Here is a 41,252-nt window from a genome sequence, read left to right on the forward strand (position 1 = left end):
CTGCAGGGCCTGGAAGCCTGTGACGGTCGGCACCCTGACCTGCCGATTGGCGATCCATGCGAATCCGTCGACCGGCATCTCGCATCGAATGGTGCCGTCGTCGTCAAGCTTGAAGAACGCGTGCTCCGACACCTCGACGCGAATCTCGATGTCCGCGGGAGGGCCTTCGGCGCCCGCGCGCCTTGCGTCGACATGCAGCAGATCGCCATCGCGCACGCCATGCGGTATGCGCACGTTCATCTTGTAGCCGCGCGCTTGCATCTTGCCGAGGCCGCCGCAGGCCGCGCAAGGCTGCCTCGCGATGCCGCCGCCGAGGCACGCCTCGCACTCGGTCACGCCGGAAGGCCAGCCGAAAAAGGAGCGCTTCGGCATCGCGCCCGACCCCCCGCACCGGGCACAGTTCCCACCCAGCACCTGGTGCCCGGCACCCGCGCAGGTGGCGCAGATGTCGGTGACCTTGCCCCGCAGCACCTTGATGCAGCCGACGGCCGCCTCCTCCAGCGTCATCCTGACCTTGCGGTGCAGCGGCCGGCGCCGCCGTTCGGTGCCGGCCGCGCGGGACGCCGTGGCGGCCTGGTCGTCGCCGAATCCGTCCGGGGCGTCGTCGTCCGGTGCGCCGGGGGTGTCGACATCGGCGTTTGCCGGGGCACTGAATCCGGCGCGGCGAATCTCGTCGAAGGCCTGGTTGATGCGCTGCATCTTGGCAATGGCCCCGGCGCTGTCGTTGCGGTCCGGATGCCATTGCGAGGCGAGGCGGCGCCATGCCGCCTTCACCTCGCGCTCGGTCGCGTCAGGTGCCAAGCCCAGTTCGGCGAAAGCGTTCTCGGTGCCCAATTCAAAAGACCTTGTCCAGGGAAGCCGTCCATGAAAGCCCATGGAGCCGGCGGCCTGCGAGCGTGAATGTTATCCGAGGGTGTGGCTTGCAAGCCGCGTGCCACTCGGATCCGATGCGATGGCGCCTCCGAAACCCCCATGGCAACCCCTTTTTTAGAGTTGACGCAGTTAATACCAAAGCGCTCAAATCTAGTCTTCCCGAGCGCCCCTGGAAAGTCAGGCATGAAGACGTCGTCCATCATGGCAGTCGTCGCCGGTTGCACGATCCTTCTCGGCTGCGACATGCAGCCACGCGTTCTATTTGTGACTGGCGGAAGYCCGTACCAGGTGCTGCAGCTGACCGATGCGGAAGAGGGATGCCCAGCACCCCACCGTGTCTGCTACCTCACCCTGTGGGATGGCGGAACGTCACGCGGATGCTGGGTCCGCGAACAAGCCTATATTCGCGCCCATTTTCAGGATCTGGGTGACCGGCTGATACCGGTGACCGAGTTCCGCCGCACGACGCTGGCCGAGTACCGGAACGCCACCCTGGACTAGTCCGAGAGCGCCCCTGCTGCCACAGTTTTCCCTGGTTGCTGGGGACAACTTTGGGGAAAACCGCACTGGCTTCGAACGGAATCGTTGCCTGGCGGGGCCTGCAACGCGATGCCTCCGAAAGCAGCAAACGACGCCACCCCGCGCCACGACCCCGGAATGCATAGCAGAAATCCGGGCCTCCAAAGAGGTCCTGCGGCCGAAGTTTCGACCGCGGGCGGCGGCTCGGTCAGGCGGGATCACCGATGTAAAATGCTCGGTTTTTCCAGTAGGTGCAAGTGTCACGGCGCACAGGTTTCACCGACTCGGCGCTGGTTCGCTTGCTCGCTCGACTGACCGACATCAACGTCCCCGAATCCAGGCAAGGCTTCGCGGATCGCTTGAGTCAATGGTTCGGTTGGACCGACGCCATCTCGCTGTCCGCGGCGCTGGATGGCGGTCCGGCGCTCGCCGCATCGCGGGCGCGTTCTTCGGCCAGTGCCGAAGAACGCGAATGCGCCGGCGTGCGATCGGCATTGGCGAAGGCCATCGCCGAACGCGGCGCCTTCGCGTCCGACTTCGCATCGCACCGTCGGCGCTACCTTGCCCGGCAACAGGCCATGGAGACGGCCATCGGCCCCCTGCGAGGCCGCCTGCGCGCCAAGCTGGCAGCCGGTTCGCCCGCCATGGCCCGGCTGGCGGCCGTGGACGTGGTCATGGAGCAGGTGCTGGGTGCGCAGGAGCACCGCCTGCTGTCGACCGTGCCCGGACTGCTCGAGAAGCACTTCGAGCGTCTGCACCAGGCCGCTCGGTCGCCGGACGAGAGCGATGGAGGGGGTGACTCCGGCGCGTGGCTGGAGGTGTTCTGCAAGGACATGCAGGGCGTGCTGCTCGCCGAACTGGATATTCGATTGCAACCGATCGAAGGGCTGCTCGATGCCCTTCGCAAGCGCTGACCGCTGACAGGCCTTCATGACCAGATTTCTTCAATACGCCGCCTTCCTCGTCGGCCTCGCCGCCGTCTGCTGGGTCGGTGCCGGCTACATCGGCTCGAACCCGCTGGCGCTGGCGATCACGCTGCTGATCGCCGCCTTCTACCTGATGGGCGCGCTCGAACTGCATCGCTTCCACCAGGCCACCTCCACCCTGGCAGACGCCGTGGCGGACATGCCGGCACCGCCGCCGAGCCTCGGCCAGTGGCTCGACCAACTGCATCCGTCGCTGCAGAACGCGGTGCGCCTGCGCATCGAGGGCGAGCGCGTCGGCTTGCCCGGGCCGGCCCTGACCCCCTACCTGACCGGCCTGCTGGTGCTGCTGGGCATGCTGGGCACCTTCGTCGGCATGGTGGTCACCCTGAGTGGCACCGGCACCGCGCTCGAGAGCGCATCGGACCTGCAGGCCATCCGCAGCTCCCTGGCCGCTCCGGTCAAGGGCCTGGGGCTGGCCTTCGGCACCTCGCTCGCGGGCGTGGCCGCATCGGCGATGCTGGGCCTGGTCTCGGCCTTGTGCCGACGCGACCGGCTGCAGGCCGCGCAGCGGCTCGACACGCGGATCGCGACCCTCCTGCGCGTCTTCTCGCAGGCCCATCAGCGCGATGAATCCTTCAAGCTGCTGCAACGGCAGGGCCAGGCGATGCCCGAGCTGGTCGATCGGCTGCAGGCCATGATGGCGACGATGGAACGACAGAGCCAGGCCCTGCACGAGCGCCTGATCGCCAGCCAGGACCACTTCCACGGCAAGGCCGAGGCGGCCTATGCCGGCCTCGCCGCGACCGTCGGCCGCTCCCTCGAACAGAGCCTGACCGAAAGCGCACGCTCGGCCGGCGCGACGATCCAGCCGGTGGTCGAAGCCACCATGGCCGCGATCGCACGCGAGGCCGCCGCCCTGCACCAGACGGTCGAGCATGGCGTGCAGCGCCAGCTCGACGGGCTGTCGAGCCGCTTCGAGGCCAGCACCGCGACCGTGTCGGCGCTCTGGCAGGACGCGCTCGCCGCCCAGCAGCACACCAGCGAAGCGCAGTCCGGCGCCCTGCGCGGCGCGCTCGACCAGTTCTCCCAGACCTTCGAGCAGCGCTCGGCCTCGCTGGTGGACAGCGTCTCGGCGCGGCTCGAAAGCACGGTCGGCAGCCTGTCGGACCGCTGGCGCGATGCGCTGGCGCTGCAGGAGCGCGCGAGCGAGAAGCTCGCGAAGGACACGCAGGGTGCCTTGTCGGCCGCAGCGGCCGGCTTCGAGCAGCATGCGGCCTCGCTGCTGCACACGGTGGAGCAGGCGCATACCGGCCTGCAGGCCGGGATGGCCTCGCGCGACCAGCAGCGGCTGGCAGCCTGGACCCAGGCCCTCGAATCGATGGCCGTGTCGCTGCAGCAGGAATGGCAGCAGGCCGGCGCGCGCACCGAGGCCCAGCAGCAGGCGATCTGCAAGACGCTGGCCGACACCGCCCGCGAGATTTCGGCGCAGACGGAAGCGCACGCACGCAGCACGATCGCCGAGATTGCCCGGCTGATGCAGGCCGCTTCCGAAGCCCCGCGGGCTGCGGCCGAGGTGATCGCCGAGCTGCGACAGAAACTGTCCGACAGCATGGCGCGCGACAACGCGATGCTGGAAGAGCGCAGCCGCATCCTCGAAACGCTGGACACCCTGCTCGGCGCCGTGAACCACGCCTCCACCGAGCAGCGCTCGGCGATCGATGCGCTGGTCGGCAGCTCCGCGGACCTGCTGGACCGCGTCGGCGCGCGCTTCACGGAAAAGGTCGACGCCGATTCCGCGAAGATGGCCGAGGTCGCCGCGCAGATCACCGGCAGCGCGGTCGAAGTCGCGAGCCTGGGCGAAGCCTTCGGCTTCGGCGTGCAGCTGTTCAGCGAATCGAACGACAAGCTGGTGGCACAGCTGCAGCGCATCGAAGGTGCGCTCGGCAAGGCCATCGCGCGCAGCGACGAGCAGCTGGACTACTACGTGGCGCAGGCGCGGGAAGTCATCGACCTGAGCATCATGTCGCAGAAGCAGATCGTCGAGGACCTGCAGCAGATCGCCAGCAGCCGCGCCGCCGAGGGCAGCGTAGCGTGACGACCGAGGAACTCGACGATGGCCTGGAGCCGACGGTGCCGGTCTGGGCCGTCTTCGGCGACCTGATGTCCGGGCTGCTGGGCGCCTTCGTGCTGATCCTGGTGTGCGTGCTCGGCATGCAGCTGGACCTCGCGACCCGGCTCGAAGCCGAGGTCAAGCAGCGGCAGGCGGCGGCCCAGCGGCTGCAGACGCTCGAGCAGGCCCTGGCCGGGCCCCTGGCCGCGGGCCGCGTGACGCTGAACAACGGCCGCATCGGCATCAGCGGCAGTGTGCTGTTCGCCTTCAACTCGGCCGACCTGCAGCCCGAAGGCCGGCAGCTGCTGAGAAGCCTGGCGGCGCCGCTGGCCGCCTATCTCCAGGCCCGCGACGAGATCCTGATGGTGAGCGGGTTCACCGACGACCGGCAGATGCGCGAAGGCGCGCGCCGCTTCGCCGACAACTGGGAGCTGTCGGCCCAGCGGGCCCTGACCGTGACCCGGGCGATGGTCGAGGAAGGCATTCCCTCGTCCTCCGTGTTCGCCGCGGCCTTCGGTGCCGGGCAGGCGGTGGCGTCCAACGCCGATGCCGAGGGCCGGTCCCGGAACCGCCGCGTGGAGATGTCGCCCACGCCGAGGCCGTCCAACGCCGGTGCGAAGCCCCGTGAGTAGCGACCCGGCAGACGACAGCGGCGCGATGCTCGAGGCCTGGCGGGCGCGCGGCGATCATCGCTTCGATCCGGTGCGCTTTCGTTTCATCGAGGCGCTGGCCCGGCGGGCCGCGGCCCATGGCGGCGACGCGCGGCGCATTCTCGACGCCAGGCTGGCCCGGCTGCTTGCGGCCTACGGCGACGCGCTCGCGCAGGCGCCCGGCGCGAAAGGCGACGGCGCCGGGCAGCCAGGCAAGGTGCCGCCGCGTCGCGGGCCGCTGGCGGCGCTGGTCGACCATGCCGCCCGGCATGCGGTCCCCCCCGGGACCGGCGCGACGGCACGCGATGCCATGTCCGGGCTCGCGCCCTCCTCGTCCGAACTGAAGACGCTGAGCTACTTCCGAAGCACCTGGTCGAAGCTCAGCGCCGATCGGCGGCTCACGCAGTCGCTCGCGAAGATGCCGGAGAACGCGGGCCCGCTCAACTCGCACCACCTCGTGCATCGGTCGCTGACCTTGATGCGCGACCTGTCGCCCGACTACCTGAACCGGTTCATGTCCTATGTCGATGCCTTGCTGTGGCTCGATCAGGCGACGGACGGCAGCAGCGCGCCGGGCACGGAAGGCCCGCGCACCGAAGGCACCCGCAAGACCCGGCGGAACGCGGCCGCGGCCGGCGACGGCAAGAAGGGCTGAGCGCCCGCGATGCGCCGCGGGCCGTCGCCCTGGCGTGGATGGACGCTCGGCCTTCTCCCATTTTTATCAACAATGTCCGGGCAGCATGGAGGGCCGAAGCGGTGCGCCACCGCCACATCCCGCCATGAACAACTCCGTGCCAACGATCGCCCCGAACACCTTTCGCAGCTCGCGCCGCGGCGTGCTGCTCTCCGGACTGGCCGCCACGCTCGGCGGCGGCTCGCGCGCCGCGACGGCCGCGACCGCCGCACCTGCCGGTGCCGGCCCGCTGCCGCTGACCGCGGCCGCCACCGAAGGCCCCTACTACTTCGATGCCGGCAAGTTCCGCTCGGACATCACCGAAGGTCGGCAGGGCGTGCCGCTGGAGGTCCGCTTCACGGTGCTGGGCCTCGACCGCAGGCCTTGGCGCGACGCCCGCGTCGACGTCTGGCATTGCGACGCGCAGGGCACCTACTCGGGCTATGCCGGCCAGGGCGAGGATCGCCAGCTCTCCACCGTGGGCGAGACCTTCCTGCGCGGATCGCAGCGCACCGATGCGCACGGCGTCGCCGCGTTCTCGACCATCTATCCCGGCTGGTACCGCGGGCGCACGACGCACGTCCATTTCAAGGTCTTCGGCGGCGCGCACGAGGTGCTCACCTCGCAGTTCTTCCTGCCCGATGCGCTGAGCGAGTTCCTGTACACCCAGCTGCCGGACTACCGGCGCGCCAGCCTGCGCGACACGCTCAACAGCAACGACGGCATCGCGCTGCAGGCCGGCCCGACCGTGCACGGCAGCGTCCGCGAGGAAGCCAGGGCCTATGTCGCCAGCCTGACCCTGGTGGTGGACCCGGCGGCCAGGCCTGTCGCCGAACGGCCGCCCGCACCGGGCGAACGCGGCCGGGGGGGCGCGGCCCCGAGGGGCCGCCGCCGCATCCCCCGGCGCTCGAAGGCCGGGCGCGCACCCGCGCGCTGGTGCCCGGAAACAGCGTGAACGGTCCCCTCTAGAGCGACGCGCCCGCGGACTCCAGTGCCGGCTTGACGCTCTCGACCGCTGCGCCGCCATCGCACGGAATCAGCGCACCCGAGATGTAGCCCGCAAAGGGCGAAGCCAGGAACAGCGCCAGGTTGGCGATGTCGTCGAGCGTGCCGAAGCGCTTCAGCGGCACCGCGTTCTGCGCCGCGTCGCGCGCCGCGGCCGACGGCGCCATCAGCTTGCGGAAGCCCTCGGTGCCGTCGATCGGACCCGGCGAGATCGAATTGATGCGCACGCCTTCCCCGCCCCACTCGAGCGCCAGCACGCGCATGAGTTGGTCGACGCCGGCCTTGGCGGCGCAGGCGTGGGCCTGGTAGCGCATCGGCACGAAGGACTGCGGCGCCGTGATGTTGATCACCGACGCGCCGGGCTTGCGCAGGTGCGCATGCGCCTGCCGCAGCACGTGGAAGCTGCCGACCAGGTCGATGTCGACCACCACCTTGAAGCCGTTGGACGACATGTCCCTGGCCTCGCACAGGAAGTTGCCGGCGGCGCCCGACACCAGCACGTCGATGGCGCCGAAGCGGTCGACGGACTCCTGCAAGGCGCGGCCCACCGCGTCGAAGTCGCGCACGTCGGCGCTCACGCCGTGCACTTCTCCGCCGTGGCTGCGCAGTTCGGCAACTGCCGCCTCCACGTTCTCGGGCTTGCGGCTGGCCACCGTGAGCCTGGCGCCCTGGCGCGCGAAGGCACGCGCGATGCCGAAGTTGATGCCCGTGGTGCCGCCGAACACCACCACGTGCTTGCCGGTGAAATCGAAATCTACTTGCATAAGTCCTTGAGGAAGAATCAGGCGAACTGATAGCGCGGCGAGCCCGCAGCCGCCCGGCCGTAGAGCTCGAGCCGGCGGCTGCCCGCGAAGATCGACTTCGGCGTCAGGCCGTAGACCTGCCGGATCGAGTGGCTGAAGTGGGTGGAGTCGGGGTAGCCGACATCGAGCGCGATGTTCGCGAGGTTGGCGTTCTGGGTCACGTAATAGAGCACGCTGCGGGCCCGCTGCCAGGTCCGGAAGCTGCGGAACGGCGTGCCCACCTCGGCCTTGAACAGGTGCAGGAAGCGCGACACCGACAGGTGCGAGGCGTCGGCGCAGTCCTGCGCCGAGGTGTGGCTGTTGGGGTCGTCCTTGATGCGCGCCAGCGTCGCGCGGATGCGGCGGTCGATGGCGCGCGGCGCCAGCGCCTCGCCGAAGAAGCTGCGGTCGAAATCCGCGGTCTGCGGGAACTGCCGGGTGCCGCTGCAACGGAAGCGCTCGAGCGCGGCGCGCAGCCCCTGCGACACATCGTCGTCGCGCACATCGCCGCGGCCCTGCGCGATGAAGGACGGCAGCCGGCCGTGCGCCACGCTGTCGGCCTCGATCAGGATGTTGCAGATCATGCGTTCGCACGATGCGATCCGATGCGGCACGTAGGGCGGGACCACCGACACCTCGGCCTCCTGCCACGCGCCACCGGCGACGCTGATGCGGTGCGGCTTGCTCAACGACACATAGATCGAATAGGCGCCGAAGGTGCGCACCGAGGGCTCGCCGAGCAGGCCGACGTACAGCACGCGATCGGCGTTGAGCCACATCAGCGGCTCCTGCCGCACGGGCGCATGGCCGCGCACGGCGATCGAGGATGCGGAAGATTCGAGTTCGATGTGCATGCGTGTCTCCTTGCTTGTGTTCTGTCGTGTCGATTCCGAATGGCTGAAGTCCATCGGGTGTCCTTCTGCATCAGAGGCGGGTGAGCACCACCGCCAGTTCGTGCGCGCCCAGCGGATGAGCGACGCGCTCGTACGGCGGCTTGGGCCAGGACCAGCGCGACGCCGGGAACAGCGCGCGCATGGCATGGATGTCGCAGTGGTAGGGCGGCCCGGTGATGTAGCCGTCCGGCGCACCGGCCGCCGGGGCCTGCATGAACAGCGCCAGCAGCCGGCCGCCCGGCTTGAGCCAGGCATGCAGCTGGTCGGCGTAGTCGGTCCAGTGATCGGGATGCAACGCGCACAGGCAGGTCTGCTCGTAGACCGTGTCGACCGGCTGCGGCGGCGACCACTGCAGCACGTCGGCCTGCAGCACGCTGGCGTTCAAGCCGCGCTCGGCCAGCCGCTTCGCGCTGCGCTCAACCGCCGCGGCCGCATAGTCGATGCCGGTCACGGCCGCGCCGGCGGCCGCCAGTTCGACCAGCTCCCAGCCGCTGCCGCAGCCCGGCACCAGCACGCGGCTGCCGGCCGGGAAAGCGCCGGCGTCGCGCCAACGCAGCAACTGCGGGCTCGCGGCGCCGCGGTCCCACGGCGTGGCGCCGGTCTCGAAGCGGGCCTGCCAGAAGGCGGCGTCGGGACCGGCCATCTCAGGCTCCCGCTTCCGGCTTGCGCAGCTTCGCCTTCAGCACCTTGCCGGTCGGATTGCGCGGCAGCGCGTCGACCAGCCGCAGCTCGCGCGGCAGCTTGTAGCGCGCGAGCCGCGTCTCGGCGAAGGCCTGCAAGCCTTCGAGCGTGATCGCCCTGCCCGGCTTGGTGGCGACCACCGCGACGACGCGCTCGCCCCAGCGTTCGTCGGGCGCGCCGATCACGGCCACCTCGGCGATGTCGGGGTGGTCGTAGAGCACGCTCTCGACCTCGGCCGGGTAGATGTTCTCGCCGCCGCTGATCACCATGTCCTTGAGCCGGTCGCAGATGAACAGAAAGCCCTCGGCGTCGCGATAGCCCACATCGCCGCTGCGGAACCAGCCGTCGCGCGTGAACACCGCCGCTGTGGCCTCGGGCTGCTTCCAGTAGCCGGCCATGACGTTGGCGCCGCGCACGCAGACCTCGCCCGCCGCGCCGGGCTCGGTGATGGTTTCGCCGGCGTCGTCGATCAGCCGGATCTCGGTCAGCAGCGGCGGCGTGCCGCTGGAGCCCAGCTTGTCGGTCGCGCGGTCGGGGCTCAGGAAGGTGATCATCGAGGCCGTCTCGGTCATGCCGTAACCCTGGTGCACCGGCACGCCGCGCGCCGCATAGAGGCGCAAGAGGGGCTCGGGCATCGGCGCGCCGCCGACCGCGATCAGGCGCAGCGAGCTCAGGTCGGCCTCGGTGAAGTCCGGATGTTGGCTCATGAAGAGCAGCATCGCCGGCACCGCGAAGCTGACCGTGATGCGGTGCTCGCGCACCGCCTGCAGCACCGCCGCGACGTCGAAGCCGCGCTGCAGCACCAGGTGCCCGCCCGCCAGCAGCGTCGAGAGGCTGCCGCACAGCAGGCCGCCGACATGGAACATCGGCGCGAAGTTGAGCGTGACGTCGGTCGACACCATGTCCCACAACAGCATCTCGTTGAGGTTGTTGGCCCAGAAGTTGCCGTGCGTGAGCATCGCGCCCTTCGGGTGCCCGGTGGTGCCCGAGGTGTACATGATGATGGCGACCGCATCGGCGGTGGCCGGCACCGCGGCGGGTGGCGTCGCGGCCTGCGCCATCAGCGCGTCGGCAGGCTCCCAGCCCGGTGCACCGCCGGCCCGGTGGATGAATCGCTGGCAGGCCAGCGTGCCGCGCACGCCGTCGATCACGGGCAGATGCTCTTCGCCGGCGACCAGCGTGTGGATGCCGGCGTCGCCGATGACGTAGGCCAGTTCAGGGCCGCTGAGGCGGAAGTTGAGCGGCACGAAGACGCCGCCGAGACGCGAGGTCGCGAACATCACGACGACGAACATCGGATCGTTGAGGCCGAGGTAGCCGACGCGGTCGCCGGCCGCAACGCCGCCCGCGGCCAACACCGCCGACATCGCCTCGATGCGCTGCTGCAGTTCGCCGTAGGTCCAGCGCACGTCGTCGCAGCTCAGCGCCGGCTGCTTCGGCACCCTGCCAGCGCGACGGGCGAACCACTCGTGCAGCCCGACCGCGTGGGCGCCGCGGTCGGTCGGCGCGCCGGTCAGCGCCCGGTCCATGTCGGCCTCCGCTTCTCGTTGAACGACGCCAGCCCCTCCTTCGCGTCCTCGGTCATCGCGAGCAGCGCGATCTGGCTCTCGGTGTAGGCGATGCCTTCGTCGAAGGACATCGCTTCAAGCGCGCGCATCGCGTACTTGCCGCGGCGGATCGCGGTCGGGGATTTGTTGGCGAGTCGATCGATCAGCCATTGGGTCTTGGCGTCGAGTTCGGCGGCCGGCACCACATGGTTGAGCAGCCCGCTCTCCTTCGCCTCGGCGGCATCGAAGGGCTCGCCCGTCAGGCACCATTCGCGCACCGTGCGGCGCGGCGCGATACGCTGCAGCAGGCTCAGCACCTGCATCGGGAACAGGCCGATCTTGACTTCGGGCAGGCCGAACTGCACATGGTCGGCGGCGATCGCCATGTCGGTCATGCACAGCAGGCCCAGGCCACCGGCCATGCACACGCCGTTGATGCGCGCGATGCTCGGCAAGGTCGAGTTCTGCGCCTCGCGCAGCATGTCGGCGTAGTCGATGTTGGGCCGCGAGAGATCGAAGGCGAAGCCCGCGCCCGGCTGCAGGTCGCCACCCGCGCAGAAGGCCTTGTCGCCGGCCGCGGTGAGGACGATCACGCGCACCTCGGGATCGGCATGGGCACGGCGGTATCCCTCGCGGATGCCTTCGACCACGTCCTTGTTGATCGCGTTGCGCTTGTCGGGCCGGTTGATGGTGATCCAGAAGGCTCTGTCGCGCTTTTCGTGCAGCACGGGCGGGTTGGGTTCGGTCATTGATGTCTCCTTGTTCTTTGGCATGGATGTTGGCGGCGATGGCGGGCGGTATGCCCTGGGCCGGCCGGCGTCGTGGGGTCGACTGGCCCGCACCGCGTGCCGGGCGCCCTTCGAAGGGAAAGCAATCTCACCAGAAGCTCCCCTTCAGGCGGACGCAACCACGACCACTTCGATCTCCGCGACCACACGACTCGCCGCCACCTGCTCCCCATTCGAAACATGCATGGCCGTCAACCGACCCGCCACCGGCGCCGTGTGCACGTGCTCCATCTTCATCGCCTCCAGCGTGACGATCGGCTGCCCCGCCTGGACCATGTCGCCGACCGCCGCCAGCACCGCCACCACGCGACCGTTCATCGACGCGCGCAGCTTGCCGTCGCCGCCCGATTCACCCTGCCGCGCCGAGGCAGCGCGGGTCTTGTCTTCGATGCGAAGCGCCAGTCCGCGGTACTGCAACAGCAGGAATTCACCGTCGCGGAACCACGTGGCGTGCTCCTGCAGGCCATCGCACACGAAGCGCACCGTGTCGTCGCCCAAAGCCACGAGGTCGATCGCGAAGCTGCGCTCGCCGAGCTCGACCTCGAAGTGGTGCTGTCGCGGCAAGGTCAGGCTGGCGTTCCGCGCCCGGCCCGCGATCTCGAAGCGCAGCGAGATCGGCAGCCGGTGCGTGAGCCGGCGGCCCGCGGCGCGCTGCCGCCGCTCGCCGGTGGTCTCGCAGAGCAGCACGGCGGCCAGCGCCGCGGCACGCTCGCGTGCCTCTTCGTCGGGCGCCAGCAGCGCATCCTGGTACTGTCCGATGAAGGCCGTCGTGGCACCGCCCGCAGCGAACACCGGATGCGCCAGGCAACTGCGCAGGAAGGCCTGATTGGTGGTGACACCCAGCGCCACCGCGTCCTCCAGTCCCGCCGCGAGCTTGCGCCGCGCCTCGTCGCGCGTGCGGCCATGGCTGATGATCTTGGCGATCATCGAGTCGTAATACGGCGGGATCTCGGCGCCCGAGCGCAGCGCGTCCTCGACCCGCAATTGCGTCGGCATCTTCCACAGCGCCACCGTGCCGCTCTGCGGCATGAAGCCGTGGTCGGCATCCTCGGCGCACAAGCGCACCTCGATCGCATGGCCTTCGTAACGCACCTGCTCCTGCGTCAGCGGCAAGGGCTCTCCGGCGGCCACGCGCAGTTGCAGTTCGACCAGGTCGAGGCCGGTCACGGCCTCGGTCACCGGGTGCTCGACCTGCAGCCGCGTGTTCATCTCCATGAAGTAGAAGTTGCCTTCACGGTCGAGCAGGAATTCGAGCGTGCCCGCACCCTCGTAGCGGATCGCCTTGACCGCCGCCACCGCGGTCGCGCCCATGCGCTCGCGCAAGGCGGCATCGACCGCGGGTGACGGCGCCTCCTCGATCAGCTTCTGGTGCCGCCGCTGCACCGAGCAATCGCGCTCGCCCAGGTGGATCGCGTGGCCGTAGCGGTCCGCGAAGATCTGGATCTCGATGTGGCGCGGCTCGACGATGGCACGTTCGAGGATCACCTCCGGGTCGCCGAAGGCACTCTGCGCCTCCGAGCGCGCACTGCGCAGCAGTTCGGGAAACTCCTTCGCCGAAGGCACCAGCCGCATGCCGCGGCCGCCGCCGCCCGCGGTCGCCTTGATCATCACCGGGAAACCGATGCGCGCGGCCTCTTCGGCCAGCCGCGCTTCGCTCTGGTCCTCGCCTTGATAGCCCGGGATGCAGGGCACGCCGGCCGCCTGCATCAGCGTCTTGGCGCCCGCCTTGTTGCCCATCGACACGATGGCCTCGGCCGAGGGCCCGATGAAGACCAGCCCGGCGTCCTTGCAGGCCTGTGCAAAGTCCTCGTTCTCGGCCAGGAAGCCGTAGCCCGGATGCACCGCGTCGGCGCCGCTGAGTTTCGCCGCCTCGACGATGGCGGGGATGCGCAGATAGGACTGCGCCGGCAGCGGCTCGCCGATGCAGACCGCCTGGTCGGCCTCCTGCACGTGGCGCGCGCCGGCGTCGGCGGTGGAGTAGACGGCCACCGTGCGGTAGCCCATGGCGCGCGCGCTGCGGATCACGCGCAGCGCGATCTCGCCGCGGTTGGCAATGAGGATCTTGTGGAACGGCGTCATCATGGAACTCAGTACTTTCATGGCAAAGGCATCTTCAGGGCCGGGCCACCGAGAACTGCATCTTCTGCGGCTGGCGCAGCTCGGCGTCGCGGCAGATCGACAGCACCTTCGAGAGCACCGCGCGGGTGTCGCGCGGATCGATCACGCCGTCGTCGAGCAAGCGCGCGCTGGTGGTGAACACGCTCATCTGGCTGTCGAAGCGCTCGATGATGCGGCGCTCCATCTCGTCGAGCTTGGCCTGGTCGACCTCGCCCTTTCGCTTCATGGCGGCCTCGGTCACGATGACCATGGTCTTGGCGGCCTGCTCGCCGCCCATCACGGCGGTCTTGGCGTTGGGCCACGAGAAGCAGAAGCGCGGATGGAAGCCACGGCCGCACATACCGTAGTTTCCGGCGCCGAAGGAGGCGCCGCAGTAGATCGTGATCTGCGGCACCGTCGCGTTGGTCACGGCCTGGATCATCTTCGAGCCATGCTTGATCATGCCGGCCTCCTCGTGGTCGCGCCCGACCATGAAGCCGGTCGTGTTGTTGAGGTAGAGGATCGGCGTCTTCGACTGGCAGCAGGCCTGGATGAAGTGCGTCGCCTTGGTGGCGCCGGCGGTGTCGATGGGTCCGTTGTTGGTCACGATGCCCAGCGGCAGCCCCTCGATCTTGATATGGCCGACCACGGTGGCGCCGCCGTAGTTCTCGCCGAACTCCAGGAACTCGGAGTCGTCCGCGATGCGGGCGATCACCTGCTTCATGTCGACCGGGCGCTTGTGGTCCATCGGCATGATGCCCAGCAGTTCTTCGGTGTCGTGGCGCGGCGGCTTGAAGCGGCGCAGCGGCTCTGCGGGCAGGTCGCGGTTCCAGTCGATGTGGGCCATGATCTCGCGCGCGATCCGGATCGCGTCGCGGTCGTCCTCGGCCAGGTAGTCGCCCAGGCCCGAAATCGAGGTGTGCATGACCGCACCGCCCAGCTCTTCCTCGGTCGCGATCTCGCCGGTCGCGGCCATGAGCAGCGGCGGGCCCGCCAGAAAGGCCCGCGAGCGGCCGCGCACCATCACGATGTAGTCCGACAGGCCGGTCTGGTAGGCGCCGCCCGCGGTCGACGAGCCGTGCGTGACCGTCAGCACCGGCAGTCCGGCCGCGGAGATGCGCGCGAGGTTGCGAAACAGGCTGCCGCCGGTCACGAACTCCTCGACCTTGTACGTCATGAGGTTGGCGCCCGCGCTCTCCACCAGCTGGATGTAGGGCAGCTTGTTCTCGAGCGCCAGTTCCTGCAGGCGCAGTTGCTTGGGGATGCCCATCGGCTGCAGCGCGCCGGCGTCGATGCCCGAATCCGAGGCGTTGACCATCACGCGCACGCCCGAGACCCAGCCGATGCCGCCGATCACCCCGCCGCCCGGCACGCTTTTCTCGAGGTCCGGGTTGTCCAGCCCGAGGCCGGCCAGCGAGGAGATCTCCAGGAAGGGCGTGCCCGGGTCGAGCAGCAGCGACAGGCGCTCGCGCGGCAGCAGCTGGCCGCGCTTCTCGAAGCGCTCGCGCGACTTGGCCGAGGTGGCGACGCTGCGCCGCTCGCAGGCGTGCACGCGCTCGATCAGCGCGAGCATGCCGTCGCGGTTGGCCCGGAAGGCCTCGCTGCCGGGGGAGATGGTCGATTCGATGGTTGCCATGTGCGCTTGCCCGCTGCGCTGGAGCGGGGTTCCGGTGTGTGTGTGCGGCAAGCTTAGGCATCGACCGGGCCGCAGTCTTGCGCAAACTCGCTGCGCTGGCGCGGTCCTGCGTTGTCGCGGCGGCGCGGCGGCGGGCGGCATGCGCTGAGCCGGCCGACGTCACCGGCCCTTCGGGCTTCCCTGCGCTGCTCGCGGTACGCGGGGTCTCGCTCAAACTCGCCTTCGGCTCAAACAGTCGCGAGCCCTGATCCGCGTTCCGCTGCGCTGCTCGGCGGCGCCTCAACGGCCGACCCAGCGCATGCCGCCCGCCGCCGTGGAACAGGCGGGGTTGCACCCTTCGCTTCTAAGGCTCCGTTCGATGCACCCGCTAGATATACTGCGTCGTCACGTCAAAAACGTGATCGGGTGTGAGAGCCCGCTGTGAACAGGCCCTGCGCCTCACTCCCGCAGCGCGACCCGCAGCTTCGGGATCAGCGCCGCGGGGCCGTAGGAGCGCTTACTGCGCCGGAATCCAGGCAGCCCCATGTCCTGCTCGAAGTTGAGCCATCGCACCGGACGCGCGAAGCTGCGGCAGAAGTGCTGGAACATGTAGGAATAGATGCCGACGTGCCTGTCCAGCCCCTTGGCGAAGCGCATCACGAAGACACCGGGCTGAAGCTCCTGCGCCAGCACGAAGCCCACAGGCTGGTCGCCCGCGAAATGCATGAAGCCTTCGAGGCCGAAGGTCGAGGCCTCGGCAATGGCCTCGAGGCAGGCGGACTCGTCGGCCTCGCCCTGGGCCTTGCCCTTCTGCGCCATCCAGCCCCGCAGCACCTGCCGCGCGGCATCGGCCGTGCCGGCGCCGAAAGGAAGGCCGCGCGGCGTGCAGCCGGTCAGCAACTGCCGCACCTGGTTGCGCTTCCTGGCCAGCGCCCGGCCCGGATAGTCGGTGAACTGCCGGGCCTCGAACAGGTAGTCGGCGTCGTCGGCTGAACTCCACTGGCGGAACTGCGACGGCGAGAGCCTTTCGGCGTGATGCTGCGCGATCGGGTACAGGCAGTCGTGGCCTTCGAGCAGCTTGCGCAGCACCTCGGGCGGCGCCTCATGCAACGCGAACAGCGGCATCAGGTGCCGCGCACCGTCGTAGGCCCGGCCCGAGATGCAGGGCCAGTCGCCTGGCAAGAAGCGGTAGTCGTGCGCCTTGCGAAAGAGATAGAGGTTCGAGAAGGCGTGGTCCGACAGGCATCGCTCCGAGCTGCCCTCGCGCAGCCGCGCCAGGGCCGCCTCTATCGGTCGCTGCAGCGCCAGCGTGAGCGGCAAGCCATTCATGCCCTCGCTCGGGCCACCTTGCGCACGCCGGGCACAGGCGCATCGGCCGGCGGCCCCGCAAAGCACTGCGCGATCGAGAGCCATTCGCGTGCCGAGCCATTGCTGTAGCGCAGCTCGGTGTCGGCCAGGTTGCGCCGCTGGGTCACCAGCAGGCAGAAGTCGAGCGCGCTGCCGCGCACGAATTCGGGCGAAGCCGGGTCGCCCCAGCGCCAGTGATCCCCGCCCGGTGCATCGAGCTCGATGAATGGAACCACCGCCGGCACCGGCAGCTTGCGGTTGACGAAGCTCCAGCCGAAGGTGGTGACACCGATGTGGGCGATGTGCTTGAGCCGCGCGGTGCCGGGGCGCCCACGGCCGACCACGTCCCACACGTCCTGCCCGTGGGCCCAGGTTTCCATCAGCCGCGCCGACGCGAAGGAGCGCGCGCTCATGCTCGGCCCGTACCAGGGCAGCCGTGCCTTGGGGTCGAGCGCGGCCAGCAGATCGGCCAGCCGCCTCGCGATCGGCTCCCAATGCGCGAGCAGCGCGGCGCCGTCGAGCTGGCCGTACTTCTCGCGCGCAATGGCGCTGATCTCCTTGCCGGTAGCGAGCACGGCCGTCAGCGCCGCGGTGTCGCGCGCGAAGCCCTCGGCATCGGTCGCCGAGAGGGTCGCCGTCTCGTCGAAATAGCAGAGGTGCGCGATCTCGTCCCACGGCGTCCAGCGGTAGAAGTCGCTCTCGAGGCGCCATTGCGCGGGCGTCAGCGTGCGGCAGAGATCGGCGAGCGCGCGGTACTCGGCCTGCAGGTCGTCGGCGGTGTCCTTCATCGTGATTCCGGGGTTGGTGTCAAAGGCCCAGCTGCCGGGCCGCGAGGTCCTTCATGATCTCCTCGGAGCCGCCGCCGATCATCATGACCTTGACTTCGCGGTAGATGCGCTCGCTCTGCGTGCCGCGCATGTAGCCCATGCCGCCCAGCAGCTGCACCGCCTGGTCGGCGCAGAACTGCATCGCCTGCGTGGCCTGCACCTTGGCCAGGCAGACGCGCGCCACCAGCCGCGCCGGATCGGCCAGCTTGTGCTCGATGCGGTAGGCCAGGTCGTAGACCAGCGTGCGTGAGGCATCGATGCGCAGCGTCATGTCCATGAGCTTGTGGCGCACCACCTGGCGCTCCGACAACGGCATGCCGAAGGAGATTCGCTGGCGCGTCCAGTCGACCGCTTCCTTCAGGCAGACCTCGGCGAAGCCGCAGGCCGATGCCGACATGAACAATCGCTCGGTGTTGAAGTTGTTCATGAAGGACTTGAAGCCCTTGTTCTCGACGCCGACCAGGTTGGCGACCGGCACCCGGCAGTTGTCGAAGCGCAGGTGCGCGGTGTCGGAACTCCACCAGCCCATCTTCTTGAGCGCCGTGCGCGTGAGGCCCGGGGTGTCGCCCTCGATCAGCAGCACCGAGATGCCGCCGGCGCCCCTGATGGCCGGGTCGGTGCGCACCGCGGTGGTGATGAAGTCGGCCCGCATGCCCGAGGTGATGAAGGTCTTCTCGCCATTGACGACGTAGTGGTCGCCATCGCGCACCGCCGTGGTCCTGAGCGCCGCCACGTCGGAGCCGCCCGAGGGCTCGGTGACCGCCAGCGCGGCGATCTTCTCGCCGGCCAGCACCGGCGGGATCACGCGCTGCTTGAGTTCCTCGCTGCCCGCATGAAGGATCGGCGGCAGCGCGATGCTGTGCGAATTCAACGAGGCCTGCAGCCCGCCGCCGCCGCAGCGCGCGAACTCCTCGGCGACGACGAGCTGGAAGAACACGTCGGCCGGCGTGCCGCCGTAGGCCTCGGGATAGCCCAGGCCCTGCACGCCGAGCGATGCAGCGCGCGCATAGAGCTCGCGCGGAAAGGTCTCGGCCTCGTCCCACTCGGCGACGAAGGGCGTGATCTCGCGCGAGATGAACGCGCGCAGGCCGGCACGGAACTGCTCGTGCTCGGGCGTGAAGTAGAAAGGCAGCGGGGGGGCCTCGAGGAATTCCATCGTTTCTCCTGACTGGTGCGAGACTAGCCGCGCGCCGACTGGCGGTCTTGCGCCGACTGGCTGCGCGGCAGCCGGTAGACGCAAGCCACGCAAGCCCGAGCGCCCTACGCTGGCGGCATCGACTCTCCTGGAAGTTGCCATGCCGCCCCTCGGACCCGATCCCGATCTGACCCTGTTCGCCGCGCTCGACCGCGCTGCACGCGCCCACCCGGACGTCGCCGCCTATATCGACGGCGAGCGCGCCTTCACCTTCGGGCAGACCGCCGAGGCTTCCCGCCGACTGGCCGCCGGCCTGCTGGCCATGGGGCTGCGGCGCGGCGACCGCATCGCCCTGCTCTCGCACAACCAGATCGAGTGGCTGCAGCTCTTCTTCGCGGCCTCGCGCATCGGCGTGGCGGTGGTCGCGCTGAGCGCGCGCTACCGGGATGCCGAGATCGAATACATGCTGGCCGACAGTCGATGCCAGGCGGTGTTCACCCTGAGCCGGGCCGACGACTTCGACTGCCTCGCGATGTTCGAGCGGCTGGCGCAGCGGCTGCCCGCTTTGCGCCATGTGCTGCCGATCGACGGCGAGCGCTTCTCCGGGATGGCACGGCAGGATGCCGATGGGCAGGTGGAGTCCGCTTCGGCCGACGTGCGGGCCGACGACCTCGCGATGGTGATCTACACCTCGGGCACCACCGGCCGGCCCAAGGGCTGCGCGCTCACGCATGCCAGCCTGCTGGCCTCGGCCTGGGGGCAGGCGCAGCACACCCAGGTACGGCCCGGCGAGCTGCTGCAGCTGGCCAACCCGTTCAACCATGTCGGCGGAATCACCTGCGGCATCCTGTCGCAGCTGCTGGCGGGCGGCCGCTGCGAGCTGGTGCCGGCCTTCAAGGCCAAGACGGTGCTCGACATGATCGGCCGGCATCCGCCGGCGATCCTGGTCGGCGTTCCGACCATGCTGACGCTGCTGCTGATGCACCCGGATTCGGCATCGGTCGATCTCGGCAGCGTACGGCTCATCATCACCGGTGGCTCGAACGTCGACCAGACGCTGCTTGCGCACCTGCAGGCGCGCATGCCGAAGGCGACGCTCATGAACCTCTACGGCCTCTCGGAAGCGTCCGGTGCGCTCGTGATGTCGCCGGCCGGCTGTGCCGACGCTGACCTGATGCAGGCCATCGGCCAGCCCTTGCAGGGCGTCGAGGTGCAGGCCATCGCGCCCGATGGCCGCCTGCTGCCGCCCGGCGAGATCGGCGAGCTGCGCTTTCGCGGGCTGGGCGTGGTGCGCGACTACATCGGTGCAGCGGCAGGATCAACGGCCTTCGCCGGCGGCTGGCTGCACACCGGCGACCTCGGAATGATCGACCCGCGCGGCTTCATCACGCTCAAGGGCCGCATGAAGGACATGTACATCCAGGGCGGCTTCAACGTCTATCCGGCCGAGGTCGAGGCGCTGATCGCCACCCATCCCGACGTACTGATGGTGGCCGGCATCGGCGTGCCGGACCCGGTGCTCGGCGAGGTCGGCCGCTACTTCGTGGTGCCCAAGGAGGGGCGCTCGCTGGAGGCGGCCGAGTTGCTGGCCTACTGCGCCGGGCGCATCGCCGACTACAAGATGCCGCGCCAGATGGTGCTGCGCAACACGCTGCCGATGACGCCGGCGGGAAAGATCCACAAGGCGCAGTTGCGGACGGAGGCTAGCGACTGAGCGCAAGCCTCTCCCGGCCTCACGGACGCGCAATCAACGTGGCGGCGCCGGCTGGGCTGCATCCGACCCCTGCGGGGGCGCGGTCGGCCCGCCGCTGCCGTACCGGGCAATGTGCTTCACGTAGTTGCGCCATGCCGCCTGCGCTGCTCTGGCGCTCGCCTTCGCCGCGTCCACCGCTTGATCGGGCGACGCAGCGCCATCGTTCTTGAGAAACAGCCGGAACGCCTCGTCCGCTGCCCGCTGCGCCCGCCTGGCCAGCGCATCCGCCCTTGTTGCCGCGGCCCTCAACTGGGCGGCATCCTGTGTGAACGGCTCCATGACACCTCCATATACGAAATTGGTTCTCATTTTCTCGAGGGCCAGTGTAGGGCGGTCGCCGGGATTGCGAAGGCGCCGGAAGCGCTATGCGAGAAGGAATACTGCATGCGCATACAGTTCGAATCGGGCCTCGCGCGCGAACGCCATGCGGCGAGCCACAATGGGCGGCAGGACCTCGGCCATGGAGTTCGATCATGCGCATCGGCGTACCGAAAGAGATCAAGGACAACGAGTACCGCGTCGGCCTGACGCCATCGGGCGTCAACGAGTTGCGGGCGCACGGGCATGCGCTGCTGGTGCAATCCGGTGCCGGAATCGAGATCGGTCTCGACGACGCGCAGTACCGGCAGGCCGGCGCGGCATTGGCGCCAAGCGCCGAAGAGGTCTATGCCTGGGCGGAAATGATCATCAAGGTCAAGGAACCGCAGCCTGCGGAATGCCTGCTGCTGCGTGAAGGCCAGATCCTCTACGCCTACCTCCACCTGGCGCCGGACCCCGTCCAGACGGCGGCCCTGGTGAAGTCCGGCGCCGTCTGCATCGCCTACGAGACCATCACCGGTCCCGGCGGCGGCCTGCCGCTGCTGGCCCCGATGAGCGAGGTGGCGGGGCGCATGGCGATCCAGGCCGGCGCCGCCTATCTCGAAAAGTCCAAGGGCGGCCTGGGGCTCCTGCTCGGCGGCGTGCCCGGCGTGCCGCCCGCCCATGTCGTGATCCTGGGCGCGGGCGTGGTCGGAACGAACGCCGTACAGATGGCCGTCGGCCTCGGGGCGCGGGTCACGATCCTCGACCGCAACATCGATCGACTTCGGTCCCTCGACCTGATCTTCGGCAATCGCGTGGAGACCGCGTACTCGACGACGCACGTGGTGGAAGCGCGCATCGCCGGCGCCGATCTGGTCATCGGCGGCGTCCTCATTCCAGGCGCCGCCGCGCCCAGGCTGGTGACGCGGCAAATGGTGGCCGGCATGAAGAAAGGAGCGGTCGTCGTGGATGTCGCCATCGACCAGGGCGGGTGTTTCGAGACTTCGCATGCAACGACGCACTCCGACCCCACGTTCATCGTCGACGGCGTCATCCACTATTGCGTCGACAACATGCCCGGCGCGGTCCCGCGCACATCCACGTTCGCGCTCAACAACGCAACCCTCGGGCACGCCCTGGAGATCGCCGACAAGGGCTGGAAGCGCGCTGCCATCGACGACCCGCATCTGCGAGACGGGCTCAACGTCGTGCACGGCCACGTGACGCACGAAGCCGTCGCGCGCAGCCTCGGACGCGACTACGTGGACGCCTCCGGCCTTCTCGCCTGACGCCGGCCCATGCTGCAGCGCTACCGCAGGTACGCGAGGTCGCGAATGTCGGAGCGAATCGCGGCCCGATCTGCCCGATGCAGCGTCAGGCTGATCAGCAGTTCCAATCGACGGCGCAACGCGTACAGCATCTGGATCGCCGCGTGGGCGGTTTCTTCGGGATTGCCGAGTGCGGCAATATCCGGAAAGTCCCACAAGGCAGCGTCGGGTTGGCCCGGCCACCGGGGCTGCACCGGCAGTGTCGCCTCGTCGAGCGTGATGACGAAATCCGCCCGAGGCGCGCCTGCCCTCGCCAGATCGACCCAGCTGTGGGGCGATATAGGCGGAACCGGGATGCTCGCGCTGGCGAGGGCGCCAACCGCGGCGGGATGAATCGCGGCACTGACATCCCCGGGTTGGCCGCACGAGGTGACGGAAAAACCATCTCCTCCGAGGTGGGCAAGACAAGCCTGGGCAAGGATGCTGCGCAAGGAATTGCGGCGCGAGACGAAGATCACTGCAATGCGCTTTGCCATTGAAACCTGAACGCAACGAACGATGTGAACAGCGTAGAGCGGCGCAGGCAATGTCCGCAAGAGCGCTGACCCCAGGGCGGGCCCGGAGGCTCGGTGGCGATTGATCTTCGTCAAGGGCAGCGGCCATCCCGCGACCGAAGATGGTCCATTCGCATTCGAACGGACGTCCGTGGAATTCAGAACCATCCTTGTGCATCTCGACAGCTCGAGGCAATGCGCAGTTCGCGTCGATTTGGCGGCTTCGCTCGCCCGGGCCCAGGGCAGCCACCTGATCGGTCTCCTGCCGACGGGCCACCGCGACGGCAGCGCGGCATCGAAGGCGATCGAACATGACTTCAGGGAGCGCATCAGGATGTCCGGTCCCTTGTCCTTCGACCTTCGCCGGATCGACAGTGCATCGCCCGAAGCCATTGCCCGTTGCGGCCGCGCCGGCGAGCTGGTCGTCGTCGGCCAGGTGGACCGCGACAACTCGGAAGCCACGTGCCACGGATGCCTGCCCGAACAGCTCGCGCTCCAGGCGGAGCGGCCCGTCCTCATCGTTCCCTGCGAGCGGATCTCTGCATCGGTCGGCAAGCATCTGCTGGTCGCGTGGGAAGGCACGCGGGAGTCGGCGATGGCACTTCGCGGGCTGACGCCGTTGCTCTCCCGTGCCTCGAGCATCAGCCTGATTTCCCCGCTCAGGGAGAACCGCGCCCCGGGCGCCGGCACGTTGCCGGTGCCGAGGACCCTCGCCTGGCTGCAACGCTACGGAATCCGGGCCGAAGCCATCCAGCACCCTCGCACCATGGGCCTCGCGGACGCCTTGCGGTCGCGTCCGCCGCAAGAGGACATCGACCTTGTCGTGATGGGCGGCTACGAGCGCACCCGCCTGCGCGAGATGGTGCTTGGCGGCGTCGTGCAGGAAATCCTCACGCGCATGAAGGTGCCGGTGCTGATGGCGCCCTGATCGAGGACGCCGGATGATCCCCGACCGATCGACTCCAGGCCGCGAGCGAGGCCTTCGGCCGCACGGCAATCGTTGGCTCCTGGTCGCGGCGCTGCTCCTGGGCGCATGGTGCCTGACCCGTCCGGCCACGGCATCGGCAGCCGAGGCCATCACGGACCAGATGACGTCGAGGCGCTTTCCCGTGAAGCAGGTCTTCACGTTCCTGTTCCTGATGCTCGGGCCCTTCAAGATCATCGGGCCGTTCGCGAGCGCCACGAGGGGAGTGGATCCCGGGTTGACGCGTCGCATCGCCCTGTGGGCGACGCTCTACGCGAGCCTGGCGCTGCTGGTCGCGGCCTTCCTCGGAGAGGGCATCCTGAGCAGCTACGGAATTCCGTTGCCCGTGCTGGCCCTCTCCGGGGGGCTGATCCTGCTTCTGGTGGCCCTGATCAACATCCTCCAGCAGTTCCTGCCGCCGGCCTCGCACAGCGACGACGCCCTCCATGAAGACCGCGCTGACGCCGCTGGCCTTTCCGGCGATCGTCACGCCGTACGGGATCGCGGCGCTGGTCGTGTTCCTGGCATTGAGCCCGGACGATCGGGGCCGTCTGACGATCGGCGTCATCATGCTGGCGATCATGGGGATCAATCTGTTGTTCATGCTCATGACCCGGCATATCCTGTCGGTCCTGGTCGTGGTGCTGCCGGTCCTGGGTGCCGTGCTCGGGATTGTTCAGGTCGCGCTCGGACTCCAGATCATCAACAACTCGCTCAAGGCACTGGGCCTCATGTGAGTGGCCCTAGCCTTCGACGATGACCTCGAAGCGCTTCTCCCGGATCGCCTGCACGAACGCCCGGTAGTCGCTGCGGTTCTGGTCGCAGTATTCGACCGAGAACTCGCCGATGGCATCGTCGAAGGTCTGCCCCGAGCCCATGTAGCCGGAGATCATCGCGGCGTCGCCGGAGCGGGCATGGGCGCGCGCCAGCGCATGGGCGCACATGCGGCTGTATTGCCGAAGCAGGGCCGTGTCCCAGTCCTCGATGACCGCCGACATCTTCATGTCGCGCAGCTGGCGGACATAGAAATCGCGGCCGTTCATGTTCTGGGTCCATCCGAGGAAAACGTCGCTGGCCGCCTGCATGACGCGCTGCCCCACCACGACGCGCTGGCCGTTGTTGGGATGGATGCTCTTCCCCGCATAGGGCTCGAGCACCGAGGGGCGCGCCTCCTTCACCTGCAGGAACAGCGGGTCGTCGTCCGCCGCCATGAACAGCGCGACGGCACACGTCGTGCCGACGCTGCCCACGCCGACCACCTTGAACGCCAAGTCGAAGAAATGGAAGCGGTCGAACAGCGTGCGCGTGTGCTCGGGCAGGGTTTCGCGGTAGGAGGCGATCACCTCGGCATACCCCGACTTGAGGCCCGGGGCCATCTCGGCCGTCGGATGGAAGATCAGGGGAGGCTCGTCCTTGATCCTGGGCCTTGTCCCCTCCTGCGAGACCAGCTTCGGGTACAGGTGGTCGGGCACGGTCTTGCGCCGTTCCGTTTCGATCCGCTCGGCCAGCCGCTTGCGCACCTCCTGCAGGACGGCCGGATCGCCCGAACGATCCGCGTAGCGCTGCAGATCGATCTTGTCGTACCAGACGTCGAGGGCCCGCATCGACGCGTAATTGGCCATTCGTTCGCGATACTCGCGCGCCACGTCCGTCACCACGCGCGCCGCGTCGCTGTCGGGAAGCCGCAGATGCTGGGCCGCGATCACCACGCTCGCGGCCAGGCGCTTGAGGTCCCACTCCCAGGGGGCCGGCAGCGTTTCGTCGAGGTCGTTGATGTCGAAGATGACATTGCGCTCCGGCGTCGCGAAGCCGCCGAAGTTCATCAGGTGGGCATCGCCGCAGGCCTGCACCCGGATCCCGCTGTTCGGCGTGCCGCCGAGGTCCGCGGCCATCAGCGCGGCGGAGCCGCGGTAGAAGGCGAACGGCGACGCGGACATGCGCCCGAAACGGATCGGGACCAGGTTCTCCATGCGGCCCTCGTTGGTCTCGAGCAGGAGCGCGACCGGATCGCGCCGGCCCTTCGGCGCCTTCCAGCCCGCATGCGACACGCGCGGCACCTTGTCGCGCAGCGCCTTTCCCTTGGCGCGCCGTTGCTCGGCGGATTCGTAGGGCGTCTCCGCTGGATTCGATGCGTTCGCGCGTCCGTTCTTGCTGGTTTTGGCCATACCCGTCCTCCTGGCAATTGATTCTTGCAAGCCGAAGTCTTCAGCGCATCCGCCGCTGCGCCGAACGGACACACCGGGAAATCCTAAGCGGGCGGCACCCGCCCGGCTTGAGCCAGATCAACGCCGCGCAGTAAGGGTCTACCCGTGTCGGCCGGTGGCCGGATTCAATCCGGACGCCCCTCGGTAAGCTGCCGGACGACCGCGTCGCGACCGAAGCGCTCGGTCGCAGCCGCGGCGGGATCGATCCAGTCCGGCAGGTGCAGCAGCAGGTAGACGGCCAGGCCCTCGAGCCGGGGCTCGTAGGTTCGCCGCAGTTGCCGGATGGCCTGCAAGGCGGCCTCGTCGTCACGCCAGTTCGGCAGGATCCGGCGGATGGTGGGGGTGAGAACCCGTAGCGCCTCGTCATCCATCCGGCGGGCGGACACCTGCTGCACCGGCGCCACGCGCAGCGACTCGCTGGCTTCGTCGAGGATGCGCCTCAAGGCCGAGAAGGTGGCGGTGGCCTGGTGACGCCGGGCGTCGTCGGCCCCGGCGATGAGCAGCGTGCACACGTCCAGCACCACCGCCAGGGAGCCCAGCCATGAATGGCCTTCGTGCTGCGAGCGGTAGTACGCCAGCATCGGGTAGACGGCGTGGCTCTCGACCAGGTCGCTGGCCCAGATCTCCCAGTCCCTGAGCCAGCGTTCGAGCGCCTCGGGACTGTCGTGCACATGCCAGCCGAGCAGCGCGGCCGCGGTCGGCGGCGAGCCGGCGCGGGCGGAGAATTCGATCAGCTGAAGATCGCGTCGGGTGAAGTGCTGATAGAGCACCGGCAGGTAGCCGATGGTGAGCGCGATGAAGCCGAAGCCGGTGCCGGCTTCGACGATCACCAGCAGCCGCGCCAGCCAGTGGTGCGGCACGTTGTCGCCATAGCCGAGCGTGAAGAAGGCGTCGCCGCTGATGATGATCAGGTCGATCAGCGTGTCGGCGCCGGCTTCGGGCACCAGGCCCTGCAGCGCCCATTGCATCAACCCGAAACCGACGATCATGCTCGCGCCCCACAAGGCGAAGAGCATGACCATCGACAGCGGACCGTAGACCCCGATGAAGTCCTCGCGCCGACGGCCCTCGGGCCAACGGTCGGCGCACCAGGCCCAGACGTCCCAGGTGCACTTGAAGAAATAGCGGTTCAGCCGTACCCGCCGACGCACCGGGCGCGGCAGCAGAACCACTTCGAAGGCATCGATGAGGGTCGCCAGCACCAGGAGGGCGCCGAGCAGCAAGGCGATCAAGGGCATCGAGGACTGTCCGGTGAAGGAAACGCCCATCATGCCTCGTCTGCACCCGGGCCTTCTTTCTCCAGGCGGTGCCGAAACCCCGCCGAAGCCAGGAGCCCGCCCGGCGGGCGCCCGCGCGGGCGCTCAGGCGGCTATGAAACTGAGTCGGGCCTCGTGCGGCAGCCCGTCGCGAACAATGGCCCGGGCGTCGTCGTCCGCGAAGTCGAAGAGCGCATCCGGGATCTCTTTTTCCTCGAGCGCGAAGAGAATCTCGATCGCCTCCTGCTGCTCACTGGAGAATGCGCTGGCCTGGCTCAACTGATTGAACTTCGCGGCCGTCTCCTTCGGGGCCAGTGGGTGCAGCTCGAGCAGCTCGAGCACGAGCTTGATCTGCGAAGGCGTGAGGGGCTTGGGCGCGGCGGAACGCTTCATGGCGTCTGATCCTTTGGGTTGGGGCTCGGGACTGTTCCCTGGCCGTGGAATCAGTCTCTTCGCCGATTCTTAAGCGTCGCTGAAATGCGCGTAAAGAACCATGCCGGGTCGTAAAAACTCGGCCTCCGTGTGAGGAAAGTCTCGCGCCATCGGGGCAAAGGGTGTCGTTGTTGCGACATCCGCTCCGGACGGACCGATCCGGGTGTTGGCTCCGCATTTACACCAAACGCGCCTCCTGCAGCAAAAAAGACGCTGCAATCCGGCTTCGATCCTCTTGATCCCGGATTGGGAAATTGGCATCGATCGCTTGGATCATTCTCAATTGATGATCAGCCCCGTCCGAGATCAACGAGACGCCGGAAGTGACAGTCCGCAGGCGCAATAGACTTTCGCGCATCGATCACAACGGGAGGCGACATGTCGGACAGATATTCTCAAGAGAGGTCCACCCCTCGGATGCCAGCCTGTCGCAAATCCTTCTTTTCTCTTCACTTCGATGGACGGGCACTCAGAGCACTCGGCTCCAAGAGAACCATCTACTACCCAGCCGACTCAGGCCGTCCCATCAAAGACGTTTTCGACTATTCGATGGACCGTCAAAAAGTCCGAGAACAAGGGCCAATTCCGGAGGGCGCATACTGGATTCAACCCACTGAGCTTCAAGAGAACGCTTGGTACAGACTGCAAAATTCGCGGACGGCCTGGGGCGATTTCTGGATCACCATTCATCCGTTCCCCAGCACCGAGACGCACCAGCGAGGCGGCTTCTTCATTCACGGCGGCAGCACGCGGGGAAGTGCCGGATGCATTGACCTCACGGTACGCATGAAGCACTTCGCAAACGCTCTTGCCGAAGAACTCAAAGGCAGACAAGGGTGCTACATCCCCCTCACCGTTCGATACGACCGATGAAAAGGCTGTTCGCGTTCTTCCTGCTCGGGCTGTGTGCCGTACTGATCTTGTTTGTCGGTTACATGAACATCGAGTCCATTGCCGGCGCGTTCGGTGAAGGTCCGCCGTATTACGGGCGGACGACGAACATGGACAAATGGGAGAACCCACTCCCCATCCTCGCGGTGTTGGACGCGTTAACGGTCTTGATCGTTGGTCTGTGCGGACGATGGGCGCTTGGGCAAATCAGATAGCGGAGTCCGGAAAATATCTGCTCGCGCCGGAACATCGTCCGGCACCTCCCTTGCGCCCTCACCAGGCTTGCGATACCACCGCGGATAGAACGCCGCCACCTGCGGCCCGTCGGTGGCCAGCGCATGGCAGCCATCGAGCTGGAAGGGCTGCTGCGTCTCGGACACCGCGAGGTCGGTACCGGCCAGGGTCTGCAACACGCCGGTGCCCATGGTGCGCAGCAGTTCCGACATGTGGGTGCAGCCGCGCACGCCGCCGAACAATCGCGCCGTGGCCCGRCTGAATCCCGGCCCGACGCGCAGCCCGATCAGCGCCGCATAGTCGGGCGCGATCGCGCCGCAGATGCCGTCGAAAGGCGCCGAATCGGTGGCGGCCACGGCGTCGACGATCAGCGCGGTGGCATCGACCGTGAGCCGCAGCCACATCGAATGGATCGGCACCCCGCCCTGCCGCTCGCCGCCCGGGAAGCGGAAGTCGTGGGCCCGCACGTCCTCCAGATGGCCTTCGACCTCCCAGAGGCCGTCGGCGCGGCGGAAACCCCGGATCGTGATGGTGCGGCCGTGCACCTCGGTGCGTTCGGCGGAAGATGGCGGCAATGGCATGGCAGGAGCGTCGATGATGCCATCCGCGCGCGACCCGCGTCTTGCGTGCAATGGCTGTGCCGCGACAGCGAGTTGGCGCAAGCCTTGGGCGGGGCCGCTCGCTAAGCTGCCTGCTCCAGTGACATCCCGTCGACACACCGAGGAGCGAGACCGCCATGACCCCACCCCCGACCGCGCAGAAGACCGTCCGCATCGGAGGCGCCTCGGGCTTCTGGGGCGACAGCATGGTGGCCGCGCCGCAGCTCGTGAAGCTCGGCCGGCTCGACTACCTGGTGTTCGACTTCCTGGCCGAGACCACGATGTCGATCCTGGCCTCCGCGCGCGCCAGGAAACCCGAGCTGGGCTACGCCACCGACTTCGTCGACATCGCGATGAAGTCGGTGCTGGCCGAGGTCAAGCGCCAGGGCATCAAGGTGGTGAGCAATGCCGGCGGCATCAACCCGCACGGCTGCGCCGCCGCGCTGCAGGCGCTGGCCGAAGCCGAGGGCGTGGCGCTGCGCATCGCGGTGGTCGAGGGCGACGACGTCGGCGCGCAGATGCCGCAGCTGCGCGAGGCCGGCACGCGCGACATGTTCACGGACGAGGCGCTGCCCGAGAAGGTGCTGAGCGCCAACGCCTACCTGGGGGCGCTGCCGATCGCGGCCGCGCTGGCGGCCGGCGCCGAGGTGGTGATCACCGGACGCTGCGTCGACAGCGCGGTCACGCTCGGCCCGCTGATGCACGAATTCGGCTGGACGCCCGACGACCACGACCTGCTGGCCTCGGGCAGCCTCGCGGGCCACATCATCGAATGCGGCTGCCAGGCCACCGGCGGCCTGCACACCGACTGGGAAGACATCCCCGACTGGGCCCACATGGGCTACCCGATCGTCGAGTGCCATGCCGACGGCAGCTTCGTCGTCACCAAGCCCGAGGGCACCGGCGGCAAGGTGATCCGCGCCAACGTGGCCGAGCAGTTGCTCTACGAGATCGGCGACCCGGGCGCCTACCTGCTGCCCGACGTGAGCTGCGATTTTCGTGCGGTGGCGATCGAACAGGCGGGCCCCGACCGCGTGCGCGTGGGCCCGGCGCGCGGTCGGGCGCCCTCGCCGAGCTACAAGGTCTCGGCGACGCAGCTCGACGGCTTCCGCTGCGCCGGCAGCATGGTCTTCATCGGCATCGATGCGGAGAAGAAGGCGGTGCGCACGGCCAAGGCGATCATCGAGCGCACCGGCGAGATCCTGCCGCAGATGGGCCTGCCTCCCTTCACCTCGACCTCCTTCGAGGTGATCGGCGCCGAGTGGCTCTACGGCCCGCATTCGCGCACGCGCCAGGTGCGCGAGGTCACGATGCGGGTGGTCGCCAACCATCCGCAGAAGGCAGCGCTGACGATGTTCGCACGCGAGATCGCGCCCTCGGGCACCTCCTGGGCGCCGGGCACCACCAGTCCCGGCGGCGGACGGCCTGCGGTCTCGCCGCTGATCAAGCCCTTCGCGTTCACGCTGGCCAAGGCCCAGGTCCCGGTGGCCTTCGTGCTCGACGGCGAGCGGCATGCGGTCGCCATCCCCTCAGGTGCCGACGGCGGGCCGGCCGCGCCGATGGCCGAGCCTGCGGCCTTCACCGGGGACCACGGCGAGCAGGTCGAGGTCCGGCTGATCGACCTGGCCTGGGCCCGCAGCGGCGACAAGGCAAACATGTCCAACATCGGCCTGGTCGCGCGCCGGCCCGAATGGCTGCCGCTGCTGTGGGACCGGGTCACGCCCGAGTTCGTGCGCGGCTACTTCGCGCACCTGGTGCACGGCAAGGTCGAGCGCTTCCACCTGCCCGGCATCGCGGCCATGAACCTGCTGCTGCACGACGCCCTCGACGGCGGCGGGCCGTCGTCGATGCGCATGGACCCGCTGGGCAAGGGCATGGCGCAGATGCTGCTGGATGCGACGGTGCGGGTGCCGCGCAGCGTGGCGGAGTCAGCGGGGCGACACGGCTGAGCGCGCCTGTCTCAGGCCGCGGTGCCGGCCTCCGGCCCACCGCCCTCCAGTTCCGTGTACTCCGGGTCGAAGGCATGCACCCGTGCGCTGGGCGGTAGACCGAGAAACTGGGCCAGGCCGCGACATGGACCTGCTCGTGCTAATCGTGCAGCAGCGACTCCATCAACTGGCGCACGATCGCCAGCCCCGGTGCCTCCGTGCGCCGGCGCAGCGTGACCAGCCCGAAACGCGCGGTGCGCTCCATCGGCGGCTTCATCCTGAGCTCGACCAGGTCGGGTGCCGCGGCGCGGATCGCCAGCAGCACCGCATCGGTATGCCGCGCCACCTCGATCAGGCTCGAGACCTCCTCGCACTGCAGCGTCACGCACTGTGACGGATGGGCCTCCGGCCCGTAGGCCTCGATCAGGCCGCGGGCCACCTCGTCGCTCAGCGGCGTCGAGGCGATCGGGTAGCGCTGCACATCTTCGAAGCGCACGCCGTTGCGCTTGCGCGCCAGCGGATGGCCGCGCCGGCACATGAAGACGCCGCGCATCTCGCGCAGCATGCTCACTTCGAGGTCGACACCGGGCGCCAGCGAACGCGCATCGAGCACCAGCGCATCGAGCGTCCGGGCGCGCAGGGCCTGCGTCAGCAGCTCGGTCCCGCCGCGCGCCACGACCACCCGCACCTTCGGATGGTGGGTCGCCATGTGCATCAGCAGCGGCGTCATCAGCATCGCGCCCGGCCCCGAGCCCATGCCGATGCGGATGGCGCCGCCCTGCCCCTGGCGCATCTGCCCGCCGCTGTCGCGCAGCTCGCCGGCCTCGAACACCAATTGCCTCGCACGCACCACCACGTCGCGCCCGAACGGCGTGAGCTCGCTGCGGCGGCCGATGCGGTCGAACAGCGGCATGCCGAGCTCGTCCTCGAGCGCGCGGATGCTGCGGCTGAAGGCCGGCTGGGTGATGCACATCGCCTGCGCGGACTTGCTGAACGAGCCGCTCTCGGCCAACGCGATCAGGTGCCGGAGTTGCACCAGCGTCATGGGACGGCCCTCGAAGATCCATGCATTGAAGTAATCATCTGGCGGACAACAATGCATTGGATGTTCTCATGCGCCACTCCTACGATGCAAGCGCGTCCCCCATTTCGAGGGACGGCCCCACAGCCCATCGTCAGGAACCCCATGAAGCGCTTCTTCCAACGTTCGATCGCCGGCCTGTTGCTGCTGGCCGCAGGCGCCGCCTTCGCCCAGTCCTACCCGAGCAAGCCGGTCAACCTGATGGTGCCGTACCCCGCGGGCGGCCCTTCGGATGCCGCCGCGCGCATCTTCACCGTGCCGCTGGGCAAGGAACTGGGGCAACAGGTGATCGTCGAGAACCTCGGCGGCGTCGCCGGCGCGCTGGCCGCGCAAAAGGTGCTGGCGGCGCCCGCCGACGGCTACTACCTGTTCCAGGGCTCGCCCAACGAAGTCATCCTTGCGCCGCTGGCCAACGCCGCCGTGAAGCTCAAGGCCGAGGACTTCCGCCTGGTGCATCCGGTGACCGATGCGGTGATGGTGGTGGTCGCGCGCAAGGAACTCCCCGCCAACAACATCGACGAGTTGATCGCGCTGGCGCGCAAGTCGGGCGACAAGCCGCTGACCTACGGCAGCGTGGGCATCGGCTCGCTCTACCACCTGATCCTCGAGGACGTGCAGCGCCGCACCGGCATCCAGCTGATCCACGCACCCTACAAGGGCAACGCACCGCTGTTGCAGGACATCGGCGGCGGCCAGGTCGATTTCGCGGTGCTGGTGTACAGCGCCGGCATGGGCGCGATGGCCGACCAGGGTCGGCTGAAGGTGATCGGCCAGCTCGGCGCCCAGCGCTCGGAGCTGCTGAAGAACGTGCCCACCGTGAGCGAGGGCAGGGAGCTGAAGGATTTCTCGTTCCAGATCTGGAGCGGCTTCATGGTGCCGAAGAACACGCCGGAAGACGTGGTGCAGCGCTTGCACAAGGCGATCGGCGCCACCTTGAAGGACCCCGGCGTGCGCTCGCAGCTGGCGGCCCAGACGCAGTTGGCGGCGCCGCCGATGTCGCTGGCCGAAGCGGCGAAGTTCTACGAGAACGAGACCGCGCGCTACCGTGCGATCGCCAAGTCGATCAACCTGCAACCGCAATAGGCAACAGGAATCCCATGAGCGCACTCCTCGATCAACTGCACAGCCAGGCGGAAGAATTCATCGGCCTGCGACGCGACATCCACCACCACCCCGAACTCGCCTTCGACGAGCACCGCACCGCGGCCCTGGTGGCCGAGAAGCTGCAGGCCTGGGGCTACGAGGTCGAGCGCGGACTCGGCGGCACCGGCGTGGTGGGCCGGCTGGTGCGCGGCAGCGGCCGGCGCCGGCTGGGCCTGCGCGCCGACATGGACGCGTTGCCGATCGACGAGGCCACCGGCCTCGGCTACGCCAGCTGCAACGCCGGCGTGATGCATGCGTGCGGCCACGACGGCCACACCGCGATGCTGCTGGCCGCCGCCCGGCATCTGGCCGAGCGGGGCCGCTTCTCGGGCACGCTGAACCTGATCTTCCAGCCGGCCGAGGAAGGCGGCGGCGGGGCGCTGCGGATGATGAACGACGGGCTGTTCGACAAGTACCCGTGCGATGCGATCTTCGCGATGCACAACATGCCGGGCATGCCGCAAGGGCGCCTGGTGCTGCGCGAAGGCCCTGCGATGGCCTCCTCCGACTACGCCACGGTCACCCTCACCGGGGTCGGCGGCCACGGCGCCATGCCGCACCGCGCGGCCGACCCGGTCGTCGCGGCGGCCAGCATCGTGATGGCGCTGCAGACCGTGGTGTCGCGCAACGTCGACCCACTGCAGATGGCCGTGGTCACGGTCGGCGCGATACACGCCGGCAAGGCCAACAACGTGATCCCTCAGCAGGCGACGCTGGAGATCAGTATCCGCGCGCTCGACCGCGAGGTGCGCGCCACGCTCGAGCGGCGCGTGAAGGCGCTGATCGCCGCCCAGGCCGAGAGCTTCGGTGTCACGGCGCGGATCGACTGGCGGCCGGGCTATGCGGTGCTGGTCAACACGCCCGAGGAGACCGCCTTCGCACGCGAGGTGGCGCTCGAACTGCTCGGCGCCGACAAGGTCACGCTGCAGGGGCCGGCCCTGCCGGGCAGCGAGGACTTCGCCTTCATGCTCGAGAAGCTGCCGGGCAGCTACCTGTTCATCGGCAACGGCGACGGCGACAGTGCCGGCGCCTGCATGGTGCACAACCCGGGCTACGACTTCAACGACGACAACGTGGCGATCGGGTCGGCATACTGGGCGCTGCTGGCGGAGCGCTTCCTGGCGGCCTGAAGAAAAGCGAACCGCGCCCAGTCCCGGGGCGCTCCCCTCGCAGCAGTGCGGCGCGCGGCGCATAATACGCGCCCCTCCATCCGGAAGCGCTGACATGGAACAGTTCGATCAGGCGAAGGTCGTCTCCGTGCTCAACCGGCTACTTGAAGCCGAGCTGGCCGGCGTGGTGCGCTACACGCACTACTCCTTCTTGGTGTTTGGTTTCGGCCGCATTCCCATCGTCTCGTGGCTGCGCGAACAGGCCGACGAATCGCTGCTGCACGCGCAGCAGATCGGCGAGTGGATCACCACGCTCGGCGACTACCCCTCGCTCGCGATCGGGCCACTGCTCGATTCGCACCAGCACGACATCGCCGCCATGCTGCGCGAATCGCTCGACACCGAGGCGCGTGCGCTGGCCCTGTACCGCGAGTTGCTGTCGCATGTGGGAGGCCGCTCGGTGGCGCTGGAGGAGTTCGCGCGGCAGATGATCCACGCCGAGGAGTTGCACGCCGCGGACGTCGACAAGATGCTGCGCAAGCCAGGCAACGTGGCGGCGTTCTCGCCGAAGCCGGTGCCCTGAGCCTTCTGCCGCTCACGGTCGGCAGCATGAATGTTGCACTGGCCCCGCGTCGGAGCCGAAGCAGGCGCGACAAACGAATATCAACCGTGCCGAACAGCAATATGAACTCGCCGAGACCGCCGACCCCGCACGAGTTCGCCGTACTGCGCGTGCTTCGTTCGGATGCTGAACGCCTGCCGCGCACAGCCGCGAGGATGGCTGCGACCTATCTCCCCACCCTTCAGGTACCCGACTCCTGGCGGCCCGTGCTGGCACGAGCGCTCGACGAGCGAGCCGGCAACGCGACATGTCCGCCGCTGGACGAGTTGCATGCCGAGTACGGCAGACTCGGTGCCTGGCTGCCCGCGTCATATCACGGCGATGCCATGGACGCGCGATTCTGGCTAGTGGGTCTGGACGAGCGCGCGGCCGAATACCTGCCCCGACCATCAATCAAACCCTGATCGACGCACCGGCATCGTCATCTCGCGAAACGCCTTCGATATTCCACAAGGCTCACACCCAGTCGACGACCAAACGCCCGCCGAAAGCCGTCCACATTCGCATAGCCCACCGCATCGGCCAGTCGTTTGGCCGGCAAGTCCGACTCCTCGGCCAAGCGACGAGCTGCGTCGATCCTCGCATTCTCGACAAACTCCGCGGGCGTCGTCCCGGTCTCGCTGCGGAAGATCCGCGCGAAGCTCCTTTCGCTCATGCCTGCGCGTGACGCCAGGACGGGCACGGACAGATCGTCCTTCAGATTCGCAAGCACGTAGTCCTGCACCTCGCGCACACCGGAACGCTCGGACGTCTGCGCCGCCAGGTGGGCACTGAACTGGCTCTGCCCGCCGGGGCGCTTGAGGAACATCACCAGCTCGCGCGCCACGCGCAGCGCGAGTTCGCGGCCGTGATCCTCTTCCACCATCGCGAGTGCGAGATCCATGCCGGCGGTCACCCCGGCGGAGGTGAAGAGCTTGCCGTCCTTCACATGGATGGCGTCCGCTTCGACGCACGTACGGGGGTATGCCGCCGCGAGGCGGGCAGCGGAATTCCAGTGCGTCGCCACCCGCTTGCCGTCGAGCAGCCCGGTGGCCGCCAGCACGAAGGCGCCGGTGCATACCGAGCCATAGCGTCGCACGGCGCGAGACTGGCGCCGCAGCCAGTCCTGCAACTGGACGTCGCTCGCCATGTCCTCGATGTTGGGGCTGCCCGCGACGAGCAAGGTGTCGATGGACCCGCGATGGGTCGCCACGGTCGCGTCGACGGCCAGGCGCAACCCGCTGCTGCTCTTGAGCATGCCTTCCTCGGCGCCGATCACCTGCACCTGATAGGCACGGGGCTTGCCGAGCTGGCGCGATGCCTCGGCGAATACGTCGGCAGGTCCTGCGACATCAAGCAGTTGGACACGGGGAAATGCGAGTATGGCGATGCGCATGGCTGACAAAGCCCAATGATTGGCAGAAAACGCCGTACGTTGGCAAGGGCGATGACGGAAGTTTGGCAGAAACTAGCAGTCCCTGCAAAAGCTGCCAAAGGAACCTGCTGTGCAAAGCCCGTCCATGAACCCGTCCCTCCCGTTGTATCCGCACTGCGAATCTTCCGTACGCAACCTGCCTGTCAGCCTGTTTGGATCGGTCATGGGCCTCTCTGGGCTGGCCCTTGCCTGGCGGCTTGCGCACAGCAGCCTGGGTGCGCCGGCCTTTGTCGGCGAGGCCATCGGAGCGTTCGCTCTGGGCGTCTTCCTGCTTGTCTCTTTGGGCTATCTGGCCAAGCTCGCAAAGCATCCGGAGGCCGTGCATGCGGAGTTTCATCACCCCGTGGCCGGCAACTTCTTCGGCACCATCGTGATCTCGGTTCTCTTGCTGTCCGCCGTCGTCGGGCCGTATCACGCGCCCGCCGCGCGCGCCATCTGGACCGTGGGAGTGCTGGCGACTTTCGCGCTGAGCTTCGTCGTTGTCTCCCGCCTGCTCAAAGGTCAGGTGGAGGCGTCGCACGCCGTGCCGGCCTGGCTGATTCCGGGCGTGGCCACGCTCGACATCGCCGTCACCGGCGGACACATGCCCATGGCCTGGGCTGCGGAACTCAATCTGATTGCCGGCGCAGTCGGCGCCGTGCTGGCGCTCGTGCTCTGCGTGATGATCGTCAGCCGGCTTGTGCATCGTGACCCGCTTGCGCCCGCAATGACGCCGTCATTGATGATTCTGGTGGCGCCCTTCGCAGTGGGCTTCCTCGCGTACAGCAGTATCGTTGGCGGCATCGACCGCTTCGCCGCGCTGCTCTTCTACTTCGGGCTGTTCATGTTCGCCGTGGTCGCGCCGAAAGTGTTCCGCCCGAGCGTCAAGTTTTCTCCGGCTTGGTGGACGATCGGCTTTCCGATGGCGGCGCTGGCCAACGCAGCGCTGAAGTATGCGCAATTCCGGGCGAGCGGGCCGCTCTGGGTCCTCGCCGCAGTGCTGCTGGGCGCGCTGAGCTTGGCGTTGGCGGTTCTGACGGTACGGACGGTGCGGATCGCGCTCAACGGAACGCTGTTCACATGAGCCGGGGTTGCCTTCCCACGCCATCGGCTGCTGGTTTTTCGCATGCAGATGGTGGTGGGTGAACGGCCGGGCCCCGGGCGGCCGTCGGCCTACAGAAGATCCTTCAGCCGCGCCCGCAGCCGGCTGATCGCCTGGCTGTGCAGCTGGCAGACCCGGCTCTGGCTGACTTCGAGGATGGCGCCGATCTCGCGCAGGTTCAGCTCTTCCTCGTAGTACAGGTTCAGCAGCAGCTGGTCGCGCTCGGGCAAGGCCGAGATGGCGTCGATCAGCTGGTGGCGAAAGCCGCTCTCGAGCAACTGCTCGAGCGGATCGTCGCTGGAAGCCTGGCCCTTGCGGGCCTGCTGCGCGTGCAGGTCGAGGAACGGATTCTCCGATTCGCCCTTCGCGAAGTCCTCGACATAGACCAGCTGGCAGCCATGGATCTCCTGCAGCAGCGACTGGTAGGCCTCCAGGTCCATCTTCAGTTCCTTCGCGATCTCCCCTTCGGTCGGAGATCGGCCGAGCCGGTGCTCGAGCGCGTGGATCGCCTTCTCGACCGCGCGCGCCGACTGGCGCAGTCCGCGCGAGCCCCAGTCGCTGGCACGCAGCTCGTCGAGCATGGCGCCGCGGATGCGCTGGCTGACGAAGGTCTCGAACTGCGCGCCCTTGTTGTCCTGGTAGCGGCTCGACGCATCGAGCAGGCCCAGCATGCCGGCCTGGATCAGGTCGTCGAGCTCGACGCTCGCCGGCAGCTTGGCGATCATCTGCAGCGCGATGCGTCGCACCAGCGGCTGGTGCTGCTCCAGCAGGTGAGACTTCTCAATGGTGCCCTGTGCGGTGTACACGTGCGGTCCTTTGTTGCTTGACGGTTGATCGGTTCGTTTCTCTCAGGCGACGGCCGTGCTCGGCACCGGCGTCGCCCGAAGGGACGGCAGGTCGATGCGCGGACCGCCCGGCGGCGCCGCGACGGATCGCGGGCCGCGCCCGCGCGGAACGGCCGTGCGCCAGGGCCAGCCGGCCATGTCGACCGCGATGCGGCGGAAATCCACCGCCGCCGGGCTGGCCGGGAAGGCCTCCACCACGGTCTGCCGCAGACGCCGCGCGTCCGCCAGATGTGGATCGGAGCGCACCCAGCCGGCCGCCTCGAGCGACACCGCGAGGTAGCGGCTGCCGGTGCTGGCGAGGTTGTGGGTGATCCGTTGCGCCTCCTCGGCGCCGGCCACGCCGTCGACCAGGAAGCGCAGCTGCTTCAGTCCGTGCGCGTAGTGCAGTCTCTTGATGCCCGCATAGGCCGCGGTGATCGACGCCGCGTTCGGCTGCAGCACCAGCAGCAACTCGTCCGCCAGCCGGGCCAGCGGCGACAGCCGGCCCTCGTTGTCGGTCTGGGCGTCGATCAGCACCACGCCGCCGGGACACAGCACCCTCGGATCGATCTCGGCATGCCGATCGCCGAGCGGTGCCGGCAGCACGCCGACGCCGCAGTCGGCGCGGGCGATCGCGCCGTCGCGGGTCAAGCGCCGATCGGCGACATCGGCCAGGTCGCCGAGCGGGTCGATGGCCCAGGCGGCGCAGATCGCCGCCGCCGTGCCGCCGTGTTCATCGAGGACCAGCACGTCCTTGCCCTGATGGACCAGGGCCGCGCCCAGGTTCATGGTGGCGTCCGAGGCGCCACCGCCGGGCCCCATGCCCGCGACGGCGATGACGCGCGTGGGCGTATGCGCCAGCAGGCGCCGCAATCCGTCCGCCTGATCTGCAACCAGCTTGCTCATGCGTCGCTCCTCAACCCTGTTGCGCCAGCGCCCTGGGCTGCCGGGTCGGCGCGGTGGACTCGGTGCCGAGCGCTTCGAGCAGCACGAAGAGCTTGCCGACACCCACGAACAGCGCGTTGCCGGTCAGCGGCCTGCTGGAACGCACCGGCCGCCCGGTGAGCTGGTTCAGCAGCATTCGCGTTCGATCGGCCCACTCGCCCTTCGCCTGCAGCAGCCGCCACACGGTGGTGCTCACCTGGCCGGCGATGAGCAGCCGCTTCATCATGTCGGGGTCGCCCAGCTCGCCGATGCCGCCGATCAGTTGCACGCCCTGGCGCAGCAGTCGAAAACAGGGGTCGGCCTCGGCCGCCCAGCCCTGCCATTGCGCGAGTTGCTGCGCGCTCACCGCGTGGCCGAGGTTCGACAGCAGGTAGCTCTGGGCCAGGATCTTCTGGCCGCGCGCATCGAGCACACGCGTGACCACGCAGCGCAGCCGGGGCAGCGCACGCGGGTCGATGGCGGCCGAGGGACTGATCCTCAGCAGCACCTCGGCCTGCGCCTCGCACTGCAGCGCGGGCTTGCCGCGGAACGTCACGGCACGCGCCTCGCCGAACGCCAGCCCGAGCCGGGCCAGCTTGCCCGAGGCCTCGGTCACAGGGTCGATCACCGCGGTCGAGCCGGATGCCCGCGCCAGCCAGCGCTGGCTCTGGGCCTGCCATTCCACCATCGACTCCAGGCTCGGCAGCCGAGGCAGCACGTGCACCAGCGTGCGGCCGAGCGACTGCTGCCGCAGCCACTGGACCTGGCGCAGACCCGGCCTGCGCCGGGCCTCCATGCCACCCCGGACGGCCGCCGTCGACAGCCACTGGTTGGGTGCGGCGAGCGGCAGGCCGCTGCGGTCGGACAACAGCAGGCTGCCCTGGCATTCGTAGGCATCGCCGCCTTCGTTCGAGCGCAGGCCGAGCTGTCCCGAAAGGGCCAGCACATGGGCATCGCAGCCGGCGGCAATCTCGCTGCGCGCCTGCGCCATCAGGTCCTCCAGCACCGCCTTCTGGCCGACGGCCTCGTCGCCCGCGTTGCGCCAGAGGCGGCGCGCGCCCTCGAATCCGATCTGCGCCCCGGCCAGTGCGCCGGCCGCGGTCGCAAGCTCCTGGGCGTCATGCGCCATGGCGCGGATCAGGTTCTGGTATTGCAAGCGCAGCCGGTCGGTCTCGGCCTGCGCCTGAACGACCTGGGCGGAGGGTGCGGCGCCCGCGGGCTCGTCGTGCATGTCGGCCTCGGCCGGCACGAACAGCGGGTTGTGGCGGCGCGGCTGGAACACGCTGTCGACCAGTTGCGAACGATCGGCCAGCATCAGGTTCTCGGGCACCTTCTGGCCGCTCGAGACGTAGTGCACCGGCAGCCGGTGGCGGATCACGGTGTCGATCAGCGCGCCCGGATGCGTGGCCTCGTCGACCTTGGTGAAGATGCAGCCCGCCAGGTCGTTGCCGCCGCCGCCGTGGCGATAGGCGTGCACCACCTCGTTGAGCGTGTCGCCATGGCTGGTCGCGTTGAGCAGCAGCAGCCGCTTGACCGGCCGGTGGCTGTTGCACAGCATCACGATCTGGTCCGACACCGAGCGGTCGCGCTGGCTCATGCCGACCGTGTCGATCAGCACCATGTGCTTGTCGCGCAGGTCCTGCAGCACCAGGTGCAGATCGGCCGCGTCCTTCACCGCGAACACCGGCACGTCGAGGATCTGGCCGTAGATGCGCAGCTGCTCGTAGGCGCCGATCCGGTAGCTGTCGGTGGTCACCAGCGCCAGCTTGTCGGCGCCGAAGCGCATCACGCAGCGCGCCGCCAGCTTGGCGGTGGTGGTGGTCTTGCCGACACCGGTCGGGCCCATCAGCGCATAGACCCCTCCCTGCGCCAGCAACGCATCCTCGTCCTCGTGCACCGGCACGGCGCGGATCAACTCGGCACGGGCGAAGGCCATGCCCTCGGCGTAGCTCTGTCCGGTGGGCAGTTTCTCGAGCATGGCCTTCGACAGCTTGGCGCTGAACCCGGCGCCAAGCAGCGTGCGCAGCAGCCGGCTGCGCACCGGGTCCTGGCGCTGGCGGTCGTTCCAGACCACGCTCGCGAGCTGCTCCTCGAGCATGCCGCGCATCGAGTGGAGTTCGTTCATCACCAGGTCGGCCGGCGCGGCCGGGGCAAGCGGCGCCGCCGCGACGGCCGGCGAGGCGGCGACGGCCGCTGCCGGCAC

The 41,252-nt window shown here is 68.7% G+C and carries 39 protein-coding genes and 1 pseudogene; 18 read left to right on the forward strand and 22 right to left on the reverse strand.

The window, feature by feature from the left end; all coding sequences use genetic code 11:
* Positions 1-834, reverse strand: an 834-nt coding sequence (locus tag AC1D2E_RS19275; RefSeq protein WP_478198879.1) for a DnaJ C-terminal domain-containing protein, incomplete at its 3' end; no start/stop codon positions are given.
* Positions 835-1,056: 222 nt separating this feature from the next.
* Here AC1D2E_RS19275 and AC1D2E_RS19280 point away from each other — a divergent pair.
* The 6 genes from AC1D2E_RS19280 to AC1D2E_RS19305 all read left to right on the forward strand — a co-directional run bounded on the left by AC1D2E_RS19280 (position 1,057) and on the right by AC1D2E_RS19305 (position 6,706).
* The gene (locus AC1D2E_RS19280) at positions 1,057-1,374 is read left to right on the forward strand and encodes a hypothetical protein (RefSeq protein ID WP_478198880.1); all 318 of its coding nucleotides are present in this window, start codon (positions 1,057-1,059) and stop codon (positions 1,372-1,374) included.
* Between the two features lie 269 nt (positions 1,375-1,643).
* Positions 1,644-2,306 (forward strand): DUF3348 domain-containing protein, encoded by a 663-nt coding sequence (locus AC1D2E_RS19285; RefSeq protein ID WP_478198881.1) that lies wholly within the window; start codon positions 1,644-1,646, stop codon positions 2,304-2,306.
* A 16-nt stretch (positions 2,307-2,322) separates the two neighbouring features.
* Positions 2,323-4,413 (forward strand): DUF802 domain-containing protein, encoded by a 2,091-nt coding sequence (locus AC1D2E_RS19290; RefSeq protein ID WP_478198882.1) that lies wholly within the window; start codon positions 2,323-2,325, stop codon positions 4,411-4,413.
* Positions 4,410-5,060, forward strand: coding sequence for an OmpA family protein (locus tag AC1D2E_RS19295; protein WP_478177025.1), 651 nt, complete (start codon positions 4,410-4,412; stop codon positions 5,058-5,060). The genes AC1D2E_RS19290 and AC1D2E_RS19295 overlap by 4 nt, the downstream gene beginning before the upstream one ends.
* Positions 5,053-5,733: a DUF2894 domain-containing protein gene (locus AC1D2E_RS19300; RefSeq protein ID WP_478198883.1), complete on the forward strand. Its 681-nt coding sequence runs from the start codon at positions 5,053-5,055 to the stop codon at positions 5,731-5,733. The genes AC1D2E_RS19295 and AC1D2E_RS19300 overlap by 8 nt, the downstream gene beginning before the upstream one ends.
* A 124-nt stretch (positions 5,734-5,857) precedes the next feature.
* Entirely contained in the window at positions 5,858-6,706 is an 849-nt protein-coding gene (locus AC1D2E_RS19305) for an intradiol ring-cleavage dioxygenase (protein ID WP_478198884.1), read from the forward strand.
* Positions 6,707-6,716: 10 nt separating this feature from the next.
* Here the strand turns inward: AC1D2E_RS19305 and AC1D2E_RS19310 are convergent, their stop codons facing one another.
* The 10 genes from AC1D2E_RS19310 to AC1D2E_RS19355 all read right to left on the reverse strand — a co-directional run bounded on the left by AC1D2E_RS19310 (position 6,717) and on the right by AC1D2E_RS19355 (position 18,489).
* Positions 6,717-7,520, reverse strand: a complete 804-nt coding sequence (locus tag AC1D2E_RS19310) for an SDR family oxidoreductase (protein WP_478198885.1) — start codon at positions 7,518-7,520, stop codon at positions 6,717-6,719.
* Positions 7,521-7,537: 17 nt separating this feature from the next.
* Complete coding sequence (locus AC1D2E_RS19315; protein ID WP_478198886.1) at positions 7,538-8,392, reverse strand: helix-turn-helix transcriptional regulator; 855 nt, start codon at positions 8,390-8,392, stop codon at positions 7,538-7,540.
* Between the two features lie 70 nt (positions 8,393-8,462).
* Positions 8,463-9,074, reverse strand: coding sequence for a methyltransferase domain-containing protein (locus AC1D2E_RS19320; protein ID WP_478198887.1), 612 nt, complete (start codon positions 9,072-9,074; stop codon positions 8,463-8,465).
* Position 9,075: 1 nt separating this feature from the next.
* Positions 9,076-10,641, reverse strand: coding sequence for an acyl-CoA synthetase (locus AC1D2E_RS19325; protein ID WP_478198888.1), 1,566 nt, complete (start codon positions 10,639-10,641; stop codon positions 9,076-9,078).
* Positions 10,626-11,408 (reverse strand): enoyl-CoA hydratase/isomerase family protein, encoded by a 783-nt coding sequence (locus AC1D2E_RS19330; protein WP_478198889.1) that lies wholly within the window; start codon positions 11,406-11,408, stop codon positions 10,626-10,628. Before AC1D2E_RS19330 ends, AC1D2E_RS19325 begins: the two co-directional genes overlap by 16 nt.
* A 144-nt stretch (positions 11,409-11,552) precedes the next feature.
* Complete coding sequence (locus tag AC1D2E_RS19335) at positions 11,553-13,547, reverse strand: acetyl/propionyl/methylcrotonyl-CoA carboxylase subunit alpha (protein WP_478198890.1); 1,995 nt, start codon at positions 13,545-13,547, stop codon at positions 11,553-11,555.
* A 13-nt stretch (positions 13,548-13,560) separates the two neighbouring features.
* A complete protein-coding gene (locus tag AC1D2E_RS19340; RefSeq protein WP_478198891.1) occupies positions 13,561-15,180 on the reverse strand; it encodes an acyl-CoA carboxylase subunit beta in 1,620 nt (539 codons plus the stop codon).
* A 438-nt stretch (positions 15,181-15,618) separates the two neighbouring features.
* A complete protein-coding gene (locus AC1D2E_RS19345) occupies positions 15,619-16,488 on the reverse strand; it encodes a phosphatidylglycerol lysyltransferase domain-containing protein (protein WP_478198892.1) in 870 nt (289 codons plus the stop codon).
* Entirely contained in the window at positions 16,485-17,294 is an 810-nt protein-coding gene (locus tag AC1D2E_RS19350) for a TIGR03084 family metal-binding protein (protein WP_478198893.1), read from the reverse strand. The genes AC1D2E_RS19345 and AC1D2E_RS19350 overlap by 4 nt, the downstream gene beginning before the upstream one ends.
* 19 nt (positions 17,295-17,313) lie before the next feature.
* Positions 17,314-18,489, reverse strand: a complete 1,176-nt coding sequence (locus AC1D2E_RS19355) for an acyl-CoA dehydrogenase family protein (RefSeq protein ID WP_478198894.1) — start codon at positions 18,487-18,489, stop codon at positions 17,314-17,316.
* Positions 18,490-18,628: 139 nt separating this feature from the next.
* Here AC1D2E_RS19355 and AC1D2E_RS19360 point away from each other — a divergent pair, with 139 nt between their 5' ends.
* Positions 18,629-20,182, forward strand: coding sequence for a class I adenylate-forming enzyme family protein (locus AC1D2E_RS19360; RefSeq protein ID WP_478198895.1), 1,554 nt, complete (start codon positions 18,629-18,631; stop codon positions 20,180-20,182).
* A gap of 33 nt (positions 20,183-20,215) precedes the next feature.
* Here the strand turns inward: AC1D2E_RS19360 and AC1D2E_RS19365 are convergent, their stop codons facing one another.
* Positions 20,216-20,500 carry a hypothetical protein gene (locus tag AC1D2E_RS19365; RefSeq protein ID WP_478198896.1) on the reverse strand — a complete coding sequence of 95 codons (285 nt, stop codon included), beginning with the start codon at positions 20,498-20,500 and terminating at the stop codon, positions 20,216-20,218.
* Positions 20,501-20,694: 194 nt separating this feature from the next.
* Between AC1D2E_RS19365 and ald the strand changes: the two genes are divergently transcribed.
* A complete protein-coding gene (gene ald / locus AC1D2E_RS19370) occupies positions 20,695-21,810 on the forward strand; it encodes an alanine dehydrogenase (RefSeq protein WP_478198897.1) in 1,116 nt (371 codons plus the stop codon).
* A gap of 20 nt (positions 21,811-21,830) precedes the next feature.
* Here ald and AC1D2E_RS19375 read toward each other — a convergent pair whose 3' ends face one another.
* Positions 21,831-22,325 (reverse strand): low molecular weight phosphatase family protein, encoded by a 495-nt coding sequence (locus AC1D2E_RS19375; protein WP_478198898.1) that lies wholly within the window; start codon positions 22,323-22,325, stop codon positions 21,831-21,833.
* Between the two features lie 100 nt (positions 22,326-22,425).
* Here AC1D2E_RS19375 and AC1D2E_RS19380 point away from each other — a divergent pair, with 100 nt between their 5' ends.
* The 3 genes and pseudogenes from AC1D2E_RS19380 to AC1D2E_RS19390 all read left to right on the forward strand — a co-directional run bounded on the left by AC1D2E_RS19380 (position 22,426) and on the right by AC1D2E_RS19390 (position 24,044).
* Complete coding sequence (locus tag AC1D2E_RS19380; protein WP_478198899.1) at positions 22,426-23,271, forward strand: universal stress protein; 846 nt, start codon at positions 22,426-22,428, stop codon at positions 23,269-23,271.
* Between the two features lie 160 nt (positions 23,272-23,431).
* Positions 23,432-23,713 (forward strand): annotated as a pseudogene (locus AC1D2E_RS19385) (MarC family protein); the annotation flags it as partial.
* A gap of 40 nt (positions 23,714-23,753) precedes the next feature.
* On the forward strand, positions 23,754-24,044 hold the full coding sequence (locus AC1D2E_RS19390; RefSeq protein WP_478198916.1) for a hypothetical protein: 291 nt from the start codon (positions 23,754-23,756) through the stop codon (positions 24,042-24,044).
* 6 nt (positions 24,045-24,050) lie between these two features.
* Here AC1D2E_RS19390 and AC1D2E_RS19395 read toward each other — a convergent pair whose 3' ends face one another.
* The 3 genes from AC1D2E_RS19395 to AC1D2E_RS19405 form a co-directional block, all read right to left on the reverse strand.
* Positions 24,051-25,472 carry a DUF2252 domain-containing protein gene (locus AC1D2E_RS19395; RefSeq protein WP_478198900.1) on the reverse strand — a complete coding sequence of 474 codons (1,422 nt, stop codon included), beginning with the start codon at positions 25,470-25,472 and terminating at the stop codon, positions 24,051-24,053.
* Positions 25,473-25,636: 164 nt separating this feature from the next.
* Entirely contained in the window at positions 25,637-26,782 is a 1,146-nt protein-coding gene (locus AC1D2E_RS19400) for a potassium channel family protein (protein ID WP_478198901.1), read from the reverse strand.
* Between the two features lie 90 nt (positions 26,783-26,872).
* Complete coding sequence (locus AC1D2E_RS19405) at positions 26,873-27,160, reverse strand: hypothetical protein (RefSeq protein ID WP_478198902.1); 288 nt, start codon at positions 27,158-27,160, stop codon at positions 26,873-26,875.
* Between the two features lie 588 nt (positions 27,161-27,748).
* On the opposite strand from AC1D2E_RS19405, the gene AC1D2E_RS19410 reads away from it, so the two are divergent.
* Positions 27,749-28,072: a tlde1 domain-containing protein gene (locus AC1D2E_RS19410; RefSeq protein WP_478198903.1), complete on the forward strand. Its 324-nt coding sequence runs from the start codon at positions 27,749-27,751 to the stop codon at positions 28,070-28,072.
* Positions 28,073-28,248: 176 nt separating this feature from the next.
* On the opposite strand, the gene AC1D2E_RS19415 is transcribed toward AC1D2E_RS19410, so the two are convergent.
* Positions 28,249-28,905, reverse strand: a complete 657-nt coding sequence (locus AC1D2E_RS19415) for a DUF2889 domain-containing protein (protein WP_478198904.1) — start codon at positions 28,903-28,905, stop codon at positions 28,249-28,251.
* Between the two features lie 155 nt (positions 28,906-29,060).
* On the opposite strand from AC1D2E_RS19415, the gene AC1D2E_RS19420 reads away from it, so the two are divergent.
* Positions 29,061-30,872 (forward strand): acyclic terpene utilization AtuA family protein, encoded by a 1,812-nt coding sequence (locus tag AC1D2E_RS19420; RefSeq protein WP_478198905.1) that lies wholly within the window; start codon positions 29,061-29,063, stop codon positions 30,870-30,872.
* A gap of 139 nt (positions 30,873-31,011) precedes the next feature.
* Here the strand turns inward: AC1D2E_RS19420 and AC1D2E_RS19425 are convergent, their stop codons facing one another.
* Positions 31,012-31,896 carry a LysR family transcriptional regulator gene (locus AC1D2E_RS19425; RefSeq protein ID WP_478198906.1) on the reverse strand — a complete coding sequence of 295 codons (885 nt, stop codon included), beginning with the start codon at positions 31,894-31,896 and terminating at the stop codon, positions 31,012-31,014.
* 141 nt (positions 31,897-32,037) lie between these two features.
* Here AC1D2E_RS19425 and AC1D2E_RS19430 point away from each other — a divergent pair, with 141 nt between their 5' ends.
* The 4 genes from AC1D2E_RS19430 (at position 32,038) to AC1D2E_RS19445 (ending at position 35,210) form a co-directional block, all read left to right on the forward strand.
* Positions 32,038-33,015 (forward strand): tripartite tricarboxylate transporter substrate binding protein, encoded by a 978-nt coding sequence (locus tag AC1D2E_RS19430; RefSeq protein ID WP_478198907.1) that lies wholly within the window; start codon positions 32,038-32,040, stop codon positions 33,013-33,015.
* 14 nt (positions 33,016-33,029) lie between these two features.
* Positions 33,030-34,205 carry a M20 aminoacylase family protein gene (locus tag AC1D2E_RS19435; protein ID WP_478198908.1) on the forward strand — a complete coding sequence of 392 codons (1,176 nt, stop codon included), beginning with the start codon at positions 33,030-33,032 and terminating at the stop codon, positions 34,203-34,205.
* Between the two features lie 94 nt (positions 34,206-34,299).
* Entirely contained in the window at positions 34,300-34,767 is a 468-nt protein-coding gene (locus AC1D2E_RS19440; RefSeq protein WP_478198909.1) for a ferritin-like domain-containing protein, read from the forward strand.
* A gap of 86 nt (positions 34,768-34,853) precedes the next feature.
* Positions 34,854-35,210, forward strand: a complete 357-nt coding sequence (locus AC1D2E_RS19445; RefSeq protein ID WP_478198910.1) for a hypothetical protein — start codon at positions 34,854-34,856, stop codon at positions 35,208-35,210.
* A 17-nt stretch (positions 35,211-35,227) separates the two neighbouring features.
* Here the strand turns inward: AC1D2E_RS19445 and AC1D2E_RS19450 are convergent, their stop codons facing one another.
* On the reverse strand, positions 35,228-36,181 hold the full coding sequence (locus tag AC1D2E_RS19450) for a GlxA family transcriptional regulator (protein ID WP_478198911.1): 954 nt from the start codon (positions 36,179-36,181) through the stop codon (positions 35,228-35,230).
* Between the two features lie 124 nt (positions 36,182-36,305).
* Between AC1D2E_RS19450 and AC1D2E_RS19455 the strand changes: the two genes are divergently transcribed.
* Complete coding sequence (locus AC1D2E_RS19455) at positions 36,306-37,283, forward strand: SLAC1 anion channel family protein (protein ID WP_478198912.1); 978 nt, start codon at positions 36,306-36,308, stop codon at positions 37,281-37,283.
* An 89-nt stretch (positions 37,284-37,372) separates the two neighbouring features.
* Here the strand turns inward: AC1D2E_RS19455 and AC1D2E_RS19460 are convergent, their stop codons facing one another.
* The 3 genes from AC1D2E_RS19460 to flhF all read right to left on the reverse strand — a co-directional run.
* Positions 37,373-38,107 carry an RNA polymerase sigma factor FliA gene (locus tag AC1D2E_RS19460; RefSeq protein ID WP_478198913.1) on the reverse strand — a complete coding sequence of 245 codons (735 nt, stop codon included), beginning with the start codon at positions 38,105-38,107 and terminating at the stop codon, positions 37,373-37,375.
* A 42-nt stretch (positions 38,108-38,149) separates the two neighbouring features.
* Entirely contained in the window at positions 38,150-39,031 is an 882-nt protein-coding gene (locus tag AC1D2E_RS19465; RefSeq protein ID WP_478198914.1) for a MinD/ParA family ATP-binding protein, read from the reverse strand.
* A gap of 10 nt (positions 39,032-39,041) precedes the next feature.
* A partial coding sequence (gene flhF / locus AC1D2E_RS19470; protein ID WP_478198915.1) for a flagellar biosynthesis protein FlhF occupies positions 39,042-41,252 on the reverse strand: 2,211 nt, incomplete at its 5' end.

The sequence above is a fragment of the Variovorax sp. P1_H2 genome, from assembly GCF_056405295.1.

Excerpts from the sequence above, each read along its gene's own strand:
- AC1D2E_RS19290 (WP_478198882.1), top strand. The coding sequence starts at position 2,323 with ATGACCAGATTTCTTCAATACGCCGCCTTCCTCGTCGGCCTCGCCGCC.
- AC1D2E_RS19305 (WP_478198884.1), top strand. The coding sequence starts at position 5,858 with ATGAACAACTCCGTGCCAACGATCGCCCCGAACACCTTTCGCAGCTCG.
- AC1D2E_RS19310 (WP_478198885.1), bottom strand. The coding sequence starts at position 7,520 with ATGCAAGTAGATTTCGATTTCACCGGCAAGCACGTGGTGGTGTTCGGC.
- AC1D2E_RS19315 (WP_478198886.1), bottom strand. The coding sequence starts at position 8,392 with ATGCACATCGAACTCGAATCTTCCGCATCCTCGATCGCCGTGCGCGGC.
- AC1D2E_RS19320 (WP_478198887.1), bottom strand. The coding sequence starts at position 9,074 with ATGGCCGGTCCCGACGCCGCCTTCTGGCAGGCCCGCTTCGAGACCGGC.
- AC1D2E_RS19325 (WP_478198888.1), bottom strand. The coding sequence starts at position 10,641 with ATGGACCGGGCGCTGACCGGCGCGCCGACCGACCGCGGCGCCCACGCG.
- AC1D2E_RS19330 (WP_478198889.1), bottom strand. The coding sequence starts at position 11,408 with ATGACCGAACCCAACCCGCCCGTGCTGCACGAAAAGCGCGACAGAGCC.
- AC1D2E_RS19335 (WP_478198890.1), bottom strand. The coding sequence starts at position 13,547 with ATGAAAGTACTGAGTTCCATGATGACGCCGTTCCACAAGATCCTCATT.
- AC1D2E_RS19340 (WP_478198891.1), bottom strand. The coding sequence starts at position 15,180 with ATGGCAACCATCGAATCGACCATCTCCCCCGGCAGCGAGGCCTTCCGG.
- AC1D2E_RS19345 (WP_478198892.1), bottom strand. The coding sequence starts at position 16,488 with ATGAATGGCTTGCCGCTCACGCTGGCGCTGCAGCGACCGATAGAGGCG.
- AC1D2E_RS19350 (WP_478198893.1), bottom strand. The coding sequence starts at position 17,294 with ATGAAGGACACCGCCGACGACCTGCAGGCCGAGTACCGCGCGCTCGCC.
- AC1D2E_RS19355 (WP_478198894.1), bottom strand. The coding sequence starts at position 18,489 with ATGGAATTCCTCGAGGCCCCCCCGCTGCCTTTCTACTTCACGCCCGAG.
- AC1D2E_RS19360 (WP_478198895.1), top strand. The coding sequence starts at position 18,629 with ATGCCGCCCCTCGGACCCGATCCCGATCTGACCCTGTTCGCCGCGCTC.
- AC1D2E_RS19365 (WP_478198896.1), bottom strand. The coding sequence starts at position 20,500 with ATGGAGCCGTTCACACAGGATGCCGCCCAGTTGAGGGCCGCGGCAACA.
- ald (WP_478198897.1), top strand. The coding sequence starts at position 20,695 with ATGCGCATCGGCGTACCGAAAGAGATCAAGGACAACGAGTACCGCGTC.
- AC1D2E_RS19375 (WP_478198898.1), bottom strand. The coding sequence starts at position 22,325 with ATGGCAAAGCGCATTGCAGTGATCTTCGTCTCGCGCCGCAATTCCTTG.
- AC1D2E_RS19390 (WP_478198916.1), top strand. The coding sequence starts at position 23,754 with ATGAAGACCGCGCTGACGCCGCTGGCCTTTCCGGCGATCGTCACGCCG.
- AC1D2E_RS19395 (WP_478198900.1), bottom strand. The coding sequence starts at position 25,472 with ATGGCCAAAACCAGCAAGAACGGACGCGCGAACGCATCGAATCCAGCG.
- AC1D2E_RS19400 (WP_478198901.1), bottom strand. The coding sequence starts at position 26,782 with ATGATGGGCGTTTCCTTCACCGGACAGTCCTCGATGCCCTTGATCGCC.
- AC1D2E_RS19405 (WP_478198902.1), bottom strand. The coding sequence starts at position 27,160 with ATGAAGCGTTCCGCCGCGCCCAAGCCCCTCACGCCTTCGCAGATCAAG.
- AC1D2E_RS19410 (WP_478198903.1), top strand. The coding sequence starts at position 27,749 with ATGGACCGTCAAAAAGTCCGAGAACAAGGGCCAATTCCGGAGGGCGCA.
- AC1D2E_RS19420 (WP_478198905.1), top strand. The coding sequence starts at position 29,061 with ATGACCCCACCCCCGACCGCGCAGAAGACCGTCCGCATCGGAGGCGCC.
- AC1D2E_RS19425 (WP_478198906.1), bottom strand. The coding sequence starts at position 31,896 with ATGACGCTGGTGCAACTCCGGCACCTGATCGCGTTGGCCGAGAGCGGC.
- AC1D2E_RS19430 (WP_478198907.1), top strand. The coding sequence starts at position 32,038 with ATGAAGCGCTTCTTCCAACGTTCGATCGCCGGCCTGTTGCTGCTGGCC.
- AC1D2E_RS19435 (WP_478198908.1), top strand. The coding sequence starts at position 33,030 with ATGAGCGCACTCCTCGATCAACTGCACAGCCAGGCGGAAGAATTCATC.
- AC1D2E_RS19440 (WP_478198909.1), top strand. The coding sequence starts at position 34,300 with ATGGAACAGTTCGATCAGGCGAAGGTCGTCTCCGTGCTCAACCGGCTA.
- AC1D2E_RS19450 (WP_478198911.1), bottom strand. The coding sequence starts at position 36,181 with ATGCGCATCGCCATACTCGCATTTCCCCGTGTCCAACTGCTTGATGTC.
- AC1D2E_RS19455 (WP_478198912.1), top strand. The coding sequence starts at position 36,306 with ATGAACCCGTCCCTCCCGTTGTATCCGCACTGCGAATCTTCCGTACGC.
- AC1D2E_RS19465 (WP_478198914.1), bottom strand. The coding sequence starts at position 39,031 with ATGAGCAAGCTGGTTGCAGATCAGGCGGACGGATTGCGGCGCCTGCTG.